The 57,671-nt window shown below is 65.6% G+C and carries 50 protein-coding genes and 1 pseudogene (2 of these 51 cut by a window edge); 30 read left to right on the plus strand and 21 right to left on the minus strand.

Translation table 11 applies throughout. The annotated features are described in order from the left end of the window. Positions 1-121, plus strand: the end of a protein-coding gene (locus ACEN9G_RS13390; RefSeq protein ID WP_483126703.1) for an alpha/beta hydrolase-fold protein. Its footprint begins 1,487 nt before the window's first position; only the last 121 of its 1,608 coding nucleotides appear in the window; its start codon lies off the left edge, out of view; its stop codon occupies positions 119-121. A 45-nt stretch (positions 122-166) separates the two neighbouring features. Here ACEN9G_RS13390 and ACEN9G_RS13395 read toward each other — a convergent pair whose 3' ends face one another. Together ACEN9G_RS13395 and ACEN9G_RS13400 are read right to left on the minus strand one after the other, a co-directional pair. Then, positions 167-1,399, minus strand: coding sequence for a D-amino acid dehydrogenase (locus ACEN9G_RS13395; protein ID WP_413338513.1), 1,233 nt, complete (start codon positions 1,397-1,399; stop codon positions 167-169). Positions 1,400-1,493: 94 nt separating this feature from the next. Beyond that, entirely contained in the window at positions 1,494-2,756 is a 1,263-nt protein-coding gene (locus tag ACEN9G_RS13400; protein WP_413338515.1) for a serine hydrolase domain-containing protein, read from the minus strand. A gap of 181 nt (positions 2,757-2,937) precedes the next feature. On the opposite strand from ACEN9G_RS13400, the gene murQ reads away from it, so the two are divergent. The 9 genes and pseudogenes from murQ (at position 2,938) to ACEN9G_RS13445 (ending at position 12,187) form a co-directional block, all read left to right on the plus strand. Then, positions 2,938-3,819, plus strand: coding sequence for an N-acetylmuramic acid 6-phosphate etherase (murQ, locus tag ACEN9G_RS13405; protein ID WP_483126704.1), 882 nt, complete (start codon positions 2,938-2,940; stop codon positions 3,817-3,819). A 46-nt stretch (positions 3,820-3,865) separates the two neighbouring features. After that, a complete protein-coding gene (locus ACEN9G_RS13410) occupies positions 3,866-5,143 on the plus strand; it encodes an MFS transporter (protein ID WP_413343690.1) in 1,278 nt (425 codons plus the stop codon). Further along, complete coding sequence (locus ACEN9G_RS13415) at positions 5,140-6,276, plus strand: acyltransferase family protein (protein ID WP_413343688.1); 1,137 nt, start codon at positions 5,140-5,142, stop codon at positions 6,274-6,276. Before ACEN9G_RS13410 ends, ACEN9G_RS13415 begins: the two co-directional genes overlap by 4 nt. Before the next feature lie 9 nt (positions 6,277-6,285). Further along, positions 6,286-7,878, plus strand: coding sequence for a glycoside hydrolase family 10-like protein (locus tag ACEN9G_RS13420; RefSeq protein WP_413343686.1), 1,593 nt, complete (start codon positions 6,286-6,288; stop codon positions 7,876-7,878). Positions 7,879-7,951: 73 nt separating this feature from the next. Further along, positions 7,952-8,914: an N-acetylglucosamine kinase gene (locus ACEN9G_RS13425; protein ID WP_483126705.1), complete on the plus strand. Its 963-nt coding sequence runs from the start codon at positions 7,952-7,954 to the stop codon at positions 8,912-8,914. Next, positions 8,911-9,690, plus strand: a pseudogene (locus tag ACEN9G_RS13430) (N-acetylmuramoyl-L-alanine amidase); the annotation flags it as partial. The gene ACEN9G_RS13425 and the pseudogene ACEN9G_RS13430, both read left to right, overlap by 4 nt. 200 nt (positions 9,691-9,890) lie before the next feature. Further along, a complete protein-coding gene (locus ACEN9G_RS13435; protein ID WP_413339378.1) occupies positions 9,891-10,796 on the plus strand; it encodes a LysR family transcriptional regulator in 906 nt (301 codons plus the stop codon). Further along, positions 10,793-11,401, plus strand: a complete 609-nt coding sequence (locus ACEN9G_RS13440; RefSeq protein WP_413339376.1) for a M15 family metallopeptidase — start codon at positions 10,793-10,795, stop codon at positions 11,399-11,401. The genes ACEN9G_RS13435 and ACEN9G_RS13440 overlap by 4 nt, the downstream gene beginning before the upstream one ends. Positions 11,402-11,527: 126 nt before the next feature. Continuing rightward, positions 11,528-12,187: a hypothetical protein gene (locus tag ACEN9G_RS13445; RefSeq protein WP_413339374.1), complete on the plus strand. Its 660-nt coding sequence runs from the start codon at positions 11,528-11,530 to the stop codon at positions 12,185-12,187. A gap of 43 nt (positions 12,188-12,230) precedes the next feature. On the opposite strand, the gene dacB is transcribed toward ACEN9G_RS13445, so the two are convergent. After that, positions 12,231-13,799 (minus strand): D-alanyl-D-alanine carboxypeptidase/D-alanyl-D-alanine endopeptidase, encoded by a 1,569-nt coding sequence (gene dacB / locus ACEN9G_RS13450; protein WP_483126706.1) that lies wholly within the window; start codon positions 13,797-13,799, stop codon positions 12,231-12,233. A 29-nt stretch (positions 13,800-13,828) separates the two neighbouring features. Continuing rightward, positions 13,829-15,067, minus strand: a complete 1,239-nt coding sequence (locus ACEN9G_RS13455; protein WP_056126046.1) for a nucleoside recognition domain-containing protein — start codon at positions 15,065-15,067, stop codon at positions 13,829-13,831. A 212-nt stretch (positions 15,068-15,279) separates the two neighbouring features. On the opposite strand from ACEN9G_RS13455, the gene ACEN9G_RS13460 reads away from it, so the two are divergent. The 3 genes from ACEN9G_RS13460 to ACEN9G_RS13470 all read left to right on the plus strand — a co-directional run bounded on the left by ACEN9G_RS13460 (position 15,280) and on the right by ACEN9G_RS13470 (position 21,126). Beyond that, positions 15,280-17,085, plus strand: coding sequence for an ABC transporter substrate-binding protein (locus ACEN9G_RS13460; RefSeq protein WP_413339369.1), 1,806 nt, complete (start codon positions 15,280-15,282; stop codon positions 17,083-17,085). Positions 17,086-17,227: 142 nt separating this feature from the next. Then, complete coding sequence (locus tag ACEN9G_RS13465) at positions 17,228-19,990, plus strand: TonB-dependent receptor (RefSeq protein ID WP_413339367.1); 2,763 nt, start codon at positions 17,228-17,230, stop codon at positions 19,988-19,990. A 179-nt stretch (positions 19,991-20,169) separates the two neighbouring features. Beyond that, positions 20,170-21,126: a S66 peptidase family protein gene (locus tag ACEN9G_RS13470; protein WP_413339365.1), complete on the plus strand. Its 957-nt coding sequence runs from the start codon at positions 20,170-20,172 to the stop codon at positions 21,124-21,126. A 111-nt stretch (positions 21,127-21,237) separates the two neighbouring features. Here ACEN9G_RS13470 and ACEN9G_RS13475 read toward each other — a convergent pair whose 3' ends face one another. Next, on the minus strand, positions 21,238-22,140 hold the full coding sequence (locus ACEN9G_RS13475; RefSeq protein WP_413339363.1) for a LysR family transcriptional regulator: 903 nt from the start codon (positions 22,138-22,140) through the stop codon (positions 21,238-21,240). A gap of 32 nt (positions 22,141-22,172) precedes the next feature. Between ACEN9G_RS13475 and ACEN9G_RS13480 the strand changes: the two genes are divergently transcribed. Both ACEN9G_RS13480 and ACEN9G_RS13485 read left to right on the plus strand, forming a co-directional pair. After that, positions 22,173-22,757, plus strand: coding sequence for an ester cyclase (locus tag ACEN9G_RS13480; RefSeq protein WP_413339379.1), 585 nt, complete (start codon positions 22,173-22,175; stop codon positions 22,755-22,757). Between the two features lie 11 nt (positions 22,758-22,768). Next, positions 22,769-23,563, plus strand: a complete 795-nt coding sequence (locus ACEN9G_RS13485; protein ID WP_413339361.1) for an SDR family NAD(P)-dependent oxidoreductase — start codon at positions 22,769-22,771, stop codon at positions 23,561-23,563. 16 nt (positions 23,564-23,579) lie between these two features. Here ACEN9G_RS13485 and ACEN9G_RS13490 read toward each other — a convergent pair whose 3' ends face one another. Next, positions 23,580-24,179, minus strand: a complete 600-nt coding sequence (locus tag ACEN9G_RS13490; RefSeq protein ID WP_413339359.1) for an FMN-dependent NADH-azoreductase — start codon at positions 24,177-24,179, stop codon at positions 23,580-23,582. Between the two features lie 113 nt (positions 24,180-24,292). On the opposite strand from ACEN9G_RS13490, the gene ACEN9G_RS13495 reads away from it, so the two are divergent. Next, positions 24,293-25,201, plus strand: a complete 909-nt coding sequence (locus ACEN9G_RS13495; protein WP_483126707.1) for a LysR family transcriptional regulator — start codon at positions 24,293-24,295, stop codon at positions 25,199-25,201. Positions 25,202-25,249: 48 nt separating this feature from the next. Continuing rightward, positions 25,250-25,657: a MarR family winged helix-turn-helix transcriptional regulator gene (locus ACEN9G_RS13500; protein ID WP_400189801.1), complete on the plus strand. Its 408-nt coding sequence runs from the start codon at positions 25,250-25,252 to the stop codon at positions 25,655-25,657. 5 nt (positions 25,658-25,662) lie between these two features. On the opposite strand, the gene ACEN9G_RS13505 is transcribed toward ACEN9G_RS13500, so the two are convergent. Further along, positions 25,663-26,205, minus strand: coding sequence for a PaaI family thioesterase (locus tag ACEN9G_RS13505; protein WP_413340625.1), 543 nt, complete (start codon positions 26,203-26,205; stop codon positions 25,663-25,665). Between the two features lie 131 nt (positions 26,206-26,336). On the opposite strand from ACEN9G_RS13505, the gene ACEN9G_RS13510 reads away from it, so the two are divergent. Beyond that, complete coding sequence (locus tag ACEN9G_RS13510) at positions 26,337-26,780, plus strand: MarR family winged helix-turn-helix transcriptional regulator (protein ID WP_036233287.1); 444 nt, start codon at positions 26,337-26,339, stop codon at positions 26,778-26,780. A gap of 97 nt (positions 26,781-26,877) precedes the next feature. After that, the gene (locus ACEN9G_RS13515; RefSeq protein ID WP_413340627.1) at positions 26,878-28,065 is read left to right on the plus strand and encodes a thiolase family protein; all 1,188 of its coding nucleotides are present in this window, start codon (positions 26,878-26,880) and stop codon (positions 28,063-28,065) included. Positions 28,066-28,191: 126 nt separating this feature from the next. Here ACEN9G_RS13515 and ACEN9G_RS13520 read toward each other — a convergent pair whose 3' ends face one another. Continuing rightward, positions 28,192-29,091 carry a LysR family transcriptional regulator gene (locus ACEN9G_RS13520; RefSeq protein ID WP_413340629.1) on the minus strand — a complete coding sequence of 300 codons (900 nt, stop codon included), beginning with the start codon at positions 29,089-29,091 and terminating at the stop codon, positions 28,192-28,194. A 97-nt stretch (positions 29,092-29,188) separates the two neighbouring features. Between ACEN9G_RS13520 and ACEN9G_RS13525 the strand changes: the two genes are divergently transcribed. Then, positions 29,189-30,202, plus strand: a complete 1,014-nt coding sequence (locus tag ACEN9G_RS13525; protein WP_413340631.1) for a zinc-binding alcohol dehydrogenase family protein — start codon at positions 29,189-29,191, stop codon at positions 30,200-30,202. Here the strand turns inward: ACEN9G_RS13525 and ACEN9G_RS13530 are convergent, their stop codons facing one another. The 9 genes from ACEN9G_RS13530 to ACEN9G_RS13570 form a co-directional block, all read right to left on the minus strand. Next, complete coding sequence (locus ACEN9G_RS13530; protein WP_413340633.1) at positions 30,203-31,231, minus strand: hypothetical protein; 1,029 nt, start codon at positions 31,229-31,231, stop codon at positions 30,203-30,205. It lies immediately after the preceding gene. A gap of 45 nt (positions 31,232-31,276) precedes the next feature. Further along, complete coding sequence (locus ACEN9G_RS13535) at positions 31,277-31,849, minus strand: GNAT family N-acetyltransferase (RefSeq protein ID WP_413340634.1); 573 nt, start codon at positions 31,847-31,849, stop codon at positions 31,277-31,279. After that, positions 31,846-32,973: an acyl-CoA dehydrogenase family protein gene (locus ACEN9G_RS13540; protein WP_413340635.1), complete on the minus strand. Its 1,128-nt coding sequence runs from the start codon at positions 32,971-32,973 to the stop codon at positions 31,846-31,848. Before ACEN9G_RS13540 ends, ACEN9G_RS13535 begins: the two co-directional genes overlap by 4 nt. Before the next feature lie 27 nt (positions 32,974-33,000). Then, positions 33,001-33,669, minus strand: a complete 669-nt coding sequence (locus ACEN9G_RS13545; protein ID WP_413340636.1) for an SDR family oxidoreductase — start codon at positions 33,667-33,669, stop codon at positions 33,001-33,003. 68 nt (positions 33,670-33,737) lie between these two features. Next, complete coding sequence (locus ACEN9G_RS13550) at positions 33,738-34,937, minus strand: acetyl-CoA C-acyltransferase (RefSeq protein ID WP_413340638.1); 1,200 nt, start codon at positions 34,935-34,937, stop codon at positions 33,738-33,740. Then, positions 34,930-36,759 carry a bifunctional isocitrate dehydrogenase kinase/phosphatase gene (aceK, locus tag ACEN9G_RS13555; protein WP_413340640.1) on the minus strand — a complete coding sequence of 610 codons (1,830 nt, stop codon included), beginning with the start codon at positions 36,757-36,759 and terminating at the stop codon, positions 34,930-34,932. Before aceK ends, ACEN9G_RS13550 begins: the two co-directional genes overlap by 8 nt. A 167-nt stretch (positions 36,760-36,926) precedes the next feature. Further along, the gene (locus ACEN9G_RS13560) at positions 36,927-38,111 is read right to left on the minus strand and encodes an isovaleryl-CoA dehydrogenase (protein ID WP_413339508.1); all 1,185 of its coding nucleotides are present in this window, start codon (positions 38,109-38,111) and stop codon (positions 36,927-36,929) included. A gap of 96 nt (positions 38,112-38,207) precedes the next feature. Continuing rightward, positions 38,208-38,993 carry a DUF4349 domain-containing protein gene (locus ACEN9G_RS13565; protein ID WP_413339506.1) on the minus strand — a complete coding sequence of 262 codons (786 nt, stop codon included), beginning with the start codon at positions 38,991-38,993 and terminating at the stop codon, positions 38,208-38,210. A gap of 77 nt (positions 38,994-39,070) precedes the next feature. Beyond that, the gene (locus ACEN9G_RS13570) at positions 39,071-39,505 is read right to left on the minus strand and encodes a MerR family transcriptional regulator (RefSeq protein ID WP_052170522.1); all 435 of its coding nucleotides are present in this window, start codon (positions 39,503-39,505) and stop codon (positions 39,071-39,073) included. Positions 39,506-39,641: 136 nt separating this feature from the next. Here ACEN9G_RS13570 and ACEN9G_RS13575 point away from each other — a divergent pair, with 136 nt between their 5' ends. The 3 genes from ACEN9G_RS13575 to ACEN9G_RS13585 all read left to right on the plus strand — a co-directional run bounded on the left by ACEN9G_RS13575 (position 39,642) and on the right by ACEN9G_RS13585 (position 41,896). Continuing rightward, the gene (locus tag ACEN9G_RS13575) at positions 39,642-40,694 is read left to right on the plus strand and encodes an MBL fold metallo-hydrolase (RefSeq protein WP_413339504.1); all 1,053 of its coding nucleotides are present in this window, start codon (positions 39,642-39,644) and stop codon (positions 40,692-40,694) included. Between the two features lie 336 nt (positions 40,695-41,030). Then, a complete protein-coding gene (locus ACEN9G_RS13580; RefSeq protein ID WP_036233319.1) occupies positions 41,031-41,444 on the plus strand; it encodes a transcriptional regulator in 414 nt (137 codons plus the stop codon). Between the two features lie 278 nt (positions 41,445-41,722). Further along, on the plus strand, positions 41,723-41,896 hold the full coding sequence (locus tag ACEN9G_RS13585; RefSeq protein WP_413339502.1) for a hypothetical protein: 174 nt from the start codon (positions 41,723-41,725) through the stop codon (positions 41,894-41,896). Here ACEN9G_RS13585 and ACEN9G_RS13590 read toward each other — a convergent pair whose 3' ends face one another. The 3 genes from ACEN9G_RS13590 to ACEN9G_RS13600 all read right to left on the minus strand — a co-directional run bounded on the left by ACEN9G_RS13590 (position 41,897) and on the right by ACEN9G_RS13600 (position 45,240). Next, positions 41,897-42,490 (minus strand): UbiX family flavin prenyltransferase, encoded by a 594-nt coding sequence (locus tag ACEN9G_RS13590; RefSeq protein WP_413339500.1) that lies wholly within the window; start codon positions 42,488-42,490, stop codon positions 41,897-41,899. After that, positions 42,483-42,800 carry a Grx4 family monothiol glutaredoxin gene (gene grxD / locus ACEN9G_RS13595; RefSeq protein ID WP_056126084.1) on the minus strand — a complete coding sequence of 106 codons (318 nt, stop codon included), beginning with the start codon at positions 42,798-42,800 and terminating at the stop codon, positions 42,483-42,485. Before grxD ends, ACEN9G_RS13590 begins: the two co-directional genes overlap by 8 nt. Before the next feature lie 79 nt (positions 42,801-42,879). Continuing rightward, positions 42,880-45,240 (minus strand): Tex family protein, encoded by a 2,361-nt coding sequence (locus ACEN9G_RS13600; protein ID WP_413339497.1) that lies wholly within the window; start codon positions 45,238-45,240, stop codon positions 42,880-42,882. A 119-nt stretch (positions 45,241-45,359) separates the two neighbouring features. Here ACEN9G_RS13600 and ACEN9G_RS13605 point away from each other — a divergent pair, with 119 nt between their 5' ends. Further along, on the plus strand, positions 45,360-45,509 hold the full coding sequence (locus ACEN9G_RS13605) for a hypothetical protein (RefSeq protein ID WP_413339495.1): 150 nt from the start codon (positions 45,360-45,362) through the stop codon (positions 45,507-45,509). A gap of 11 nt (positions 45,510-45,520) precedes the next feature. On the opposite strand, the gene ACEN9G_RS13610 is transcribed toward ACEN9G_RS13605, so the two are convergent. Further along, on the minus strand, positions 45,521-46,276 hold the full coding sequence (locus tag ACEN9G_RS13610; RefSeq protein ID WP_413339493.1) for an SDR family NAD(P)-dependent oxidoreductase: 756 nt from the start codon (positions 46,274-46,276) through the stop codon (positions 45,521-45,523). 196 nt (positions 46,277-46,472) lie between these two features. Here ACEN9G_RS13610 and ACEN9G_RS13615 point away from each other — a divergent pair, with 196 nt between their 5' ends. The 6 genes from ACEN9G_RS13615 to ACEN9G_RS13640 form a co-directional block, all read left to right on the plus strand. Then, positions 46,473-47,390, plus strand: coding sequence for a LysR family transcriptional regulator (locus ACEN9G_RS13615; RefSeq protein ID WP_413339491.1), 918 nt, complete (start codon positions 46,473-46,475; stop codon positions 47,388-47,390). Between the two features lie 177 nt (positions 47,391-47,567). Then, positions 47,568-50,678 (plus strand): DEAD/DEAH box helicase, encoded by a 3,111-nt coding sequence (locus tag ACEN9G_RS13620; protein WP_413339490.1) that lies wholly within the window; start codon positions 47,568-47,570, stop codon positions 50,676-50,678. Between the two features lie 170 nt (positions 50,679-50,848). Next, positions 50,849-51,994, plus strand: coding sequence for a PAS domain-containing sensor histidine kinase (locus ACEN9G_RS13625; protein WP_483126708.1), 1,146 nt, complete (start codon positions 50,849-50,851; stop codon positions 51,992-51,994). A 49-nt stretch (positions 51,995-52,043) separates the two neighbouring features. Continuing rightward, positions 52,044-52,727, plus strand: coding sequence for a response regulator transcription factor (locus ACEN9G_RS13630; protein ID WP_036233341.1), 684 nt, complete (start codon positions 52,044-52,046; stop codon positions 52,725-52,727). 42 nt (positions 52,728-52,769) lie between these two features. Next, a complete protein-coding gene (locus tag ACEN9G_RS13635; RefSeq protein ID WP_413340211.1) occupies positions 52,770-53,468 on the plus strand; it encodes a transposase in 699 nt (232 codons plus the stop codon). A 339-nt stretch (positions 53,469-53,807) separates the two neighbouring features. Then, positions 53,808-57,671: the 5' portion of a glutamate synthase-related protein gene (locus ACEN9G_RS13640; protein WP_413340209.1), read on the plus strand. Its footprint extends 864 nt past the window's final position; only the first 3,864 of its 4,728 coding nucleotides appear in the window; the start codon lies at positions 53,808-53,810; its stop codon lies off the right edge, out of view.

The following is a 57,671-nucleotide window of genomic DNA, read 5'->3' on the forward strand; positions in this document are numbered from 1 at the left end:
TCCCGTCCGGCTGGAGTATTTCCAGCAAGGTGGAGGCGCTCATCTCTCGCTGCACTATGTATTGCCCGGCGAGGAACAGCCGCAGCCCATTCCGCTTGAGCTTCAATACAGCAAGCACTGATATGAGGGCAGCCTACCCGGGCGGGGGCTGCTCGGCCCCCGAATCTCAACCAAGCATCAACCCATCCAACCCAAACGGCGGCGCCTTCCCGCGCATGAGATCCGCCAGCAAACTCGCCGTCCCACAAGCAAACGTGAACCCAAGTGGCCCGTGCCCCACGTTCAGCCATAGGTTCGAATACGGGGTGGCCCCGATGATCGGCGCACTGTTCGGCGTCGCCGGCCGCAGCCCGGCCCACGGCGTGATCCGCGTATAGTCCGCCGCACGCGGCATCGTTTCCTTCACCTGGCGCGTGAGACTGTCCAGCCGATGAGCGTTCAGGCTCAGGTCTTCGCCGACCATGTCGACCATCGCCGCCACCCGAAGTTTGTCGCCAATGCGCGCATACAGCACCTTGCGTTCGAAGTCGGTGACGCTGATCTCGGGCGCCACGTCGTCCTGGCGGATGGGCGCCGTCAGGCTGTAGCCCTTCAGCGGGTAGATCGGCAACGACAGACCCGCCGATTCCCCAAGCATGCGGCTCTGCATGCCGGCCGCCAGCACATACGCGTCGGCCGACAGGACGCCGGCCGACGTCTGCACGCCGGTGATCCGGCCGCCGCCAGTGACGAAGCGCAAAGCCTCGCCATGCACGAAGCCCGAGAAGCGCGGATGTGCGCCGATGCGTTCAGCCAGCGCCACGCAGAACGCGTAGCAGTCGGCCACCGCTTCGCCACTGTTGTAGATGCCGCCGGCGAGCTTGTTTTCCATTGCGGCCAGCGCGGGTTCGTGCGCCACGCATTCGGAAGCATCCCACACGGCGCCGGCATTCGGCTTCGCGGCGGCCGCGTCGAAAACGGCGCGCGTGCGGTAGACGACCAGCTTGCCCGCGTCGCGCCATTCGAATGCGTCCAGCGGCACGACGGGTTCCAGAGATGCCATCGCGCGGCGCGACAGCTCGCCCAGTTGCAGCAGTTTGTTCGTCGTCTTGCGGTTCAGGTCGGCGCGGCAGTTGGCGAGGAAGGCGGCCAGCCAGCGCCACTGGTGCGCGTCGAATTGCGGGCGGAAGCGCAGCGGGCCATGTTCCTGGAACAGCCACTTCAGGGCCTTCAGCGGCACGCCAGCGTCCGCCAGCGGCGACACGTAGCGGTAGCTCAGTTGCCCGCCATTGCTGTAGCTCGTGCCGGTGCCCACGCCCGGTGCGCGTTCCAGCAGCGTGACCCGGTAGCCGGCTTCGAGAAGCCACCACGCCGAGGTCAGGCCGACGACGCCGCCGCCGATGACGATTACTTGTTGCATCCGTGCACGCTTTTGATCATGGACATGCGAAGAAGCTTAGGGGCTGGCCCTGCGCTCGGCTAATGAATGTAGAGCGGCCGGGCATAACCGGGGTTCATGTTATGGCGTGTTGATATAACGCCGTCAGGATGCGCTCCTGGAACCGCGCCAGCGACGAATACTTGCCCTTGTTGGTGGGCGCGAACGGATCCGTCGACGTGCCGCCCACCAGCACGATCATCCCGTTCCGGCGCTCCGGATCGAACGCGAACACCGACATCAGCCCGTACGCATCGCCCAGGTGCCCGACGGCCGGAAAACCGCCGCCCTCGACCAGCCGGCTCCCCGTTTCGTCCGGGAACTGTTCATTGCCGAGCCCCCAGCAGTGAAACAGCCCCTCCGACGTGTCGCCATTGCGGCCGTCATACGTCCATTGGCGGCTGAACATCAGCGACAGCGTGGCCGGCTTCAACAGCTGCGGCCCTTGCCCCATCAGCATGCGCATCACGACCCCCATGTCGCGCGCGCTGATGCGCAGGCCGCCCGTCGGACTGAACGGCGTGGCATTCGTACCGATGACATAACGGTCGATGGCAACAGGCGGTTTGACGCTGTAGTCGTCGGCCTGGGCGATCCACGGGCCGGCCGGACCCCACACCTCCGTGTCGACCGTGCGCTTGCGGTACAGCGTCGCCAGATTGGCCAGCGCATTTGGCGGAAGTTCTGAGGGGAGATAGCCCGCCTGCAAGCCCAGCGGCTCGATCAGCAGGCGCCGCATCAGGCGATCGAAGCGTTCGCCGGTCACGCGTTCCATCACCGTACCGATCACGCCCCACCCGAGGTTGCAGTACGTGAAGTAGGCGCCCGGACCCGCGTTGGCCGCGAACATCCGGGCGTCGATGACATCCTTCAGCGCGACGTCCGCACCCCACGAATAGCCGGCATCGTCGCGCAGCGAAGACGTGTGCGTCAGCAGGTGGCGCAGGGAAATTAACTGGTCAGGGAAATGCGGATTGCGCAACGTAAAGCCGAGGTAGCCGGAAACGTCGGCGTCGAGGTCGACCTTGCCGCTTTCATACAGACGCATCAGCCCGAGCGTCGTCATCATCTTCGAGATCGACGCAATGCGGAACAGCGTATCCGGCCCGACGGGCTTGTCCGGCAGACCATCGTGTCCGATGAAGCGTCGGCCGAATTGATACGAATAGCTGACCTGCCCGGCACGGACCGTCAGCACTGACAGGCTCGCCAGCTCGCAGGCCGGATCCGCGGCGATGGCGGCGAGTTCCCTGTCCAGCCGGCGGGGCGGCGCGGCCAGCAACGGTCCGGCCGCCCCCAGTAACGCCATGCCCAGCATATTCCGTCGCGCTCTGTTCATCGTCATCCCCATATGATGGCCATGCAGGCGAGAATACGGACTCGGCCCGCGCCGGGCAAATACAGCGATGTCAATCCCGCATAACTTTTCGGAATGACAACGGCCGATCCTTTCATGACAGCCCCGGCGGCATCGGTATTACACTGGTCATGTCCGCACATCCAGGTCGAACAACAACGCGATGCTGAACACCGAAACCCCCGCCCCGCAACACGCGTCCCTCGATCAATATCCCACCGCCGAGCTGGTCAACGTGCTCGTCGACGACCAGTTCACGGCCGTCGAGGCCGTGCGTGCCGCCGCGCCGCGCATTGCCGCGGCCGTCACCGCCGCGCTGCCCCGGATGGAGCGGGGCGGGCGCCTCGTCTACGTGGGTGCCGGGACGTCCGGCCGGCTGGGCGTGCTGGACAGCGTCGAGCTGTACCCGACCTTCTCCTGGCCGCACGACCGGGCCGTCGCGCTGCTGGCCGGCGGGACGGATGCGATGTTCGTCGCCGTCGAAGGTGCCGAGGACGATGTGGACCAGGGCGCGGCCGATATCCGCAACGCGAACGTGGGGCCGGACGACGTCGTGCTGGCCGTCGCCGCATCGGGCGCGACGCCCTATGTGCTGGGCGCCCTGCGCGCCGCGCGGGCGGCCGGGGCGCTGACGATCGGTTTTGCGAACAATCCGGAGGCGCCCGTCACTGGCGAAGCCGAGATCGGCGTCACCCTGGACACGGGCCCGGAAGCCATCTCCGGCAGCACGCGTTTAAAAGCGGGCACGTCGCAGAAGATCGCGCTGAACACCTTCTCCAGCGCTTTGATGGTGCGTTTGAACAAGGTTTATGGCAACCTGATGGTAGACTTGAAGGCGACCAATGCCAAGCTGGTCCGCCGTGCCATCCGCCTGACGTCGTTCGCGACCGGGGCGGACGAGGCGGCGGCCCGCGTGGTACTGGCGCAGTGCGACTTCCATGTCAAGGTCGCGATCGTGGCCTTGTCCAAGAACATCCCTGTCGAGCAGGCGCGTGCCCTGCTGGAGAGCGCACGCGGCAGCGTGCGCGCCGCCCTGGCCGGCTGACGCGGCGCGGGCCCCAGCAACGCCCGCCGGCCGACGACGAAAGAACATGCAGACTACGCAATCCAAGAACCCGTGGCTGTGGGTGCCCTCGTTGTATTTCGGCCAGGCCATCCCCTACATCGTCGCCAACAGCCTGTCCGTCATCATGTACAAGGACATGGGGCTGTCCAACACCGACATCGCCTTTTATACGAGCCTGCTGTACCTGCCCTGGGTGATCAAGCCGCTGTGGTCGCCGGTGGTCGACCTGTTCGGCACCAAGCGCGGCTGGACGGTGTCTCTGCAACTGGTGCTGGCCGCCGCGTTGGGGGCCGTCGGCGGGACACTCCACTTGCCGTCGTTCTTCATGATCAGCCTGGCGGTCATGTGGGTGATGGCCTTCGCGTCCGCCACGCACGACATTTCCGCCGACGGCTTTTATATGCTGGGCCTGCGCCAGCAGCAGCAGGCCGCCTATGTCGGCGTGCGCTCGACGTTTTATCGGCTTGCGACACTGGCCGCGCAGGGACCGCTCGTGATCCTGGCCGGCCATCTCTCGACATCGTTGGGCGACGTGCACCAGGCGTGGAGCATCGTGTTCTTCGTGCTGTGCGGGCTGTTCTTCGCCTTGTGCGCGTGGCACCAGGCCGTGCTGCCGCGACCCGACACCGACCACCGGGCGACCGAGGGCAAGGAGGGAATCACTAAGCCCCTTGCCAGCTTCTTCGCCACCTTCGCCAGCTTTTTCCGCAAGCGCGACATCTGGCTGATCCTCGGTTTTATTCTGACGTTCCGCCTGGGCGAGTCGCAGCTGTTGAAACTCGTCGCGCCATTCCTGAAAGACCCGGTCAGCGCGGGCGGCCTGGGTCTCACGACCGAGCAGTACGGCACCGCCTACGGCACCATCGGCATCATCGCGCTGACCATCGGCGGCCTGTTCGGCGGTTACCTGATCTCGCGCCTGGGCCTGAAACGCTGCCTGTGGCTGATGGTCTTGGCCGTGCACTTGCCCGACCTTGTGTTCGTGTACCTGTCGTCCGCGCAGCCGCAGAATTTCGGCGTCATCTGCGGCTTCCTCGCGATCGAGCAGTTCGGCTATGGTTTCGGTTTCACCGCCATGCTGATGTACATGATCATGGTGTCGGAAGGCCCGTACAAGACGGCCCATTACGCGATCTGCACGGGCCTGATGGCACTCGGCATGATGGTGCCCGGCATGTGGAGCGGCAAGCTGCAGGAGATGATCGGCTACCAGCATTTCTTCGTCTGGACGTGCCTCGCGACGATCCCCGCCTTCGCGATGGCGGCCCTCGTCAAGATCGATCCGGAGTTCGGGAAGAAGTGAACAATAACCGCCTCGTGTCGCTCGACGCCTTCCGCGGTTTTACCATTGCCGCGATGGTGCTGGTCAATAACCCGGGCGACTGGGGCCATCTGTACGGACCGCTGGAACACGCGAAATGGAACGGCTGGACTTTTACGGACTGCATCTTCCCGTTCTTCCTGTTCATCGGCGGCGTGGCGATGGCCCTGTCGCTGGGCCGCCTGGCAGCAGCCGGTGCCGACAGGCCCCGTTTGCTCGCCAAGCTGGCGAAGCGCGCGCTGCTGATCTTCCTGATCGGCTTCCTGCTGAACTTCATGCCGTATTTCAATATCGACAAAGTGCGCATCCCCGGCGTGTTGCAGCGGATTGCGCTGTGCACGTTGCTGGCCGCGCCCATCGTCGTGTATTGCGGCTGGCGCGCGCAACTGGCCATCATCGCGGGCGTGCTGGCGCTGTACAGCGTGCTGATGCTGTACGTGCCCGTGCCCGGCATCGGCGCCGGCGTGCTGGAGCCCGGGCAGGACTTCGGCGCGTGGGTCGACCGCACGCTGCTGGGCAATCACCTGTGGGTGCAAGCTAAGACGTGGGATCCGGAAGGCATCGTGTCCACGTTGCCCGCGCTGTGCAGCCAGCTGTTCGGCGTGCTGGCCGGCCGCTGGCTCGCGTCGAGCGTGGACCGCACGCGGCAGGTGGTGGGACTGGTGGTCGCCGGCATCGCGTGCGTCGCGATTGGGATGTTTCTCGGTATCATTCTCATGCCGATCAACAAGAGCCTGTGGACACCGTCGTACTGCTTCCTGATGACCGGCCTGGCCTGCCTGGCATTTTCCGCATTCTATTGGCCGCTGGACGTGAGCCCCTCTTCCCGTGTACGTACGCTGGCGGCGCGCTGGACTCTTCCGTTCATCATCTACGGCATGAACGCACTGTTCATCTTTGCGTTTTCCGGATTTGTCGCGAAAATGCTGGGCTATGTAAAATTCGCGCAGCCGGACGGCAGCCAGCACACGCTGGGGCAGGTGTTGTACGCGCCGATCGCCGCGTTGCCGGTCGGTGCCGTCAATACGTCGCTGCTGCATGCCGTGTTGTTCGATGCGTGCATGTTCCTCGTCGCGTGGGGCATGTGGCGCAAACGGTGGTTCGTCAAAGTCTAGGAGTTGGTGTTGCAACCTGATCAAAAACGACGCGCATTCGCGTTCGCGGGAGTCGCCGGTGCGCTGGCGATGGGCGGCCTCATGTCGGGCTGCAGTTCGACGCCTCCGCTGGTGAGCAACGTCCCCGCCGGCGACGAGCCGCCGCCCGCCCCGCGTGAATTCCGGGCCGCCTGGGTGTCGACCGTCGCCAACATCGACTGGCCCAGCAAGCCGAACCTCTCCGCCGACAAGCAGCAGGCCGAAGCCATCGCCATCCTCGACCGCGCCAAGGCGCTGAACCTGAATGCCATCGTGCTGCAGGTGCGCCCATCCGCGGACGCCATCTATCCGTCCAAGCTGGAACCGTGGTCGGAATACCTGACGGGCCTGCAGGGCCAGGCGCCGCAGCCATGGTACGACCCGCTGAAATTCTGGGTCACGCAGGCGCACGCGCGCGGGCTCGAGCTGCACGCGTGGTTCAACCCGTACCGCGCCCGCCACAACGGCGCCCGCTCGCCGGCCGCGCCGAACCACATCACGCGCACGCATCCGGCCGCCGTCAAGACCTACGGCAAATACCAGTGGATGGACCCGGGCGAGGAAGCCGCCGTCAAGCAGACGCTGGACGTCGTGCTGGACGTCGTGCGCCGCTACGACATCGACGGCGTCCACATCGACGATTATTTTTATCCGTACCCGATCGAGGCCCCGACGGCGACCGGTGCGGAAGGCGCGGCGCTGGAAGGCCGCACCGCGAAGGCCGAGCTGGATTTTCCCGACGAACCCGCGTGGCAGCGCTACGTGGCCGGCGGCGGGCGGCTCGATCGCGCGTCGTGGCGGCGCCAGAACGTCAACCGCCTGATCGAAGCGATGTACGAGGGCATCCACCGCGAGAAGAGCTGGGTGCGCTTCGGCATCAGCCCGTTCGGCCTGGGCCGGCCGGACCGCCGCCCGCGCGGCATCGTCGGCTTTTCGCAGTACGACAAGTTGTATGCGGACGCCGAGACGTGGCTTCAAAATGGCTGGCTCGATTATTTCTCGCCGCAGTTGTACTGGGGCATCCGCCAGCCGGGCCAGGCGTACGACGTGCTGCTCGATTACTGGCTGACGCAGAACCCGAAAGGCCGCCACGTGTGGCCGGGCCTGTTCACGAGCCGCGTCGGCGCGCCGACGAAGGAGTATCCGCCGCAGGAAATCCTCGACCAGATCGACCACACGCGGGCGCGTCCGAACGCGAACGGCCACGTGCACTTCAGCATGGCGCCGCTGATGGAAAACCGCAAGGGCATCAGCGACCAGCTGCGCACCGTGTCGTATCCCGGGCCCGCACTCGTGCCCGCGACGCCGTGGCTCGGCAACGAAGGGCCCGGCGCGCCGTCCGTCGCGGCCGTGCGCAAGGGGCCGTCCGTGTATTTGAAACTCGCGGCCGGCAAGGCCAATGCGATGTACGCGATCTGGTCGCGCTTCGGCAACCAGTGGCGTTTCGCCGTGGCGCCCGCATCGCGCGTGGACTGGGCCGTGCCCGACGATGCGAAGCTGGGCGCGGCGGATGCCATCGTCGTCAGTGCCGTCGACCGTCTCGGCAACGAAAGCCCCAGAATCGAAGCGTGGCGCAAGGCATAACCTTGGGTCATGCATTGCACGCCACCATTCATTCGCCCGATGAGCGCCTGACGGCGTACACTGGCGGATGATCATGATCGATTCGCAACCCGAACCTATACCGCCGAGTCCGAGTCTCGCTGGCAGCCTGGGACTCGGCATCGACGCCGGCGGCACCGAGACGCGCTGGGCCCTTGCCGCGCCCGGCGGCGCCATCGTGGCCGAGGGCCGCGTCGCCGGCCTGTCGGCCCTGCAGATGGGTACGCCGCACGGCCGCGACACGGTCCGCGCCACCTTCGCCGAACTGGCGACGCGAGCCCTCGTGCACGGCGTGCCGGGCCGGGTGGAAGCGGGCCTGACGGGCTTCGGCGGCGACAGCGAACTGCTGCAGCGCTGGCTCGCGGAAGAACTGCATCTCGACCCGGGCCGCATCCACTTCTGCAGCGACATGGAAATCGCCTATCGCGCCAGCTTCGCGCCGGGTGAAGGCTATCTCGTGTACGCGGGCACGGGCTCCATCGGCGCCTTCGTCGACGCGCACGGCCAGTTCCACCGCGCGGGCGGACGCGGCGTCGTGCTGGACGATGGCGGCGGCGGCTTCTGGATCGCGAAGGAAGCGCTGCGCCACATCTGGCGCCTCGAAGACGAGCGGCCCGGCAGCTGGGAACAATCGCCGCTGGCGCAAGCCGTGTTCGACTACGTCGGCGGCGCCGACTGGGCATATTCGCGCCAGTTCATCTATGGCCAGGAACGGGGCGCCGTCGGCAAGCTGGCGCTCGCGGTGGCCGCGACGGCCGATAAGGATCCCGTCGCAGCCGACGTCCTGCGCGCGGCCGGCCGCGAACTCGCGCGCCTCGCGCTGGCGCTGACGGGGCGCTTCGGACCGCGTCCCGTCGCCGTGTCCGGGCGGGCGGCGGAACTGCATCCGCTGATCGTCGACACGATGCGGACAAGCGTGCCCGGCATTGCGCTGACCCAGACACCGGGCCACGCCCATCACGCGGCGGCGCGCATGGCGCTCGCCGCCGATTCATCCAACTCTACGACATCGACATGAAGACACTCGTCGCGACCCTGCTCCTCGCCCTGCTCGCCGGCTGCGCCACGCCGCCGCCCACCGGACCGCAATACGACCACACGTACACGGCCAAGGGGCAGGCCAGCCGCGTACGTTTCCTCGTGCTGCATTACACCGCCCAGAACTTCCCGGAGTCGCTCAGGATCCTGACCCAGCAGGAGGTCAGCGCCCATTACCTCGTGACCGCCGACCCTGTCCCCGTCATCTACAACCTCGTCGACGAAAAGAACGCGGCCTGGCATGCGGGTAACTCGAGCTGGAAGAATTTCACGCAGCTGAACAACAGCTCGATCGGCATCGAGATCGTCAACCTTGGCTGGAAAGATACGCCGAACGGCCGCGTCTACGCGCCGTTCCCGCAAGCGCAGATCGACGCGCTGATCCCGCTCGTGCGCGACATCGTCACGCGCCACCACATCGCACCGGAAAACGTGCTGGGCCACTCCGACATCGCCCCGCTGCGCAAGCAGGACCCGGGCCCGATGTTCCCCTGGCGCCAGCTTGCGGCCGCGGGCCTCGTCGCGTGGCCGGATGCGAACCGCGTCGCGATGCTCGTGCCGATCTTCCAGGTCCAGCTGCCGGACATCGCGTGGTACCAGAAGAAACTGGCGACGTGGGGCTATGGCCTCGTCCAGTCGGGCGTGCTCGACGAGCAGACGCGCACCGTACTGTCGGCATTCCAGATGAAATACCGTCCGGCCAACATCGACGGCAATCCGGACGTCGAGACGGCCGCGCTGCTGGAAGCGCTGACGAATCCGACCGGTCCGCTGCCGCAGCCGCTGCCGGCGCCGGTGATCACGGCGCCTGTCATCATTCCGGGCGAGACGCCGGTGCCGCCGCAGCCTCCTGTCCCGCCGGTGCCGCCTGCACCGCCTGAGCCGCCGCAGCCGCCGGTGCCGCCGGTGCCGCCGGCGCCGCCGGTCCCCGTGCAGCAGTGACCGGGAACTGAGCGATGCGCCTGCGCCATATCGAAGTCTTCCACGCCATCATGCAGGTCGGCACCATCAGCGGCGCCGCGCAGGTCCTGCACATTTCGCAGCCGGCCGTGACGAAAGTCCTGCAGCACGCCGAACTGCAACTGGGCATGCCGCTGTTCGAGCGCGTGCGCGGCAAGCTGATCCCGAAGCCTGAAGCGCACCGCCTGTTCGCCGAGACGGAAAAGCTCAATCGCGACCTGCAGGGCATCCGCCGCCTGGCCGCGAGCCTGAAAAATCGCGCCGAGGAAACCGTGCGGCTCGTCTCCACGCCGACCATCGCCGTCTCCGTGCTGCCCGCCGCGCTGACCGTGTGGCGCCGCGACTTCGCGCAGACCCGCTGCGAGCTCGCCACGTTCCACACGAACGAGATCGTGAACGCGTTGCGCCTCGGCGAGGCCGACCTGGCGCTGTCGCTGCAGGACCCGCGCCACCCCGGCATCGAAGCGGAGCCGATCGCGCAGGGCGCGCTGATGGTGATGGCGCCGGCCGGCACGTGGACCGACGCGGAGTGCGCGCAACCGATCACGCCGTCCGGCCTCAGCGGCGAGTTGATCGGCCTGGCCGACCGCGACCCGCTCGGCGAAATGGTCGTGGCCGCATGCGAGGCGCAGGACGTGCACCCGGTGTTTCGCACCGTCGTGCAGACGTACCAGATCGCGAGATCTCTCGTCGAGGCGGGTGCGGGCACGGCGGTGCTCGATCCGTTCACGGCCGCGTCCGCCGCGCCGGGCAAGGTGCAGTGCCGCCCGTGGGCGCCGACGATCCCCGTCCAGCTGTACCTGCTGACGGCCAGCCACGCGCCGCTGTCGCACGGCGCGCGTGAACTGGCCATGTGCATCGGCGCCACGGCGCGCAATTTGTTGGATCAAGGATGTGCATGAATACCATCGCCAGCGAGCACATCGCCGGCCACCCCGAGTTCCGCCACCTGTCGACCATCGCCGGCATCGCCGTCGACCTGCGCTACGCGACCCCGGACAATTTCGTCGGCCGCGATTTGTACTCTCCCTACGATTGCGCCTGGCTGCACCGCGACGCGGCGTTTGCGCTGGAGCGCGTCGTCGCGTGGCTGAAGGCCCGACGTCCCGGCTGCACGCCGCTCGTCCTCGATGCGCTGCGTCCGCAGCGCGTGCAGCAGCAACTGTGGGATGCGCTGGCCGGTACCGATCTGCAGATGTATCTCGCGCATCCGCAGCGGGGTTCGATCCACTCGTTCGGGATGGCGCTGGACATCACGATCCTCGATGAGCAGGGCCGCGAGCTCGACATGGGCACGGGCTTCGACGACATGACGGAACTGTCGCATCCCGCGCTGGAAGCCCGCTTTGTGGCCAGCGGTGAACTGTCGGCAGAGCAGGTGGCCAACCGGCAATTGCTGCGCGACGCCATGTGCCAGGCCGGTTTCGTCGGCATCAACACGGAGTGGTGGCATTTCGATTGCGGCGACCGCAACCTCGTGCGCCAGACTTTCCGCCGCGTGCTCTGACCCCGTCGCACGGTGCTGTCGCGCCACGCTGACGGCACCCGTGCACGCTTGAGCAAGCTCATTCTCCTGAATTTCTCCGCCGGGACAATCGGTCCACTGACCCACGCCCACGCGAAGGAGAAAGAGATGAAGAGCTCGTTGTTGTCCGGTTTTATCCTGCTGATCATGACCGCGCTGGCCGGTTGCAGCACCGACGCCGGCAGCCGGTTCGCCGCGCGCGACACGACGGTCGAGTACTACCGCGTATTCGACATCAAGACCGACGCCGCACGCGAGGCCGTGGCCGGGGCGGCCACCGCAGGCCTCAACCGCAATGTGAAGGAAGCCTCCGTCGCGACGCCAGCCGCCGAGGCCACCGAGCTGCCGGGCCACTTCAGGATGGCCGACCCGACGAGCGCCGCACCGGGTACCGCCGTCGACAAGAGCCCGAGCTGCGAAGGCGCCGCCTGGACCGCCAAGGCCGCCCCGCAAGTACGCGGCGGCGACAACATGAACATGGTCGCCTGCCTGTTCCCGTACAAGAACGGCTACCACCTCGACATGTACGCCGTGTTCACGAAGCCCGAAGGCGGCTGGCTGTCCTGGCCGCGCCGGGTCGGCGGCATGATGCTCGGCACACCGGAAAAATTCACCGAGACCACGATGCTGGACATCGTGCGCTCGATCCGCGCGAACACGAAGGCGCAGGTGTCGCTGGTGGAAGCGAAGCCCAATCTGCCGGGAACGCCGTGGCTGGAGGGGGGTGACGCGCCGCTCGCCGCAGCCGGACAGGTCAGCAAGCCGTAGGTGATACGCGACGGCGGCTTCGTCGAGACCGCGAGCGGCACCATTACGGTGTAGCGGTACCGTTCGCAATACCCGTCGCCGACGGTGTCCCATCCAGCCGCGCGACCCAATCGACGAGCGCATCGAGCACGGCCCGGCCGCGCCCGTTGCCGACCCGGTCGCTGTTGACGAAGGCGACGAGCACACACTGCCTGCCGTCCGCATCCGGCACGTAGCCGGCCAGCGCGACGACATTGGACAGCGTGCCGGTCTTCAGGCGCGCGCGGCTGGCGGCGGGGCTGTCGTGCAGGCGGCGGCGCATCGTGCCGTCCACGGCCGCGATCGGCATGCTGGCCTGGAGTTCCGGCGCCCAGTTGCTGCGCAGGCCCGCTTGCAGCAGGCCCGCCATCTGGATGGGCGTGATGCTTTCGATGCGCGACAGGCCGGAGCCGTTTTCCACGACGAAGCCGGTGTCGTCGATGCCGTGCGTGCGCATCCAGGCGCGCACGACGGCCTCGCTGCGGGCAAGCGTCGTCAGGGTCGTGCCGGATGTGTTGGGTTGCGGATGGCTGCCCAGCACGGGGTCCGGTTCGAGCGCGCCCAGGCTCAGGAAGAGCAGGCGGGCGAGCGTGTTGTCGGAGGGCTTGTTGATGTCGCGGATGACTTCCGGCAGCGGGCGCGACACGTGTTCGGCCAGCAGGCGCGCACCCGGCGGCGTGGCGCCCTCGACGGCCGTGCCCGTGATGGTGCCGCCCAGCGTCTTCCACTGGCGGCGCACGAGGCGGGCGACGTATTCCTGGCGGTCGATCACGTTGATCGACTCGCTGGCCACGCAGTTTTTCGGGAACGTGCCGTGCAGCACGACCTTGATGCCGCCGCCCGGACGCGGCACGGCTTCCGGCAGCTTCCACCCGTGTTCCCAGGTGGCGCAGTCGGCATCGATGAGCTTCATGTCCGTGTCGACGGTGACGCCGTCGAGCTCGGGCTGCATCGCGACGCGCACGCGCGTGGCCGGTTTGCCGTCCGGGCGCGGCGTCGAGCGGATGTCCAGTTGCAGCATGTTGCGGTTGACGAACAGCGCGTCCGGGATGGCGTTGTAATAGGCCTCCGGCGATTCGTCGAACGGCGGCACGCCGACGTCCGCGCGGGCCGGATTGAACAGCGTGCGGTCGACGACCAGGTTGCCGTCGATCCGGCGGATGCCCTGGTAGCGCAGGGCGCGCAGCATGGTCGTCAACGTCTCGGTGGACAGGTCGACGTCGGCGCCGCCGCGCAGCACGAGGTCGCCGCGCAGCACGCCGCCCTTGACCTCGCCCGTCGTGCGCATCTCGGTGCGGCCGCGGAACACGGGGCCCAGCTGCTCGAGGGCGACCAGGGTCGTGACGAGTTTCATCGTCGATGCAGGGTGCAGCGGATGGTCGGCCAGGTGGGACAGCACCGTCTTGTCGCCGCGCAGGACGAGCGCGCTCACGGCATCCTCGGGAATCCCCGCCGCGCGCAGGGCATCCGTGACGGGGATCGGCAGCGGCGTCGTCATCGACGCCGGCGGTGACGGTTGCAGCTGGGCCGCGGCCGGCATGCCGCTGCCCAGCAGCGCGGCGGAGAGAAGAGTCAGTGCGTGACGACGAAGCATGCCTGTCCTTTTTGTTGTTGCTATAGCCATTATCCGAAGAACACGTAAGCCACGGAGATGGCCGCGATGATGCCGGCAAAGTCGGCGATCAGCCCGCAGGAAATCGCATAGCGCGTCTTGCGCACGCCGACGGAGCCGAAGTACAGCGCGACGATGTAGAACGTGGTATCCGCCGAGCCCTGGAAAATGCACGCGAGGCGGCCGACGAACGAATCGACACCATACGTCTTCATGGCGTCGATCATCAGCGCGCGCGACCCGCTGCCGGAAAGCGGCTTCATCAGCGCGGTGGGCAGCGCGGGCGTGAACGCGGTGTCGAGGCCGGCCATGCGGATGAGCCATTCCAGGCCCTGCACGACGAAGCCGAGCACGCCGGCATTGCGGATCACGGAGATGGCGACGAGCATGCCGACGAGGTAGGGGATGATCGTGAGCGACGTCTGGATGCCGCCCTTGGCGCCTTCGATGAACGCCTCGTACACGTTCACGCGCCGAATCATCGCGCCGACGATGAACACGACGATGATGGAGAACAGGATCAAATTGCTCGCGACCTTGGAGACGGTCTCGATTTCCGGCTTGGTGAGGTATTGCGTGAAGTACCAGATCAGCGTGGCGATCGCGGCCGTCATGCCGCCCAGCCAGCCCAGCACGACGCCGTTCAGCAGGTTGATGCGCTGGCGGATCGACACGGCGATGATGCCGGCGACCGTGGCGACATAGGTCGCGATCATGCACGGGATAAAGATGTCGGACGGGTCTTTCGCGCCGAGGATCGCGCGCTGCGCCATGATCGCGAGCGGAATCAGGGTAAGGCCCGACGTGTGCAGCACGAGGAACATGATCTGTGCGTTGCTGGCCGTGTCCTTGTTCGGATTCAGCGTCTGCAGGCTTTCCATCGCCTTCAGGCCGAACGGCGTCGCGGCATTGTCCAGGCCCAGCAGGTTGGCGGAAAAATTCATCACCATGTGGCCCGTAGCCGGGTGGTCCTTCGGCACTTCCGGGAAGATGCGCGAAAAGAAGGGAGAAATCACTTTCGCCAGCCAGCCGACGGCGCCGGCCTTCTCGCCGATGTTCATGATGCCGAGCCACAGGGTCATCACGCCGGCCAGCGGCAGGGCGATGTCCATCACGCCCATTTTGGCCGCGTCGAAGGTGCCGTCGATGATGCGCTTGAAGATCTCGGTGTCTCCGAGGAAGATCCATTGGGCCAATGCCGCAACGAAGCCGACGAGGAAGAAGCCGATCCAGATGTAATTTAAAGCCATGGGTGTCGTAGTTTCGGCGGCTCATGCCGCCTGGGCTCGATTGTGCAGCGGAGAGTATAGGCGCTGAGCAAGCTGCACTGATGAAAGTATGGGCTAGGGATATGTAAAAAAGTTATGCGCCTCTGGAAAGCTTGGCGTTCTGTTATCGCGCTGCCGTATTGCCTGGGTCCAAAGCCTGAGCCTATGATACGCAACGCTTCCAGGACCTCGCCATGCCGACTCGCCGCTCCTTCCTCGCTTCCCTGCTGTTCACCGCTCTCGCCCCATTCGCCGCCGCGCAAGGGCCGCAACCCAAGGTCCTGCACATGTTCCTGTCGACGAGCGAGACAGGCATGGACCCGGCCGTCGCGTCCGACATCGCCACGTTGTCCCTGCTGGAAAACCTGTTCGATCCGCTGCTGCGCTACGACTACCTCGCGCGCCCCGTCAAACTGCAGGGCAATGGCGCGAAGGACCTGCCCGAGATCTCCGCCGACGGCCTGACGTACACGTTCCACATCCGCCCCGGCATGCGTTTTACGCCCGACCCGGCGTTCAAGGGGCCGCCGCGCGAGGTGACGGCGGCCGACTATGTCTACAGCATCCAGCGCCTGTATGACCCGACCCTGAAATCGCCGTGGTCGTTCATGTTCGAGGGAAAACTGCTGGGCGATGCGGCGTGGAAGGACCGTTTCAGCTACGCGACGAACATCCCGGGCCTGCAGGCCGTCGACCGGTACACGCTGCGCATCCGTCTTTCCGAGCCGGATAACAATTTCCTGTTTTACCTGGCCACGCCGGCGACCGGTGTCGTCGCGCGCGAAGTGATCGAGGCGTATCCGGGCCAGGCCGGCAATCACCCCGTCGGCACGGGGCCGTTCATGCTGGGGGACTGGAAGCGCAGCGACCGGATCGTCCTTGTGGCGAATCCGACGTCGACGTCCGTGTTTCACTCCAGCGTGGCGACGGACCCGGCGGCCGATCCCGGCGACCGCGCCATCGCGCGTGCGCTCGAAGGGCAAAAGCTGCCGCGCGTGGACAAGGTCGACATCAAGATCGCGGAAGAATTCCAGGGCCGCATGCTGGGCTTCCTGAACGGCGAATACGACTACCTGGAGCAGGTGCCGGAATCGATGACGGACATGGTCATCAAAAACGGCAAGCTGAAACCCGAGCTCACCGCGCGCGGCATGCAGCTGTACCGCTTCCCCGTGCTGCAGACCTACTACATGTGGATGAACATGGAGGATCCTGTCCTCGGCGGCTATTCGAAGGAGAGGGTGGCGCTGCGCCGCGCGATCTCGCTCAGCTACAACAGCGCCGAGGACATCGCCCTGCTGAAACAGGGGTTCGCGATCAAGGCCGAATCGCCGCTGCCGCCTGGCGTGCTGGGCTATGACCCGAACTACCGCAGCCCCGTCCCGTACGATCCGGCGATGGCGAATGCGCTGCTGGACCGCTTCGGCTACGACAAGCGCGACTCCGACGGGTTCAGACGGCAGCCGAAGCCGAACGGCGGCGGCACCGAGCCATTGACGCTGCAGATGAGCAGCGAAGCCACGGTCGGCGGCCGCCTGCGCGACGAACTGTGGCGCAAATGCCTGAATGCCGTCGGCCTGCGCGTCGTGTTCAAGTCCGATAAAAAGACGGAGATCATCAAGGCGTCGCGCCTCGGCAAGGTGCAGATGTTCGAGAGTAACTGGATCGCCGACTTCCCCGACGGCGACAATTTTTACCAGCTGCTGTACGGCCCCAACGCCGGCCGCGCCAACTACGCCCGTTTCAACCTGCCGGCCTACAACGAACGCTACGAGCAGGCGCACGCGCTCAAGGATGGTCCCGAGCGCCAGAAGCTCTATTTCGAGATGAACCAGCTGATCCACGCCTATAACCCGTGGGTACCGCTGACGCATGTACTCTCGGCAGATATCCGACAACCGTGGCTGAAAAACTACAAACGCCACCCCGTCGAATTCACGCAATGGCGTTATCTGGATGTCGATGTTGCGGAAAGGACACGTGCTGCAAGAGGGAAGTGATACTTTTTGCTAGATTTACTTAGTGAAATATTCCCTGCAGTTATAGTCAGCGCCGGAATTTTCATTGGCTGGGCGCGCGTCAGTGCGCTTACCTTTGAATCAACAATTCATGCCAACGTCATCGTGCACCAAGGAGAGCCACGTGAAGTTAAAGAAGCTAGCGACCATGATCGCCGTGATCGGTACCGCAGCCCCGGCCGTCGCGCAGCAAGCGCAAACGGACAAGCCGATCGCGCGCGTCGAAATCACGGGTTCCAGCATCAAGCGCATCGCCACCGAAGGCGCGCTGCCGGTGCAGACGATCACGATGGACCAGCTGGACAAGCAGGGCGTCACGAACGCGGAACAGCTGATGCGCCTGATTTCGGCCAACGGCACGGGCGCGGACAACATGACTTCAGGTAATAACGTGTTCGGCGCGGATGCCGACCGCGTCAGCGGCGGCGGCTCGTTCGCATCGCTGCGCGGCCTGGGCCCGACCGGCACCCTCGTGCTGATCAACGGCCGCCGCATTTCCGGCTACGGCCTGTCCGGCAAGGCGGTCGATCTGAACACGATCCCGCTGGCGGCCGTCGCCCGTATCGAAGTGCTGAAGGATGGTGCGTCCGCGATCTACGGCACGGACGCCGTCGGCGGCGTCATCAACTTCATCCTCAAGACGAATTTCGAAGGCCTGCAGGCGAATGCCACCGGCAACTGGACGGAGCACGGCGGCGGCGCCACCCGCCGGCTGCAGGTCGTGGCCGGCCACGGCAACCTGGACACCGACCGCTTCAACGTCATGGTGGCCGTCGGCTACGACAGGAACAACGAACTCGATTCGCACCAGCGCTCGTTCGCCAACGGCTACCAGCCGGCGCGCGGCCTGTCGCCGGACACCACCGGCACCCCGGTCGCCAACCAGCTGACGGGCGCCGGCACCGCGCTGGGCTCGAACTTCCAGATGCCGGGCGATCCGAACAAATACCTGCAGGCGGGTCTCCTCTCCCTGCAGGGCAAGTGCGACAGCGTGCAGGGCATGAACCAGTACGCGACGGCGCTGTGGAAGGACGTGACGTCGCCGCTGCGCTCGACCTATTCCTGCGCCTACGACTACGGCGGCGACTACGTGATGCAGCTGCCGACGGAGCGCACGAACGGCGTCGCCCGCGCCACGTTCCAGGTCAACCCGGACCACCGCGTGTTCGCCGAAGCCGTCGCCGCGCACACGAATTCGCTGGCGATCCTGACGCCGGCGCAGATTTCCACGTCGCTCGCGAACGGTAACGCGTATCCGGTGGGCGGCCCGTATTACCAGGACCTGTCGCCGTACATCGCTTCGTTCGACAAGACCAAGCCGATCATCTACAAATGGCGCGCCTGGCCGCTGGGTAACCGCACGCAGAACTACACGACCGACACCGTGCGCCTGATGACGGGCGCCGAGGGCATCCTCGCCGGCAAGTGGGACTACAAGATCGACCTGTCGCACAGCGAGAGCCACACCAAGACGGACCTCGTCGACGGCTATGCCTACACGAGCGCGCTGTACCAGGTGCTGGGCAGCGGCGTCGTGAACCCGTTCGCCGCGCCGTCGCAGGGCCAGAGCGCCGCCGCGATGCAGGCGCTGGAAGGCACCAAATTCTACGGCCGCCTCCAGCACGGCAAGACGACGCTCACGCAGTTCAACGCCTCCATCTCGGGCGAGATCTGGCAACTGCCGGCCGGCCCGCTGCAGGGCGCGATCGGCACCGACCTGCGCCGCGAGGGCTATGGCTTCGCGCAGGACGTCGACGCGACCAAGATCCTGCTGGCGCCGGGTAACGCGAACCAGGACACGGTCAACCGCAACGTCAAGGCGATCTACACCGAGCTCGTGGTTCCGGTCATGAAGAACCTGGAACTGCAGCTGGCGCTGCGCCGCGACGACTACAGCCTGATCGGCGCGACGACGAATCCGAAGATCGCGTTCAGCTACCGCCCCACGAGCTGGCTGATGCTGCGCGGTTCGGCCAACAAGGGCTTCCTGGCGCCGAGCTTCGCCCAGCTGTATTCGGGCCGCCTGGACCAGGAACTGCCGAACGGCGTGTCCGACCCGGTCGGCTGCGCGTCCCACCAGGGCGACCCGCGCTACTGCGCGATCGAGCGCCTGAACTACTTCAGCGGCGGCAACCCGAACCTGCGTCCGGAGACGTCCAAGCAGGGCACCCTGGGCTTCATCGTCGAGCCGAACGCGAACTTCTCGATGTCGGTCGACTACTGGGCGATCAACGTCAAGGACCGCATCCTGAACCGCACGCCGCAAGTGGTGCTGGCCAATGCGGCTGCGCTGGGCGAGTACATCCACCGCAATGCGGACGGTACCATCGATTACGTCGACGCGGGCTGGATCAACGCGGCCGGCCTCAAGACGCGCGGCGCCGACGTGGGCCTGCGCGGCCGCGGCAACCTGCCGGACGGCTGGCGCTGGAACGCGACCCTCGACGGCACCTGGACGCAGAGCTACCAGTTCGCCGAGTTCGAAGGCCAGCCGTACGTCGAATACGTCGGCAATTTTTATACGCGCGACATCTACCTGCGCTGGAAGCACAATGCCACGTTCAGCGTGAACAAGGGCGCATGGAGCTTCCTGCTCAGTAACCTGTACCGCGACGGCTACAAGGACCAGGTGCCGAACGGCGGCAAGGGCACGCCGCCGGCGGGCTTCAATCCGCACGTCGCCAGCTACACGACGTGGGGCCTGTCGACGACGTACACGGACTTGAAAAACACGACGATCACCGTCGGCATCCAGAACCTGTTCGACCGCGACCCGCCGTTCACGGCGCACAACGTGGACGAAGTCGTGGGCGCCGGCTGGGATCCGCGCGTGGCCGACCCGCGCGGCCGCTCGCTGAGCTTCGACGTCAAGTACCGCTTCTTTTAATCGGTAGCGCCAGTATCCTTGGCACGACCTGCGGCCCGCGACCATGGAAGCCACAAGCTTCCGCGGCGCGGGCCGTTTTACTTGAACCTCATTCCATGAACAGCAGGCGACGATTCAACGCGATGATGGCGGCGGCGCTGCTGCTTCCGTTCGCGCCTGCACGGTCCGCATCGAGAACAATGACACCACTGATCAAACCACCGCGCCTGCGCCGCGGCGACGTCGTCGGCCTCGTCGCGCCGGGCGGCTACACGAGCGACGCGTCGATCGAGAAGGCGGTCCAGCACATCGAGGCACTGGGCTTCCGCGTCAAGCTGGGCACGTACCTGCGCGACGTGTGGGGCAATTACGGCGGCACGGTCGCGGCGCGCATCGCCGACCTGCACGCGATGTTCCGCGATCCCGAAGTGAAAGCCATCTGGGCGATCCGCGGCGGGTCCGGCTGCATCTCGCTGCTGCGGCACCTGGACTACCGCCTGATCCGCACCCATCCGAAGGTCCTGCTGGGTTACTCCGATATCACCGCGCTGCACCTCGCCATCCACCGCCACGCGGGCCTCGTGACGTTCCACGGCCCGGTCGCATCGAGCACGCCGTCGGACTATTCGACGGCGCACCTGCTGGCCGTGCTGACGGAGCCGAGAGACTCGTACACGATCCCGATGTCGGCGGAGAACGACCGCCGCGCGCTGGAAGAGCCGTGGTATGCGACGCGCACCGTGCACGAAGGCGTCGCCGAGGGCCCGCTCATCGGGGGCAATCTGTCGCTCGCGAGCGCGCTCGCGGGCACGCCGTACGCGGCGGATTTCACGGGCGGCCTGCTGTTCCTCGAAGAGGTGAACGAGGAGCCGTACCGCATCGACCGCTGGATGACACAGCTCGACCTCGCCGTCGGTTTTGATAAAGCGGCCGGCGTCATGATCGGCATCTGCGAGAACTGCGGGCCGCAGGGCGACGGGCCGTCGCTGACCTTGGACGAGACGTTCGACGTGCACCTGCAGCCGCTGCGCGTGCCGGCGGTGACGGGGTATTCGTTCGGGCATATCCGCAACCAGTTCACGATGCCGGTCGGGATCCGGGGCAGGCTGGATACGGAGGCGCGGACGGTGACGTTGCTGGGGGCAGCCGTTAGCTGAAGACCGTCGCCCTCGCGGAGGCGGGGGCCCAATCTTGTATGCGTTATCGCAGCGCCAGCAACTTGGGTTCCCGCCTTCGCGGGAACGACGTTGCAGCGTAGCGGGTCGTGCTTACCACCGCCACGCCTCCTGCAACCGCTCCTTCAGATACTCCACGAACACCCGCACCCTTGGCGCCAGGTTCCGCTGGTGCGGATACACCGCATGCAGCGGCGCCGCCGCCATCGCATGATGCGGCAGCACACGCCGCAGACGGCCCGCGGCCAGGTCATCCCCCACGTCCCAGATCGATTTCAGCGCGATGCCGCTGCCGGCCAGTGCCAGCTGCTGCGCGGCGCCGCCGTCGTTCGTGAGGAAGGCGGCATCCACGCGCACGGGCGTGGTCTCGTCGCCGTCGAATTTCCAGTCCGTGCGGCGTTGATCGCCGATCACGATGCAGCGGTGGCCCGCCAGTTCGGCCGGCGTGCGCGGTTCGCCGTGGCGCTGCAGGTACGCCGGCGACGCGCACAGCACGCGGTAGTTCGGCGCCAGCGCGCGCGCGACGAGCGAGGATGCTTCCAGCGCGCCGTAGCGGATGCCGAGGTCATGACCGCTGTCCAGCAGGTCGACGACGGCGTCAGTCAGCTCGAGCTGGATGGTCACGTGCGGATGCAGCTCCTGGAACGCGGCCGCGATGGGCGCCAGCCAGCGCCGGCCGAATTCGCCCGGCGCCGTGATGCGCAACAGCCCGTGCACGCCGTCGCGGCGCTGCGCGAGCAGGGCTTCGGCCTGCTCGACTTCGTCCAGGATGCGCAGCACGCGCGCGTGGAACAGCCGGCCTTCGTCCGTCAGCGTCTGGCGCCGCGTCGTGCGCTGCAGGAGGCGCGTGCCCAGGCTCGCTTCCAGCAAGGACAGGCGCTTGCTGACGACGGACACGGGCACGTCCAGCTCGCGCGCGGCGGCGGACAGGCTGCCGGCCGAGACGATTCGCGCGAATGCGACGAGGGCAGGGAAGTTGTTGGCGAGCGTGTCCATCTTGCGCTTTTTGGAAACAATGATTTCGTATTCTGCCGCTATTTTTCGATCAGCGTGAAATCTATGATGGGCTCATCGACACCAGGAGCATCACCATGAAAGCTTTTACTATCCTCGCCGCCGTGCTGGTAGCGCTGCCCGCCTGCGCGGACGCACAACTCGTCAGCGCCCGGCAAGTCATCGTCGACCCGTCGCTGCCGCCGGCGCAGCGTGACGCGGAAATGCGGGCGGCGCGCCGTTACGCCACGTTCTGGCACACTGGCGACGAACGCTTTGCCCGCGCCGCGCTCGCAGCCGATTTCACGGACCGCACGCTGCCGCCGGGCCGCGCGCAAGGCGTGCCGGGGCCGCTGGCCGCCTCCAGGTTCGTGCGCACGGCGATACCCGATCTGCAGGCCGACCTGCTACAACTGATCGTTGCGGGCGACCGCGTCACCGTGCACTATCGCTTCCACGGCCATTTCACGGGACGGTGGGCAGACAGACAGGGGCAGGGGCAGGCGATCGACTTCATCGCCACCGACATCTATCGCATCGCGGACGGGAAGATCGCCGACAACTGGCACATCGAAGACAACCTCACACTGATGCAGCAACTGGGCCTCGTCGCCCGTTGAAAGGGACCATCATGCACATCGATTTGACCGGCAAGACCGCACTCGTTTCCGCCTCCACCGCAGGCATCGGCCTGGCGACCGCCATCGGGCTCGCCGACGCGGGCGCCACCGTCATCCTCAATGGGCGCTCCGTGGATGCCATCGAACGTGCCCGCGCGGCCGTGCTGGCGCGGGTGCCGGGCGCGCAATTGCGTGGCGTCGCCGCCGACCTTGCGACGGCGGAAGGCGCCGCGGCGCTACTGAACGCCGAGCCGCACGTGGACATCCTCGTCAACAACGCGGGCACGTACGGGCCGCAGGATTTCTTCGAGATCGACGACGCCACGTGGGAGCATTTTTTCCAGCTGAACGTGATGTCGGGCGTGCGCCTCGCGCGGCACTACCTGAAGGGGATGCTGGAACGGGACTGGGGCCGCGTCGTGTTCATCTCGTCGGAATCGGGGCTGAACATCCCGGCCGACATGATCCACTACGGGATGACGAAGACGGCGCAGCTGGCGATATCGCGCGGGCTGGCGAAGCTGGCGGCCGGCAGCGGCGTCACCGTCAACGCGGTGCTGCCGGGGCCGACCCTGTCGGAAGGCGTGCGCGCCATGCTGGAAGACGCGGCGAAAGAAGCCGATACGTCGGTCGAGCAGGCGGCGACGGACTTCGTGCGCACCCACCGCCCCAGCTCCATCCTGCGCCGCGCGGCGAGCGTGGACGAGGTGGCGAACATGATCGTCTACGTGTGCTCGCCGCAGGCGTCGGCCACGACGGGCGCGGCGCTGCGGGTGGATGGCGGGGTGGTCGACACGATCGCTTAGTCTCACGCCACGACCTTTACGCAACCACCTCGTCGATCTGCGTGGCGACTTCGTCGAAGGCGGCGCTGGCGCGGTCCTCGCCCATGTTCACGCCTTCGGCGTAGATGAACTCGACGTCCGTCATGCCCATCAGGCCCAGCACGCCCTTCAGGTACGGCACCTGCGAGTCGCGCTCCGTATCGCGGTAGATGCCGCCTCTGGCCAGGCCCACGTAGACTTTCTTGCCGGTGACAAGGCCTTCCGGACCGTTCGCCGTGTAGCGGAAGGTCTGGCCGGCGCGGGCGACGGCGTCGATCCACGATTTAATTTGCACGGACACGCTGAAGTTATACATCGGCACGCCCAGCACGATCACGTCGGCGTTTTTCAGTTGTGCGATCAGCGCATCGTCCAGCGCCACGCGGGCGCTTTGCTCCGGCGTGCGTTGTTCGGCGGGCGTGAACAGCGCGGACAGCGCGGCTTCGTCCAGCACGGGGTGCGGGTCGCGCGCCAGGTCGCGCAGCTCGACCGTCGCTTCCGGATGACGTGCTTTCAGGCGCGCCGTGATCGCGTCGGCGACGCGGGTGGAGTTCGAACCGTTGGCACGGGCGCTACCGTTGATTTGCAGGATGTTCATCGTGTTCTCCAGAAGTGTTGGGTCGATGGAGAACATTCTATTGAGACTCTTCGACGGGATTAAGCCGGGTTTCCGGATATCATTGTTCCATTTATGGGACGGGAGTCTGGGCCATGGTGGATGCAAACGATCTGATCCTGTTCGTGCGGGTCGTCGACGCGGGCAGTTTTTCGCAGGCGGCCGAACGGGCCCACCTGCCGAAGTCGACGCTGTCGCGCCGCCTGACCCTGCTGGAAGAAGCGCTGGGCGAAAAGCTGTTCGTGCGCAGCACGCGGCGCGTGGCGATCACGGCGTTCGGCGAGCGCATCCTGGAGCATGCGCGCCGCCTCGTCGACGAAACGGAAGAAGTCGCGGCGCTGGCCCAGCACCGGCAGGAAACGCCGCGCGGCGAATTGCGCGTGTCGATGCCGGCCGACCTCATCGAATCCGACTTCGCCGCCTTCTGCCAGGCGTTCCAGGCGCGCTATCCGGACGTCCGGCTGCGCATCGACCTGTCCCCGCGCCGCGTGGACCTCCTGAGCGAACGTTTCGACGTGGCCGTGCGCGCCGCCCAGCACCTGCCCGACGATGCGACGCTCGTCGCGCGCAAGCTGTTCGACGTGGGCCAGGGTTTGTTTGCCAGCCCGGATTACCTGGCCGAACATGGCACACCGGCGACGCCCGATGACCTTGTCGAGCATGCCTGTCTTGCCTACACCGGACACGACGGTACGACGCTGCCGTGGGTGCTGGCGCGCGGCGACGAGCGCTGGGAGCAGGTCGTGCAGGGACCGCTGGTATGCAATTCGCCCCGGTTGCAGCGCGAGATGGCGTACCGCGGCGCGGGCATCGCCGCGCTGCCGGCCGACGCCGCCCTGCGCGACTGGATCGGCAACGGCCGCCTGCGCCGCGTCCTGCCCGACTGGTCGCTGCCGACGGCCAGCCTCTGGTGCGTGATGCCGGGACGGCGCCTGATGCCGGCGCGCACGCGTGTGTTCGTCGACATGCTGAAGGCGCACATGGATGCCGTCATGAGCGGGTAATTTTTGAAAACGCTTGACACATGTGCGTACGCACATAACACTATGCCCATGACTGCTTCCGAACGACTCATTGCCTGCAACTGCTTCGCCTCCCGCAAGGCGGCGCGTCTGGTGACGAAGATGTATGAAGACCACCTGTCGCGCGTGAACCTGACGAGCACGCAGTTCTCGATCCTGGTCTACATCGACGAGGTCAAAGAGGGCTCGATGAAGGATCTCGCCGAGGCGATGGTGATGGAGCGCACGAGCGTGATCCGCGCGCTGCAGCCTTTGGCCCGCGACGGCCTCGTGGCCATCGGACCGCACGAGGACGACGCGCGCCGCAACGTCGTGCGCCTCACCGATGCGGGCCGCGCCAGGCTGGCGCAAGCGATGCCCGTGTGGCAGACGGCGCAGGCCGAGTTCGAAAGCCGGTTCGGTGCGGAACTGGCCGGGCAGCTCCGCGGCGTGGGCTGATCGGTTCAGCGGGCCTCGAACACGAGGCACGTGGTCGTTGCATGCGCATACAGCCGGCCCTGCGCATCGACGATCTGCCCTTCTGCCGTCGCGAGCTGGCGGCCGCAATGGAGCACCGTGCCGATCGCGCGCAGCGGCCCGCCGTCGAGCCGCGCGCCGCGCACGAGGTTCACGCTCAGCTCCGCCGTCGTGTAGGCGTATCCCGGTTCGAGCGCGGTCTGCACGGCGCAGCCGACGGCCGAGTCGAGCAGGGTCGCGTACCAGCCACCGTGCACGGTCCCCATCGGATTCAGGTGTTTTGCCTGCGGCGTGCCCTGGAACGTGGCCTTGCCCTTCTCGACCTCGACGAGGAAGAAGTCGAGCGTCTCGGCGATGTGCGCATACGGGAAGCGGCCGTCGAGCAGCGCTTCCATGATGGCCAGGCCCGTCATCCCGCGCGCTTCCTGCGCCGGCACCACGCCCGGACGTCCGCCGCCCTGCTCGATGCGCGCACGCACCGCGCGCAGCTGTTCTTCCCATTGTTGTGCCACCGTCGGCTGCGTCTCCATGCGATCCTCCTGTCGTGTGATTGGGTGTATATGCAAGGCTCCGGGCGGATTATGCACGGGTTCCGGCGTCCCCGGGGTTATACTCGCTAGAGGGACGGCACTAACGCCATCCCGGCAATGGAATACCGTACATGACATCGAACGACCCCCTGTGCAACTGCCTCGCCCTGCGCCAGGCGTCGCGTTACATCACCGGCGTGTACGACCAGGTGCTGAGCGAGGCCGGCCTGCGCGTCACGCAGTTCTCCATCCTGTACAAGCTGCTGGGGCTCGGGCCGATGACGGTCAACCAGATGTCCGCCGAACTGGTCATGGACCGCACGACACTCACCCGCAACCTCAAGCCGCTCGAGCGCGATGCCCTCGTGACGACCGGTCCCAGCGAGCACGACAAGCGTGAACGCGTGATCGTCCTCACGCCGGCCGGCAAGGCCAAGGTGAAAGCCGTGCTGCCGCTGTGGCGCCGCGCCCAGCAGACCTTCGAACAGAACTTCGGCAGCGAACGCGCACTCGAACTGCGCATGCTGCTGCGCGCCGTCGTCGAGACGGGCATACACGAGCCCGAAGTCAAATAAATCCGCTCGCCGGCAGGCCGCGCGTCATGCGCTTTTCAAAATACGTGTATATACTCCTATTTGCACGACCCCGCCATCCAACCCGAAAGGAGTCATCATGTCTGCCCGCGACATCGTCCTGTGTGCCCCCGTGCGTACCGCCATCGGCGCGTTCAACGGTTCCCTGAAATCCATCCCCGCCGTCGAACTGGGCGCGGCCGCCGTGCGCGCCGCCGTCGAGCGCGCGGGCATCGCTCCGGACGCCATCGACGCCGTCCTGATGGGCAACGTGGTCCAGGCGGGCAACCGCATGAACCCGGCGCGCCAGGCCGCGGTCCACGGCGGCATTCCCGTGAGCGTGCCCGCAATGACGCTGAACCGCGTGTGCGGCTCGGGCGCGCAGGCCATCGCGTCGGCCGCGCACGAGATCCTGGCCGGCGAATCCAGCGTCGTGCTGGCCGGCGGCATGGAAAACATGGACCAGGCGCCGTACCTGATGCCGCAGGCCCGCTGGGGCGCGCGCATGGGCCATGCGCAGATCTACGACAGCCTGCTGCACGACGGCTTGAACGACGCGTTCTCCGCCCAGCACTCGGGCTGGCACACGGAGGATCTCGTGAAGGACGTGGACCTCACCCGCGCCGCGCAGGACCGCTGGGCCGAGCGTTCGCAGCGCCGCTTCTCGGAAGCCCAGGCGGCCGGTGCGTTCAAGGATGAAATCGTGGCGATCGAGATCGCGGGCAAGCGCGGCGTGCAGCTGTTCGACACGGACGAAGCGAACCGCCCGGACACCACCTTGGAGACGCTGGCGAAACTGAAGCCGGCGTTCCGCCCGAACGGCACGATCACGGCCGGTAACGCGCCGGGCCTGAACAGCGGCGCGGCCGCCGTCATCGTCGCCGACCGCGCGACGGCCGAGCGCCTGGGGCTGCAGCCGGTCGCACGCCTCGTCGCATCAGGCGTGGCGGCCGTGGAGCCGGGCATGTTCGGCCTCGGTCCCGTGCCGGCCGTGCAGAAAGCCCTTGCGCGCGCGGGGTGGAACGTCGGCGACGTCGACCGCTACGAAATCAACGAGGCGTTCGCCGCCGTGCCGCTGGCGGTGGCGAGAAAACTGTCACTGGCGGAAGACGTCATCAATGTCGAAGGGGGCGCGGTGGCACACGGTCACCCGATCGGCGCAACGGGGGCCGTGCTGACGGTGCGGCTGCTGCATGCGATGCGGCGCGGGCTGGCGCGGCGTGGCGTCGTCACGCTGTGCATCGGGGGCGGGCAGGGGATTGCGCTGGCGCTGGAGCAGATCGCATGAACACGCGGACGCTAAAAAATACGCGAACGTAAAACGACGTCGTCCCCGCGCAGGCGGGGATCCAATTTTCAAGCGTTACGTTGACGCATGCAGAACCAGGGCCCCCGCCTGCGCGGGGGCGACGGATTACGCCGCCACCATCTCCCGCACCCGCTCCACCAGAAACTCCCTGAGCACCCTGACGGCCGGCGACACCTGCCGCCGGTTCGCCAGCACCATGTACAGCGGCTGGTTGTTGCCCTCCCAGTCCGCGCACACGGTATGTAGCGCACCGCTTGCGAGATCGGCCTGCACGTCGATGCGCGAGCGGTAGCACAGCCCCAGGCCAGCCAGTGCCCAGCGCCGCACGATCTCGGAATCGTCAGCCACGCGATCGCCGCGCACCGTCACCTCGATCTCGGCACCGTGCTTGTAGAAGCGCCAGCGGTCGTTGACCGACTCCTCCAGCATGAAGCACAGGCAGTTATGCGCGGATAGGTCATGCGGCGACGCCGGCGCGCCGTGCCGCGCCAGATACGCAGGCGACGCGCACAGCACGCGGCGGTTCGTTTCCAGCAGCGGCAGCGCCACCATGCTGGACTCTCTCGGCTTGCCGAAGCGGAGCGCGATGTCGACGGGCTCGCGATAAATATCGGCCAGCCGGTCCGTCAGCTGCAGCCGCAGGCGCACGGCCGGATGCCGTTCCTGGAACGCGTTCAGCCACGGCAGCACGACGTGGCGGCCGAGGTCGGACGGCATCGAGATCTGCAATTGTCCCTCGATCGTGTTTTCTCCCGCACGTACCTCCGCCTCGGCGTCGCGCAGGCCGTCGAGCAGCGGGCGGCAGCGGGCCAGCAGGCGTTCGCCGGCCACCGTCAGGCGCATGCTGCGCGTCGTGCGCACGAACAGCGCCGTACCGAGATCCGCCTCCAGCCGCTTCAGGCTCGCGCTGGCGACGGCCGGCGATACATCCAGCACGCGCGCGGCCGCGGAGAGGCCGCCTTGCTCGGCCGTGGTGACGAACAGTTCGAGGTCGCGCAGATTCATTTTTCAAATAAATTTTGAAAGTGATTTCTTGATTGCGCAGTTTATCAAAAAGATCGAAGCGCCCAGAATGACAACCATCGATCACCAAGGAGCCACCATGAAAGCCATCGCCTACCAGGACAACCTGCCCATCGCTCACGCCGATGCCCTCGTCGACATCACCCTGCCGGACCCGGTCGCGACCGGCCGTGACCTGCTCGTCGAGGTGCGGGCCGTGTCCGTGAACCCCGTCGACGTGAAGGTGCGCGCCGGCTCGAAACCGGCCGACGGCGAGTGGAAAGTGCTGGGCTGGGATGCCTCCGGCATCGTGAAGGCCGTCGGGCCGGACGTGACGCTGTTCCGTCCGGGCGACCGCGTCTGGTACGCCGGCTCCATCGCCCGCGCCGGCAGCAACAGCGAGCTGCAACTGGTCGACGAGCGCATCGCCGGCAGGATGCCGCAGTCGCTGGACTTCGGCGGCGCCGCCGCGCTGCCGCTGACGAGCCTCACGGCGTGGGAACTGCTGTTCGACCGTCTGGAAGTGCCGACCGACGAGCGCGGCAAAGGCAAGACGTTATTGGTGATCGGCGCGGCGGGCGGCGTCGGCTCGATCCTCGTGCAGCTGGCGCGCCAGCTGACCCGCCTGACGGTCGTCGGCACGGCGTCACGTGCGGAGACGCGCGACTGGGTGCTGAAGCACGGCGCCCACCACGTGATCGACCACGGCAGGCCGCTCACCGACGAGATCCAGCGTGCGGGCCTGGGCGCGCCGGACTACGTGATCAGCCTCACGCACACGGAGCAGCACTTCGACCAGATCGTCGAGATCATCGCGCCGCAGGGTAAATTCGGGCTGATCGACGACCCGGCCCCGATCGACGTCCGCAAGTTCAAGCGCAAGGCCGTGTCGCTGCACTGGGAACTGATGTTCACGCGCGCGCTGTTCTCGACGCCGGACATGATCCGCCAGCACGAGATCTTGAATCGCGTGGCGGACCTGATCGACGCGGGCACGATCCGCTCGACGGCCAACGAGAATTTTGGACGCATCGATGCGGCGAACCTCAAGCGAGCGCACGCGCTGATCGAGTCGAACCGCGCGCAGGGCAAGATCGTGCTGGCGGGGTTCTGATTACAAGCGCCGCGTAAATTCCATCGAAATCGGATAGACCATCTCGCACGGCTGCCCGTGGCAGGCGGCGGGCTTGTAGCGCATGGCCATCGCGGCGCTGGCGATGTAGCGGATCACGTCGTCGTCGAAGCTGCCCACCTTGCGCACCTCCTTCGCCTTGCCGTCCGCGCCGACCAGCACGTGCAGGCGCAGCAGGCCGCGGGCGGCGTACTTGCCGGCGACAGCCACCGCGAGCCGGTTGAATTCGACGGTGCCGTTCAGCGGATACGGCGGATCGTCGCCAGGTTCCAGCGCCGGATAACCGTTGCGGACGATATCCTTCTGTTCGGGGGTGAGACCATCCCAGCCGACGTTGGTCGGCAGCGGCGAGCGCACGTCCGTCTTCGCCAGCAGCGTGCCCGTGTCCGGCTCGGCCTGGCGCTGCTGGAACGTGTTCTCCGGCTTGGGACGGGCCAGCGCCCCGTTGCGGGCACCAACATCGAGCGTGCCGACGCGGCCGCTGCCCGCATACGTGATGCGGTCGCCATCGACTGGACGGCCATCGCGGAACTCGCCTTCGACCATGCCGCCGAGCGCGTACGTGAGACGGCCCTGGCCGTTCGGCCGGTCGGCGTGGAATTCGCCCTGGTAGGTATCGCCGTTCGGATAGATCTGCACGCCCTTGCCCTCGCGCCGCATCATCTTGAGGCCGCCTTCGTAGCGCAGCTCGCTGGCAAAGTGCAGGTAACCCTCGCCATCCGGCACGCCGTCGGTCAGCGAGCCGATGTACGTGAATTTGTCGCCTGCTTTCAGCTTCGCTTCACCGCTGACGGCGCCGTGCGCGAGCGTGCCTTCGATGCGGCGCGTGGTGCCGTCCTTCGTCGTCCATTCGAGCACGCCCTTGCCTTCCGCATAGCCATTGTTGCAGGGGCCCGTCCAGTGCACGGACTGGTCGTTGGGTGCCGGGAGAAGTTTGCCGACCTGGCAATCGTCGGCGTGGGCCGCCTGTGCGAGGCAGGCAGCCAGGAGGAGAGGCAGGGCGGTTTTCATCAACCCACTCTAGCATGCGGACCCGGACCGCATGCTCACCGATTCTCACCGCTGGCGCAGCCTGAGCGACATGTAGCTCAAGTCATGGCCGACCCCCGCGATCCGGAGCATGTCCGCCACGCGCGCGACGGTCGTGAAGCCGGCGCGCGCATACAGTTCGACCGCCGGCCGGTTGTCGGACAGGACCTCGAGATCGATCCACTCGATGTCCGTTTCGGCCCGTGCCCAGGCGGCCGCCGTTTCGAGCAGGCGTCGCCCGAGTCCGCGCCGCCGCCACACGCGGTGCACGCCCATGCCGAGCATGGCGCGGTGCGTCGCGGCCGGTTCCGGGCGGCCGCGCAGGTCGATGTGGCCCGCGATGTCGCCGTAGGCGTCGATGGCGAGCCACAGGCGGCGCCAGCCCGGCTGGCCGGCGGGGATGTCGATGCCCTTGATGAATGCGATGCGCAGCCCGGCCGGCAGGCGCGGCTGGCCCGGAGCGATGGGCTGGAACAGCGGCGTGCCGTCGGCGCCGTTGTCGCGCAGGTGGTCGTCCAGGTAGGCGAAGAATGGCGCCAGGTCGGCTTCATTGGCCGGGCGGATCGTCAACGCCTCCGTGTTGTCCATCAATGCGGTCACAAAGCCCTTGCAATCAAAATCTTCTGGATGTCGCTCGTGCCTTCGTAGATCTGGCACACGCGCACGTCGCGGTAGATGCGCTCGACGGGGAAGTCGGCCACGTAGCCGTAGCCGCCGAACACCTGCATCGCCGACGATACCACGCGCTCGGCCATCTCGGATGCGAACAGCTTGGCCATCGCGGCTTCCTTCAGGCAGGGCAGGCCCGCATCCTTCATCGCCGCGGCGTGCAGGATCAGCTGGCGCGCGGCCTCGATCTGCATCGCCATCTCGGCCAGGCGGAACTGCACCGCCTGGTGGTCGAAGATCGGCGTGCCGAAGCTTTCGCGCTCCTTCGCATACGCCAGCGCGGCCTCGAACGCGGCGCGCGCCATGCCCACCGATTGCGACGCGATGCCGATGCGTCCGCCCTCCAGGCCCGACAGCGCGATCTTGTAGCCTTGTCCTTCTTCGCCGATCAGGTTTTCAACCGGGACGCGGCAGTTGTCGAACACGATCTGCGCCGTGTCCGACGAATGCTGGCCCATCTTCTGTTCGATGCCGGCGACGATGTAGCCGGGCGTATCGGTCGGCACCCAGAACGCGCTGATGCCCTTCTTGCCGGCCGCCTTGCTTGTTACGGCCATGACGATCGCGACGTCGCCATTCTTGCCGCTCGTGATGAACTGCTTGGTGCCGTTCAGGACGTAGTGGTCGCCGTCGCGCACGGCCGTCGTGCGCAGGGCGGCGGCGTCGCTGCCCGTGTGCGGTTCCGTCAGCGCGAACGCGCCCAGCAAATCGCCCTGCGCGAGCGGGCGCAGCCAGCGTTCCTTCTGCGCCGCGTTCGCGTACGTCATCGCGATCGAGCACACGGGGCAGTTATTGACCGAAATGATGGTGGAGGTGCCGCCGTCGCCGGCCGCGATCTCTTCCAGCACCAGCGCCAGCGCGACGTAGTCGAGGCCCGCGCCGCCGTACTGCTCGGGCACGGCCACGCCGAACGCGCCCAGCTGGGCCAGTTCCTTCAGCTCGTCCTTCGGAAAATGGTGCTCGCGGTCCCAGCGTGCCGCATTGGGCGCCAGGCGTTCCTGCGCGAAGGTGCGCAGGGCGTCGCGGATCATCTGGTGTTCTTCGGTCAAAATCATGTTGTCTCGGTTGTTATCTTGGACGGCTCACCATGGGATGGGCGTGCCGTCGTAATTGAGGAAGGCGCCGTTCTGCGCCGGCGTCGCCTTGGCCAGGGTGGCGCGCAGTCCAGCCGCGCTCTGCTCGACGGTGAGCGTGGCGCTCGCGCCGCCCATGTCGGTCTGCACCCAGCCCGGATGGAACGTCAGGCACGTCGCGCCCTGCGGGCCGTACGTCAGCGCGGCGTCGGCCAGCACGGAATTCAGCGCGGCCTTGCTGGCGCGGTACAGCGAGCCCTGGTTGCTCGTGCGCGTGCCGATGGAACCCATGCGCGACGAGATCACGGCCACCTTGCCGCGCGTGGCAGTCACCAGCGGTGCGACGATCGGCAGCAGGCGCATCGCGGCCAGCACGTTCGTGTGCATGACGTCGTCGAACTCCTTCTCCGTCGGGAAGCCGGCGTGATCGGGGCCGTACACGCCCGCGACGAGCCAGGCGGCGTCGACCTTTTCGTCGTCCAGCTTCCAGCCCAGGCCACCGATCGATTCGGCATTCGTGACGTCGACCTGGTGCGCTTCCGCGCCGAGCCGGCGCAGCGCATCGCAATCCGCGGGCTTGCGCGCGGTGGCGATGACGCGCCAGCCGTCGGCGCGGTATTGACGGGCCAGTTCGAGGCCGATGCCGCGCGAGGCGCCGATGATGAGGGCTGTGGACATGGATGCTCCTTCACGGTATGGATGACAGTCCGTCACCATACCGTGTTTTAGCAACGCGTGCGTGACGGTCAGACCATCTCGATCGCCATCGCGGTCGCTTCGCCGCCGCCGATGCACAGCGACGCCACGCCGCGCTTGCCGCCCGTCTTCTTCAGCGCGCCCAGCAGGGTGACGATGATGCGCGCGCCGGACGCGCCGATCGGGTGGCCCAGCGCGCACGCGCCGCCGTGGACGTTGACCTTGCTGTGCGGGATGTCCAGCTCGTGCATCGCGGCCATCGGCACGGCGGCGAACGCTTCGTTGATCTCGAAGAGGTCGACGTCTTTCGGCGTCCAGCCAGTCTTCTTGAACAGCTTCTTCAGCGAGCCGATCGGGGCGGTCGCGAACTGGTCCGGTTCCTGCGCGTGCGTCGTGTGCGCGACGATGCGGGCGAGCGGCGTCACGCCCAGTTCCTTCGCCGTCGACTCGCGCATCATGACGAGGGCCGCGGCGCCGTCGTTGATCGACGACGAAGACGCCGCCGTGATCACGCCATCCTTCTTGAAGGCCGGACGCAGCGTCGGGATCTTGTCGACCTTCGCCTTGACGGGGCCTTCGTCCTTCTCGACGATCGTTTCGCCCAGGCGGTTCGCGACGGTCACCGGTGCGATCTCCCACTGGAAATCGCCGGACTCGGTGGCGTTCTGCGCGCGCTTGACGGATTCGATCGCGAACGCATCCAGCTGCTCGCGCGAAAAACCGTACCTGGCCACGCACTCCTCGGCGAACGTGCCCATCGAGCGGCCTTCGCCCGTCTTCTCGTTGCGCGAATACGCGTCTTCCAGGCCGTCCATCATCATGTGGTCGAACATGACGCCATGGCCGAGGCGGTAGCCGCCGCGCGCCTTCGGGATCAGGTACGGGGCATTGGTCATCGACTCCATGCCGCCCGCCACGACGACGTCCGCGCTGCCGGCCTTGAGCACGTCGTGCGCGAAGATCGCGGCCTGCATCGCGGAGCCGCACATCTTCGACAGCGTGACGGCGCCGGTCGACAGCGGCAGGCCCGCCTTGATCAGCGCCTGGCGCGCCGGCGCCTGGCCCTGGCCGGCCATCAGGCAGTTGCCGAAGTAGACGTGCTCGACGAGGCTCGCGTCGACGCCGGCGCGCTCGACGGCCGCCTTGATCGCCACGGCGCCCAGGTCGCTCGCGGATTTCGAAGAGAAGTCGCCCTGGAAGGCGCCCATCGGGGTACGGGCGGCGCCGACGATAACGATTGGATCATTCATTGTGTAAGGTCTCCAAGTAATGGGGTTGCGGCGAGGGTGTCGCCGGGTTCGTTGGGTCCGCGAGATGGAACCGGATGTGCTGCGGATACGGAAAAATGTCTTCGAGCTCGCCTGCGAGGATGCGGTCCTTGTGCGACTGCCACCAGACGCGCGTCAATAGTGCGGCATGGTGTTTCATGAACGCGGCGCGTATCTTTGGGTTCGCGAGCAGGAAGCGCGCGAATTGTTCGGGAAAGACGTCGTGCTTGCCGATGGGATACCAGGGCTCGGCGGCCATCTCGTCTTCCTCGTTCCGCGGCTGCGGGATGTCGCGGAAGTTGCAATCGGTGAGGTACTCGATCTCGTCGTAGTCGTAGAACACGACGCGGCCATGTCGGGTCACGCCGAAGTTCTTGTACAGCATATCGCCCGGAAAAATATTCGCGGCGACGAGGTCGCGGATCGCATTGCCGTACTCGAACACGCCATGTTCGATGAGGTCGTCGTCGCCGCTGCGCTGTGCACGGTCCAGGTAGATATTCAGCGGCACCATGCGCCGCTCGATGTACAGGTGCTTGATGACGATGTGGTCGCCTTCGATGTCGACGAGCGAAGGGGCGAACCGGCGCAGTTCGGCCAGCAGTTCCTCGTCGAAGCGGGACAGCGGAAAGGCCACGTCCGAGTACTCCAGCGTGTCCGCCATGCGGCCCACGCGGTCGTGGTGTTTCACCAGCAGGTATTTTTCCTTGATGCGGGCCCGTGTCGTCTCTTTCGGCGGCGGATAGAAATCCTTGATCACCTTGAACACGTACGGGAAGGAGGGCAGTTCGAACACGAGCATCACGAGTCCGCGGATGCCGGGCGCGATACGGAAGGCGTCGGAGCTGTGCTTCAGGTGCTGCAGGAAGTCGCGGTAGAACAGCGTCTTGCCCTGCTTTTGCAGGCCGAGGATCGTGTAGATTTCGCTGCGCGGCTTTTTCGGCATGAGGCTGCGCAGGAATTGCACGAACGCCGACGGCACCTCCATGTCGACCATAAAATAGGCGCGCGTGAACGAGAACAGCAGGATCACCTGCTCGGGGTCGGTCAGCACCGCATCGAGGACGAGCCGGCTGGCGCGGTCGTGCAGGATCGGCACGACGAACGGATGCTCGCGGGCGCCGTTGATGACGCGGCCGACTATATAGGCGGCCTTGTTGCGGAAGAACAGGCTCGACAGCACGTGCAGCTGCTGGTTCGGCTCGCGCTCGTGCAGGCCGAAATGCTCGACCATGCGTGCCTCCACGAGCGCGATGTCGCGGTCGAGGTCAGCGAACGGGCAGTCGAGCTGGAAATTCGTCACCATGCGCCGCAACGAGAAGCGCAGGCCGTCCGCTGCCGGGTAGTACACGCGGTAGGTCGGGGCCGGCTCGTCCGTCTCGATATATTCCGTCGAAACGGCCGGGCGCACGAAGATGAAATCGTTGCGGTAATAGCTGCGGTGCAGGATGTGGCAGCAGACGGAATTGAAGAAGCTCTCCGCCAGTTCCGGGCGCTTGTGGTCCGTCAGCAGGCCAATGTAATGCAGCTTGGTCTCGCGCCAGGTGTCGTCGTCGAGGTCCTCCGGCGCGTATTCGTCTTCCAGCGCATGCACGCATTCCTGCACGCGCTTGTCGTAGAAATCGATGCGCTTGCGCGCGGCCTGCTGGGCCGTCGTCCAGTCGGCACGCTCGAACCAGGTCTTGGCCGTCTTGCTGGCCTGGCGGAACAGCGTGTAGTGGCGGTCGAAGCCGTCCAGGATGGTGCGCGCGATGTCGAAGGCGATCTGGGACGACAGCAGCTTGGGGAAAGTGGCCTGGGTCATCGTGCGGCTCGCGCGGTGGAGAACGTTATTGTTATTGTATTACCCGATCCGTCGTTCCCGCCTGGGGGGGCGGGAACGACGTTCGTGGCTTTCGGGCTACGTGGAGTTGTTGTTCAGCCGGCTCTTGCCGATCTTCTTGTTCGCCCGGTCTCCTCTTCTCCACAAACTTACATCGTCTCGCCGAACAGCTCGCGCCCGATCAGCATGCGACGGATTTCGCTCGTACCGGCGCCGATCTCGTACAGCTTGGCGTCGCGCCACAGACGGCCCACGGGATATTCGTTGATGTAGCCATTGCCGCCCAGCGTCTGGATCGCCTCGCCGGCCATCCATGTCGCTTTTTCGGCGCTGTACAGGATGGCGCCGGCCGCGTCCTTGCGCAGGGCGCGGACCTGTTCCGGCGACTGTGCACGGTCGCAGGCTTGACCTACCGCATAAACATACGCCCGACAAGCCATCATCGTCGAATACATATCGGCCACTTTGCCCTGCATCAATTGAAACTCACCAATTGCTTGACCGAACTGCTTGCGCTCGTGGATATAAGGCACTACCGCGTCCATACACGCCGACATGATGCCCAGCGGGCCGCCGGAGAGCACGGTGCGTTCGAAATCCAGGCCCGACATCAGCACGTTCACGCCCTTGCCCACGCCACCCAGCACGTTTTCGACGGGCACTTCGCAATCCTGGAATACCAGCTCGCCCGTGTGCGACCCGCGCATGCCCAGCTTGTCCAGTTTTTGGGCGATCGAGAAACCTTTAAAACCTTTCTCGATGAGGAACGCGGTCATGCCGCGCGGGCCGGCCTCGATGTCGGTCTTGGCGTAGACGACGAGCGTGTCGGCGTCCGGACCGTTCGTGATCCACATCTTGGTGCCGTTCAGAACGTAGCGGTCGCCCTTCAGCTCGGCGCGCAGCTTCATGCTGACGACGTCGGAGCCGGCGTTCGGCTCGGACATGGCCAATGCACCGACGTGCTCGCCCGAGATCAGCTTCGGCAGGTATTTGCGCTTCTGCTCTTCGTTGCCGTTGCGCTTGATCTGGTTGACGCACAGGTTCGAGTGGGCACCGTACGACAGGCCGACGGAGGCCGAGGCGCGCGAAATTTCTTCCATGGCGACGATGTGCGCCAGGTACCCCATATTGGCGCCGCCGTATTCCTCGCCGACGGTGATGCCGAGCAGGCCCAGTTCGCCCATTTTTTTCCACAGGTCCATCGGGAACTGGTCGGTGCGGTCGATCTCGGCCGCGCGCGGGGCGATTTCGCTCGCGGCGAACTGTTGTACAGCTTCGCGCAGGGCGGCGATGTCTTCGCCGTGGTCAAAGGTCAAGCCAGGGAGATGCAGCATGTCGTCCTCGTTCTCGTCGTCTAGTGGATGGCTGATGGCCAGGCTAGATGATAGCGCGGAGTGACGTTAACGTAAACGTCAAGCGACTGCCCGTACTCAGCGGCGGCGCCTGCGCCACATCCTGCGTACCGCCCAGGCCGCGACCAGGATGGTGAACAGCCACGGCAGCAGATATGCAATGCCCGACACGGCGAACGCGATTCCCTGCGACAGGTTGCTGCCGAACTGTTCCAGTGAACGGCGGATCGGCGCCCAGAACGGCCGTTGCCGGTCCGAGCGGATGGACACGTTCAGGATGTCGGTGTCGACGCGCTGGGCGAGCTGGGCGCGCTTGCCGTCCGCCGTTTCATACTTCGACTGGATCTCGGCCAGTTCGCGGTTGACCTTGATCAGTGCGTCGACGTCGTTGCCGGCGCGGTTACGCAAGGCTTCGAGACGGCTGCGATAGTCGTCCAGCATGGCCAGTTCGCGTGCCGTATCCGCGATCGGGCCGGACAGGTCTTCGACGTGCGTCGACTGGCGGGCAAGCTCGGCTTGTTTCCCCATTGCCGCGATCAGTGCCGGGACGACGTCCGGCCTGGCACGGAATTTCAGCGATGCCGCGGCGTCGGGCTCGCTGTCGATGCGCGACTCCAGCAGGGTGCACGCGGCGGCGGCTGCACGGCAGGCGCGCAGGCCGTCCGCATACAGGGCTGCCACCTTGTCCGGTGCAGCGTCGACGTCGACGAAGTGCTCGTAGGCGAGTTGCCGCGCCGCGTTTGCGCGGTCATGTTGTGCGATGGGCGCCTGCTCGCGCATCGGCATCTGCTGCACCTTCGAGCAGCCGGCGAGCGTAGCGAGCAGAAGCGCGAGGGATAGGTAGGAAAAGAAATTGCGATGCATGCCTGATTGCTTCCTGGATTGGTTCGTCTGGAACCCCAAGATAGCAAATCGTCCTCCGGAAAAAGACGCGCTTTATATCAGGCTGCGTCCTTTTCGCCGGCATCCTCGCCCAGCAGAGTGCCGGCAGCGTCCGATTCCGCCAGCAGCCGCCGGCATTCTTCTTCGTGAACAGAAATTTCCGCCAGCGACATCTCGATATCCGCCCGCTGCTGCTCCAGCGTCTCGCGCTGGTGCGCCAGCACGCCCAGGAAACGGTTGATCTGGGCCACCGTGTCCTTCGGCGTCTCGTACATGTCGATGATGCTTTTGATCTCCGACAAGGTCAGGCCCAGGCGCTTGCCGCGCAGCGTCAGTTTCAGCCGGGTGCGGTCGCGCGGCGTGTAGACACGGTTGCGTCCGCCCTGGCCTTCGCGCATCGGGCTCAGCAGCCCTTGGTCTTCGTAGAAGCGGATCGCACGTGCGGTGATGTCGAATTCGCGTGCCAGTTCGGCGATGGTGTAGGTGGTGGCCATGGTGTTCTGCGGGTCAAAAGTGGCGCGGTCCGGAATCGCTTAGAATCACAGCCTGCGCCTTCCGTTTACGTTTACGTCAAAGCGTTTGCGGCATTGTAACGCGCCTGCGCCCCGCATCCATACGAAAGTCCATTGCATGAATCCCCTCGAAGCCCAGCTCAGCTATCCATTCGGCGATGCCATCCCGCCGCTCGGCACGGTCACGGACGTGGCGCCCGGCCTGTCGTGGCTGCGCATGCCGCTGCCGTTCGCCCTCGACCATATCAATCTGTGGCTGCTCGACGATGCCGCGGAAGGCAAGCGCGGCTGGTCCCTCGTCGACTGCGGCGCCGGCACCGATGCGACCCGGGCCGCCTGGGAACAGCTGTTCACGGACGCGATGGAAAACCGGCCGCTGCTGCGCGTGTTCGCCACTCACTGTCACCCCGACCACGTCGGCTTGTCCGGCTGGCTGTGCGACCGGTTCGACGCCCCGTTCTGGATCAGTACGGGCGAGTTCGGCTTCGCGCGCATGATGGCCGCCGCGCTGCCGGGCGTCGACGGCCCGTCGGCGATCCCGCATTTCCAGCGTCACGGTCTCGTCGACCCCGGCATGCTCGAGCAGATGCAGAGCCGCAAGAATTACTACCCGTCGCTCGTGCCGGCCGTGCCGGCGGCATACACCCGCCTGCAGGATGGCCAGCGGGTCGTCGTTGGCGCGCGGGAATGGCGCGTGATCACCGGTTTCGGTCACTCGCCGGAACATGTCTCCCTGTACGACGAACAAGACCGCATTCTGATCTCGGGCGACATGGTGCTGCCGCGCATTTCGACGAATGTTTCCGTGTTCGCCGTCGAGCCGGAAGGCAACCCACTGCAGCTGTACCTGGATTCGCTGGACAAGTTCGCCGACCTGCCCGACGACACCCTCGTCCTGCCCGCGCACGGCAAACCGTTCCGCGGCGTCCACACCCGCATCGCGCAGTTGCGCGCGCACCATGCGGCACGGCTGGACGAAGTCCGCGCCGTCTGTGCCGAGCCGAAATCTGCAGTTGACATTGTCCCGTTGATGTTCAAGCGACAACTCGACGCGCACCAGCTCAGTTTTGCGATCGGCGAGGCTCTGGCCCATCTTCATTATCTTTGGTACAACGGTAACCTCGTGCGTGTAACCGGCGACGATGGCATCGTCCGATTTAAGTTGACTTAAAACAACATATTGAGGCCAATGGGTGTCGCAAAAATCACGACAATCTAACCGGACTTCTCACCACTTTGTTGACTCTTGGCATCATTTGTCGTGCTAAGAGGAAGAAATGTTCCAATTTTCAGTAGGAAATTGAACGAGCAAACGTTTTCCTTTTCCTGTAGGATATTTTTCACACATATCTCACAGAATGCTGGATACAACGGGAATTGCTGGACAGCACTGTGAGAATTGATCAATACTCACTCATTTGTTACCTACAGCCTCTCCTGCCGTCACAGACGGTCTGGTCAACGGAGCGACCTAATGACGGCTTTGCATGAACCCTTAGTGCCACCCATGAATTCGACTAACGAACGGGAGAGCTTCAGCGAGCGCCTGCAGCAAGCCCTGAAAAACGCCCATTATTCTCCGGACAGTCCCACCCGGCTCGCGCGGGAATTTAACATTCGCTTCGAGGGCCGTCCGATTACGGTCCACGCGGCACGTAAATGGCTGGTCGGAGAGGCGATCCCGACCCAGGAAAAACTGCGCATGATCGCGCAGTGGCTGGGTGTGCCGGCCGACTGGCTGCGCTTCGGCGGTTCGGAAAATGCCGCCGCCAATGGCGACGGCGCCGACGGCAGCACCCGGTTCGAATCGGCCGACGTCAAGCTGATCGCGGACCTGCAACGCCTGGACGAGCACCACAAGCAGCTGGCGCGCGAATTCATCCGCATGCTCGTGCGCATGAATCACCAGCAGCAGAAATAATCCTTCCTGATCGCCATCGGATTCACGATGGCCGCATCTCATGACGCGGCGTCCGCAAGTTCCGGGCGCCGCGTCACGCACTTCTGTACTGCAATTTTTTTTCTGCGATTAGTCCGCACAAACCGCCGAGTCTCGCGCATAATCGGTAACGCTAACGGAACGTCGCAACCGTCGAGTTCGCGTTCCTGCCTGGCGCCCGCCAGCGGCACTTCGAAAAACCGTCGGCGGTTTATCGACCTGCCTTAGTGTTATCGGTCATATAAGGATGCAGTCGCCTCATGATTAATAACTACAGCAACACCGCGCAGTTGAAGGATCTCATGACAGCACCGCCGATGACGGCGGCCCAGCACGCAGAAATCATGCGCAAGCGTAACGAGCAGCGCAGAAAAATCGAAGATGCAAGAGAACAGAGACGGGCCGAACGCGACCCGTACGGCGACCTCGCCTGATCAGGGCGTAGCGCCGTTCATGCCGCCCCAGCGCGGGGCGAGATCGTTCGTCACGCCCAGCAGGTCCATGACGCGCGCCACCGTGTGGTCGACCATCTCGGCTATGGTGGCGGGGCGGTGATAAAAGCTCGGCAGCGGCGGGAAGACGATGCCGCCCATTTCCGTGACCGTCGTCATGTTGCGCAGGTGCGCCAGGTTGAACGGCGTCTCGCGCACCATCAGGATCAGGCGCCGGCGTTCTTTTAAAACGACGTCAGCGGCGCGCGCGATCAGGTTGTCCGACAAGCCATGCGCGACCGCGGCCAGCGTCTTCATCGAACAGGGGGCGATTACCATGCCGGCCGTCTGGAACGAGCCGCTGGCGATCGAGGCGCCGATCTCGCGGTTGCGGTGCACCACATGGGCGAGCGCTTCCACGTCGCGCCGTTGCAGGCCGACTTCCTGGTGCAGGGTGAGGGTGGCGGCGTCGGAAATGACGAGGTGCGTCTCGACGCCGGGTACGGCGGCCAGCCGCCGCAGCAGCTGCACGCCATAGATCGCGCCGGTCGCGCCGGTGATGGCGACGACGATCCGGCGCGGGCCGGGATCAGCCATTCTTCTTGAGCAGGGCCTGCAGTTCGCCGGACTCGTACATTTCCGTCATGATGTCCGAACCGCCGACGAATTCGCCGTTCACGTACAGCTGCGGAATGGTCGGCCAGTTCGAGTATTCCTTGATGCCCTGGCGGACTTCCGCGTCTTCCAGCACGTTGACGGTGGCGATGTTATCGACGCCGCAAGCCTTCAGGATTTGGATCGCGCGGCCCGAAAAACCGCATTGCGGGAACTGGGCGGTGCCCTTCATGAACAGCACGACGGGCGTGGCGGTCACGGTCTCTTTGATCCAGGATTGTACGTCGCTCATTTGGTTCTGCCTTTGGTGAGAATTTGAGTGGATGACGGCATTTTATAAGAAAACCGGGACGGGCGTCCCGGCCGTCGCTTCAACGCTTCAACTTGGCAAACGCCGCCGCCATCGCGCCGCCGCCTGGCGCCGAACGCTCCTGTTTCTGGTGCTTATTCTGGTGATCCGCCATGCGCTTGCGGTCATCGCGATCCGCACGCTGCTGGGGTTGCGACCCCGCCTGCGGCGCGCTGTCCGACAAACGCATCGTGAGCGCGATGCGCTTGCGCTTGACGTCCACTTCCAGCACTTTCACCTTCACGACCTGGCCCGCCTTGACGACCGTGTGCGGATCCTTCACGAACGTGTTCGACAGCGCCGAGATGTGCACGAGGCCATCCTGGTGCACGCCGATGTCGACGAATGCGCCGAACGCCGCCACGTTGGTCACGACGCCTTCCAGGATCATGTCCGGACGCAGGTCCGAGATCTCCTCGACGCCTTCCTTGAACGTGGCCGTCGTGAATTCCGGACGCGGATCGCGGCCCGGCTTTTCCAGCTCCTTCAAAATATCGGTCACGGTCGGCACGCCGAATTTGTCATCCGCATACTTCGCCGGATTCAGGCGTTTGACCAGCGCGCTGTCGCCGATCACCGATTTGATGTCCTTCTGGATATCGGCCAGGATCTTCTCGACGACCGGGTACGATTCCGGGTGCACGGCCGACGCGTCCAGCGGATTGTCGCCGTTCACGATGCGGAGAAAACCCGCCGCCAGTTCGAACGTCTTGTCGCCCAGGCGCGGCACCTTCTTCAGCGCCGCGCGCGACGCGAACGCGCCTTGCTGGTCGCGGTAGTTGACGATGCTCTGCGCGACGCTGCTCGACAGGCCCGACACGCGCGCGAGCAGCGGCGCCGATGCCGTGTTGACGTCCACGCCGACCGCGTTCACGCAATCCTCGACGACGGCGTCGAGCTGGCGCGCGAGCTGCGTCTGCGACACGTCGTGCTGGTACTGGCCCACGCCGATCGATTTCGGATCGATCTTCACCAGTTCCGCGAGCGGATCCTGCAGGCGGCGCGCGATCGAGACGGCGCCGCGCAGCGACACGTCCAGTTCCGGCAGTTCGCGCGACGCGAATTCCGACGCCGAGTACACCGACGCGCCGGCTTCCGACACGACGATCTTCGTCAGCTTCAGCTCCGGGTTCTGCTTGATCAGGTCCTGCGCGAGTTTATCGGTCTCGCGCGATGCCGTGCCGTTGCCGATCGAGATCAGGGACACGTTGTGCTTCGCGGCGAGCCTGGCCAGCGTGTGCAGCGAACCGTCCCAGTCGTTGCGCGGCGCGTGCGGGTAGATGGTCGACGTGTCGACCACCTTGCCGGTCGCGTCGACGACGGCGACTTTCACGCCCGTGCGCAGGCCCGGGTCGAGGCCCATCGTCGCGCGCGGGCCCGCGGGTGCCGCGAGCAGCAGGTCCTTCAGGTTGCGCGCGAAGACCTGGATCGCATCGCCTTCCGCCTTTTCGCGGAGAAGCCCCATCAGCTCCGTCTCGATGTACATGAAGCTTTTTACACGCCACGTCCAGCGCGCCGTGTCGAGCAGCCATTTGTCGGCCGGACGGCCCGCGCCCTTGATGCCGAAGCGCGCGGCGATGCGGCTTTCGCACGGGTTGTGCGGCGCGTCCCATTTTGGTTTTTCCGGCTCGGAATCGAGGCGCAAGGTCACGTCCAATATACCCTCGCGGCGGCCGCGCATCAGCGCCAGCGCGCGGTGCGACGGCACGGTCGCCAGCGTTTCCGAGTAATCGAAATAGTCGGCGAATTTCTCGCCTTCTTCCTGCTTGCCGTCGACGACCTTCGATTCGACGACGCCGTGTTCCTGCACGTATTCGCGCAGCGATTGCAGCAGTTCCGCGTCTTCCGCGAAGCGCTCCATCAGGATCTGGCGCGCGCCGTCCAGCGCGGCCTTCGTGTCGGCCACGCCGGGGTTCGCGACGCCGTCCGCGTTGGTGAATCCTTCACGCAGGTATTTCGCGGCTTCGGCCTCCGGATCGCGCGCCGGGTCGTCGAGAAGGTCGTCGGCCAGCGGCTTCAGGCCGGCCTCGATCGCGATCTGGGCCTTCGTGCGGCGCTTCTGCTTGTACGGCAGGTACAGGTCTTCCAGCCGCGTCTTGTCTTCCGCCAGCGAGATCGCCTGCAGCAGCTCCGGCGTCATCTTGTTCTGTTCCGTGATGGACGAGATGATCGCGGCGCGGCGGTCTTCCAGTTCGCGCAGGTAGCGCAGGCGTTCTTCCAGCAGGCGCAGCTGGATGTCGTCGAGGCCGCCCGTGGCTTCCTTGCGGTAGCGGGCGATGAAGGGGACGGTCGCGCCTTCGTCGAGCAGGGCGATGGCGGCGGCCACCTGTGCCGGTTTGGCGGACAGTTCTTGAGCGAGGCGTTGTTCGATCGAAGGGAGCATGAGTTCGGGTCAGTCGGTGAATCGAACGGGCAATGATACGCAATCGCGGGCGATGCGCCAGTCTTGACAGGCACGACGATCTACGGTGGCGTGGGAAAGCGTGAACTTGCCAGAGAGGAATGCTGGTCACGCTGGTCTACACGCGCTGGCTGGGCAGCGCCCACGTCTTCGACTGGGGGCGTGCCATCTTCGTGGGCGTCGTGTGCGGGATCGGCGCCGCCGTCTGGCCGGACAAGCGTGCCGGCAAGGCCGGCGGCGACGGACGATAGCCGGTCAAGCATCAGATCTGCGCCTGGCCACCATCGACGAACAGCTCGGCGCCGTTGACGAAGCTGGCATCGTCGGACGCGAGGAATACGGCGGCTTTCGCGATCTCGTCCGGCTCGCCGACGCGGCCCAGCGGGATCTGCGCGGCCAGGTAGTCGACGAGGCCCTGTTGCGCGGCGGCGTCGTTGCCGGCCAGTTCGACGAGGCCGGCGGTGCGGGTGGCGCCCGGGCTGATCGTGTTGACGCGGATGCCGCGGTCCTTCAGGTCCAGGATCCAGTTGCGGGCGAAAGCGCGCACGGCGGCCTTGCTGGCGGCGTAGACGCTGAACGCCGGGGTGCCGGAGCTGCCGGCCGTCGAGCCGGTCAGGATCACCGAGGCGCCTTTCGACAGCAGCGGCAGCGCTTTCTGCACGGTGAACAGCGTGCCTTTCACGTTGCGGCCGAAGGTGTCGTCGAACTGTTCTTCCGTGATTTCACCCAGCGGGAGCATCGAGCCGCCGCCGGCATTGGCGTGCAGGACGTCCAGGCGGCCGAAGCGGGCGCGGATCTCTTCATACAGGCCATCCAGCGCGGTCAGGTCGCTGGAGTCGACGCGTAATCCGATCGCGTCGTGGCCGATGCTGTTTACCGCGGCGTCCAGTTCAGCCTGGCGGCGGCCGGTGACGATCACCTGCGCGCCTTCGAGGGCGAAGCGTTGGGCGGTGGCCAGGCCGATGCCGCTGGTGGCGCCGGTGACGAGAGCGATTTTGTTGGCGAGTTTGGCAGTCATGATGTTCTCCGTTTGGTTGATGTCGAAGTCGACGGAAACCATCGTACCGAGGTAAACTCCACATTAAAATAGCACTGATCGCAAACTATCTTTGCATTTTTGTCGTGCATACTTCGGAAGGCCGATAGGCATCGGCGCCGGGATGCCGTAACATGTCGGGTTCGATAACTCATCGGTTCCCCGCCGACGACGAACGATGTCCCTGTTGCCCGATTTCGAAGGTCTCGCGATGTTCGCCAAGGTGGCCGAGGAACGCTCGTTCGCCGGGGCCGCGCGTGCGCTCGGGGTGTCGGTGGCGACCGTGTCGCGGGCCGTCGCGCGGCTCGAGGAGCGGCTCGGTGCGCGGCTGTTGAACCGGACGTCGCGCCAGCTGGCGCTGACGGAATTCGGCCGCACCATCGCGGACAGCGCATTGAAGATTTATCGCGAAGCCGAAGAGGCGGAACATGCCGCGCGCGAGATGTCGGCGCGGCCGCGCGGGCTCGTGCGGCTGGCCGTGCCGATGTCGTTCGGGGTGCGTTGGGTCGCGCCGCTGATGCCCGCGTTCTTCCGCGAATATCCCGACGTGCAGATCGACCTGCACCTGTCCGACGCCACCGTCGACCTCGTGGGGCAGGGCTTCGATGCCGCCCTGCGCATCGCCGTGCTGCCCGATTCGTCGCTGGTGGCGCGCAAGCTGTGTCCGGTGGCGCAGGTCATCGTGGCCTCGCCCGAGTATCTGGCAACGCGGGGAACGCCGCGGCATCCGTCCGAACTCGTGGACCATCCTTGCCTCGGCTATACCTATCGCGCGCGCGTCGACGTGTGGCGCTTCACCAACGAGGCCGGGGAGGAAGTCGCCATCAAGCCGGAGGGTCCGCTGCGGGTGACGAATTCGGATGCGCTCCTGCCCACCGTATTAGACGGCCTGGCGATTGCCGAGTTCCCCGAATTTATTGCGGCAGATCACGTGCGCGCCGGGCGGCTTGTCCCCATACTGGAGGGCTGGCAGATGGCGCGAGGTGGCCTGTACTTCGTCACGCCATCGGCACGCACACGGCCGGCCAAGGTGGAAGCCCTGGCCGAGTTCTTCATGAAGCACCTGAGTGCGCCGGACTGGCGCCTCGTGTCATGACGCACCCGCAAAAAAATGCGTGATGGGGGCTGGCAAAGCGAGGCGCCAGAGTGTAACTTCTACTCTTTTCGTCTCGTAAAGTTTTACCCGCTACGTGCGATCCTTAACAAAGCTGTTCGGGTCGCATGACAGATAATAGGAATTGTTGTTTTTTCAAATTAAAGACTCGTGAGACCCATGCACACAGTTGATTTTCATCGCGACGACACCAGCGACGCACCGCCGGCTCGAGCACCTGCACGCGCTCCGGCCCTGCCCGCACCGGTGTTAAGCTGGCTGCAAAGGGTCGAGGCGGCAGCACATCCCCAGCCGAAGCTGACCGCGGAAGTCACTGACCCCAAGGCCGTCCAGTACAAATTCGTTTATGTCATGGCCCCGACCAGCGGCGGCCGTCACGTCGCGGTCTGCCTGTGCAAGGCGCGCCTGCGTCCGAACGGCGACGTGGCCGCGGCCAGCCCGGTGAGCGAAGTGTTCTCGCTGCTGTCGGCGCCGCCCGCGTACCTCGAAGGCGAGGACGAGGACCTGGTGCGTTTCTTCATCGCCATGCGCAGCGGCTCCAACCAGAGCACGAGCGCGACCGAGCCCAAGGGCAAGGTCGGCGCCATCCTGCTGCAGCAATTGCTCGCGCAAGGGAAACTGCTGTGGGCGAACTCGTGGTCCGACATGACCAATGGCCTGCTGTATCCGCTGCAGGCGGGGCCTGTGCGCAAGGCCAATCTCACGTGGCGCGACGAAGGCCGCGCGGCCAAGCTCGGCTGGTCGGTGGAGCCGGCCAAGGGCGCGACGCATCCCGGCGCCGACCTCGTCGACTACATGCTGCCGACGGATCCGCCGTGGTACATCGACAACCTGTCGTGCGGCCCGCTGGACCTGAACCGCGGCGGCATCGACATCTCGCTGGCCGACCTGCAGGCACTCGTGTCGCAGGCGCCGGCGCTGGCCGGCAACGACAAGAAACGCGTGTCGCAACTGCTGCTGGCACATGGCCTGCAACAGCTGATGCCGCTGCCGCAGCCGCTCACGCAGCGCATCCGCACCGATGTGAAACCGCAGCCTCACCTGCTGCTGGACGCCATCCCGCAGGCCGAGGGTAACGGCCAGCGCTGGCAGGACTTCGCCGTGCTGTCGTTCGACTACGACGGCCAGCGCATCTCGTTCGACCCGGCCCAGCGCGTCGTGCGCCAGATCGGCGACGTCACCGAAGTCATCGAGCGCGACGAAGTGCTGGAGGCGGCCGCACTGGACACCCTGAACAAGCTGGGCTTCCGCAAGCCGGCCACGCCGCCGCTGTCGGCCCTGTCCGGCGCGCTGCTGCTGGATGGCCAGGCGCACTGGCTGCGCTTTGCCGAAAACGACCTCGACGCGCTGTCCGACCTCGGCTGGCACGTGCAGAAGTCGCCGAAATACCGCTACGACGTCGTGCCGGTCGAAGAGTGGTATGCCGACATCGACGAACCGCCCGAGGCCGGCAACGCGTGGTTCGAGCTGGAGCTGGGCATCGTCGTCAACCGCAAGCGCGTGCCGCTGCTGCCCGTGCTGGTGCAACTCATTCGCACGGCGCCGCTGGACTTCAATCCGGACGTGCTGGCCGCGCACGCGGAAGCCGACCAGATGCTGGCGACCCTGCCCGATGGCGTGCGCGTGGCGCTGCCGTGGGGCCGCGTGAAGCCCATCCTGTCGACCCTGGGCGAGCTGTATTTCAACGACAAGATCAAGAACAAGGTTCGCCTGTCGACGCTCGATGCGGCGCGCCTGGAAGAACTCGCCAAAGGCACCGAACTGACCTGGACGGGCGGCGAGCGCCTGCGCGAAACGGGCCGCAAGCTGAGCCAGTTCGGCAAGGTCAAAAAAGTCGATGCGCCGAAGGGCCTGCAGGCCACGCTGCGCGATTACCAGCTGGACGGTCTCGCGTGGATGCAATTCCTGCGCGAATACGACCTGGGCGGCATTCTCGCCGACGACATGGGTCTCGGTAAAACCGTGCAAACGATCGCCCACATCCTGACGGAAAAGGAAGCGGGCCGCCTCACGAACCCGGCGCTGGTCATCGCGCCGACGAGCCTCATGACGAACTGGATGGAAGAAGCCGCGCGCTTCGCCCCGGACCTGAAGGTGCTGCTGTTGCAGGGCAAGGAGCGCATGGATCTGTTCGACCAGATCGATGGCGCCGACATCGTGCTGACGACGTACGCGCTGCTGCCGCGCGACGAGGAAAAGCTGCGCGAGCACGAGTACCACCTCGTGATCCTCGACGAATCGCACTACATCAAGAACACGCGCTCGAAGGCGGCGCAGACGGCCGGCTCGCTGAATGCGCGCCACCGCCTGTGCCTGTCCGGCACGCCGCTGGAAAACCACCTGGGCGAGCTGTGGTCGCAATTCCACTTCCTGCTGCCGGGCCTGCTTGGCGACGAGAAGACGTTCAACACGCAATTCCGTCACCCGATCGAGCGCCAGGACGACCCGGTGCGCCGCATGCTGCTGAACCGCCGCATCAAGCCGTTCCTGCTGCGCCGCACGAAGGACCACGTGGCGAAAGAGCTGCCGGAAAAGACGGAGATGATCCGCCGCATCGAGATCACGGGCCCGCAGCGCGACCTGTACGAGACCGTGCGCCTGGCGATGGACAAGAAGGTGCGCGAGGAGATCGACCGCAAGGGCGTGGCGCGCAGCCAGATCGTCATCCTGGAAGCGCTGCTGAAACTGCGCCAGGTCTGCTGCGACCCGCGCCTGGTGAAAGCCATGCCGGGCAAGAAGAACACGGCGGCCGTGTCGGCCAAGCTGACGGACCTGATGCAGATGGTCGACGACCTGCTGGGAGAAGGCCGCAAGATCCTCGTGTTCTCGCAGTTCACGAGCATGCTGGGCCTCATCGAAGAGGAACTCGATGCGCGCAAGATCCCGTACGCGATTCTCACCGGCGAGACGCGCGACCGTTCCGCGCAGGTGGCGGCATTCCAGCAGGGCGCCGTGCCGATCTTCCTGATCAGCCTCAAGGCCGGCGGCGTCGGCCTGAACCTGACCGCGGCCGACACGGTCATCCACTACGACCCGTGGTGGAACCCGGCGGCCGAGAACCAGGCGACGGACCGTGCATGGCGCATCGGGCAGGACAAACCCGTGTTCGTCTACAAGCTCATCGCGAAGGGCACGCTGGAAGAAAAGATCCAGTTGCTGCAGCAAAAGAAATCGGAGCTGGCGGCGTCGATCCTGGCCGAAGGCGAATCGCAGAAGATGGCGCTCACGCAGGAAGACCTGCAGGCGATCTTCGCGCCGCTGGACGAGTAAGCGCGGTAGCGTCGTATTCAAAGGGCAAGCCAGGGCGGCTTGCCCTTTTTATTTGCGCATGCATATATTGAATATGCGTGTTCGACGCAACGGCCGGGGTCGGTTATCTATGCAAAGCGATATATCGGGCACTATACTTATTGTCCGGAATCATTCTTATTAAGGCCATCATGACGCGCAGCGCACCCGTCTCGGCGGACATCTCCACGGCGGACGCCTTTCGCACGATTGCCGAACTGGGCGGTGACCTGGCCTTCATCCTCGATTGCACCACCGGCCTGCCGGCGTATGTCAGCCCGGGCGTCGACGACATGCTCGGCTATTCCCTCGCCGACATCCGCGCGCAGATGGACAAGGGCGGCGACGGCCCGCTGGCGGCCTTGTGCGCCGGCCTGCCGGAGCGGCTGCGCCGGTTTGCCGCCGGCGACGGGTCGCGCCTGCGCGTGATGCGCGAGTTCGACCTGCGCCGGCCGGACGGGAGCGAGGTGGCCGTCGAGGTGATTTCGACCCTGGCGCTGGACGACGCCGGCCAGCCGCGGGCGCTGCTGGGCCTCGTGCGCGACGTGTCCGCGCGGCGCGAGCGGGAGCGCGAGAGAAAACGGTTTGCCAGCATGCTGAACCATGAATTCCGGACGCCGCTGTCGACGATCGACGGCGCGATCCAGCGGCTGGAGTCCCTGGGCACCAAGGCCGACGAGGCGACGCGCGAGCGCTACCGCAAGATCGCGACCGCGACCGACCGCCTGATCGCGATGCTGGACGACTACCTGTCCCCCGAGCGCATGGCCGCACTCGGCAGCCAGCGCCGCGAGAACAAGGTGGGGCCGAAGCTGCTGCTGGAAGAACTGGTGGCGCAGGCGCGCGCGGCCGGACGTCCCGTGACCCTGGAAGCCAGCGACCTGCCGGCCGCGCTGCGGGGCGAACCATCCGGCCTGCGCCTGGCGCTCAAGGTGTTATTGGACAATGCCCTGCGCTATACGCCGGCCGGTACCGCGCTGCATGTGGCGGGACGGCGGGTCGACGGCGGCGTCGAACTGGCGCTGCGCGACGAGGGGCATGGCGTGCTGGCGGACGACGTCGCGCGCATCTTCGACAAGGGCTACCGCGGCGCGAATGCCGAGGGTATCGCGGGCAGCGGGCTCGGGCTGTACATGGCGCGCTCCGTGGTGGAAGTGCACGGCGGTAGTTTGACATATGCATGTCCTCCAGAGGGCGGCGCCGAGTTCAGGCTTTGGCTGCCGGCACAGGCGAGCGGGGCAAAAAGTCTTGCTTCCGGAATGACCAGCAGTGATAATCGGCATGGCGACCGGGGTTAGCCGCCCGACAACGAAGCCGGGAATACGAAACAAGGAATTGGCAAAACCCATGACGCAAATATTGATTGTTGAAGACAATGGCGAATACGCAGGCGATATGGCCGATTTCCTCAAGGAACTCGGCCATGAGGTCACGATCGCGACCACCGCCAGCGATATGTGGGCCGCGCTGACGCGCACGCCGGCGGCCGTGGTCGTGCTCGACCTGGGCCTGCCCGACGAGGACGGCTTTAACGTGATTCCACGAATGCGCCAGCTGTATCCCGAGATCGGACTGCTGGTGCTGACGGGCCGTGTGGCCTTCGACAACCGCATCCTCGGCCTGCGCCTCGGCGCCGACCACTATCTCACCAAGCCGATCAAGTTCCCGGAACTGGCTGCCCACATCGAGGCGCTGGACCGCCGCGTGCGGCCGTCGTCCGAGCCGGCGCCCGCGCCGAGCAAGTGGACCCTGCGCGTCTCGGCCCGCCAGCTCGAGCTGATGGGCAAGGTGATCGACCTGACGGAAAAGGAGTGCAACTTCCTGCACCTGCTGACCATCAACACCCGGCCCGTTCCGCGCCAGGTGATCGTGGCCGGCATGGGTGGCGACGATCCGGATGCCAGCCGCCGCGTCGACATGCTCGTCTACCGTCTGCGCAAGAAGGCCCGCACCGGCCTCGGCCAGGATCTGCCGCTGCGCAGCGCCTATGGCGAGGGCTACAGCCTGTCCGCCGGTTTCACGCTGGCGTAATCAATCGGGGACAGAGCGAGGCGGTCGCGTTAGAATGACGCCATGGCCCGCCAACCCCGACTCATCCTGCCGCACGAGCCGCACCTGATCATCCAGCGCGGCAACGACAACCAGCTGATCTTCCGCGACGACGAAGACCACCGCCGCTTCCTGGAATGGCTGCGCGAGAGCGCGAAGTTCTACCGCGTGGCCATCCACGCGTACGTCCTGATGCCGAACCACCTGCATGTGCTGGCGACGCCGTCCGACGAGGACGGCCTGGCGGCCATGATGCAGAAAGTGGGGCGGTTATATGTTCCCTGGTTTAACAACAAGTACGGCCGCTCCGGCACCCTGTTCCAGGGACGTTTCCGCACGTCCGTGATCGACCCGGACGCGTATTTCCTGGCCTGCATCCGCTACATCGAACTGAATCCACTGCGCAGCCAGCTCGCGTTCGAGCCGCTCGACTACCCGTGGTCGAGCTACGCGCATCACGCCGGCGTGCGGCCGGATCCGCTGATCACCGACCACGCCAAGTACTGGGAACTCGGCAACACGCCGTTCCAGCGCGAGGCGGCCTTCATCGAGCTGGCGCAGCAGGGGATGTCGGGGCAGGAACTGGATACGATCAATGCGGCGGTGCTGAAGGGGGCGCCGCTGGGATCGCATGAATTCAAGGTCGCGCTGGAGCACAAGACCAGGCGGCAGATTTTGCCGGCCAAGCGGGGGAGACCGTTCAAGGTGAAGGCTGCGGAATAGATTTGTGCGCAGCGTCATTGCAACAAATGAATGATGAGGGGGCTAAAGGCCTCCTTTTTTATTGCCCCGTCGCCCCCGCGAAGGCGGGGGTCCAAGTTGTTGGCGGGCACGCGGAACTTGGGCTCCCGCCTGCGCGGGAACGACGGTTTTGCGCATAACTATATGATTTTATTGATATGGCAGGCGAAACGCATCACTTGTTCTACTGTGTCCCCATTTAATTTAAGACCAAAAAACTCTGTATTTAATTCGACTCCGACCCTAATTATTGCTATTGATGTTTACCGAAGTCTGCTCTATCCTCGGCCTTCAATATCTTCAAAATGCTGCGGAGCCCCCATGATTGCCCAAGGTTTGTACGATCCCGCCAATGAACACGACGCCTGCGGCGTCGGTTTCGTCGCCCATATCAAGGGCAACAAGAGCCACTCCATTATTGAACAGGGTCTGCTGATCCTGAAGAACCTGGACCACCGCGGCGCCGTCGGTGCCGATGCCCTGATGGGCGACGGTGCGGGTATCCTGATCCAGATCCCCGACCAGTTCTACCGCGACGAGATGGCCAAGCAGGGCATCGAACTGCCGCCGCCGGGCGAATATGGCGTCGGCATGATCTTCCTGCCGAAGGAACACGCTTCGCGCATCGCCTGCGAACAGGAAATCGAGCGCGCCGTGCGCGCCGAAGGCCAGGTCGTGCTGGGCTGGCGCAACGTGCCGGTGGACGACACGATGCCGATGTCGCCGACCGTCCGCGCGAAAGAGCCGGTGATCCGCCAGATCTTCATCGGCCGCGGCCCGGACGTGATGGTCACCGACGCGCTCGAGCGCAAGCTGTACGTCATCCGCAAATCGTCGGGCCACGCGATCCAGGCCCTGAAACTCATCCACGGCAAGGAATTCTTCGTGCCGTCGATGTCGGCCCGTACCGTCGTCTACAAGGGCCTGCTGCTGGCGGACCAGGTCGGTGTGTACTACAAGGACCTGCAGGACCCGCGCTGCGTCTCCGCGCTGGCCATGGTGCACCAGCGTTTCTCGACGAACACGTTCCCGGAGTGGCCGCTGGCCCACCCGTACCGCCTGCTGGCGCACAACGGCGAGATCAACACCGTCAAGGGCAACTTCAACTGGACCCGCGCCCGCGAAGGCGTCATGAAGTCGGCCGTGCTGGGCGACGACCTGCAGAAACTGTTCCCGCTGATCTATGAAGGCCAGTCGGACACCGCCTGCTTCGACAACGCGCTCGAACTGCTGGTCATGGCCGGCTACCCGATCGCCCAGGCGATGATGATGATGATCCCGGAAGCCTGGGAAAACCACGCGACGATGGACGAGAACCGCCGCGCGTTCTACGAATACCACGCCGCGATGATGGAACCGTGGGACGGCCCGGCCGCCATGGCTTTCACCGACGGCCGCCACATCGGCGGTACGCTGGACCGCAACGGCCTGCGTCCGGCCCGCTACATCGTCACCGACGACGACCTGGTCGTCATGGCCTCGGAATCGGGCACGCTGCCGATCCCGGAATCGCGCATCGTCAAGAAATGGCGTCTGCAGCCGGGCAAGATGTTCCTCATCGACCTGGAAGCCGGCCGCATCATCGACGACAAGGAACTGAAGGACACCTACTCGAACGCCAAGCCGTACAAGGCATGGATCAAGTCGGTGCGCATCAAGCTGAACGAAATCAAGCTGTCGGAAAGCCAGCTGTCGCAGAACCGTGCCAAGGATGCACAAGGTGAAAAAGCCGCGATCTCGCTGCTGGACCGCCAGCAGGCATTCGGCTACACCCAGGAAGACCTGAAGTTCCTGATGGCCCCGATGGCCGTGCTGGGCGAAGAAGCCACCGGCTCGATGGGTAACGACTCGCCGCTGGCCGTCATGTCGAACAAGCTGAAGCCGCTGTACTCGTACTTCAAGCAGCTGTTCGCCCAGGTCACGAACCCGCCGATCGACCCGATCCGCGAAGCGATGGTGATGTCGCTCGTGTCGTTCATCGGTCCGAAGCCGAACCTGCTGGACACGAACAACGTCAACCCGCCGATGCGCCTCGAAGTGTCACAGCCGGTGATCGGTTTCGACGACATGGCCCGCCTGCGCAACATCAGCCTGCACACCGGCGGCAAGTTCAAGTCGTATGAACTGAACATCTGCTACCCGGTCTCGTGGGGCAAGGAAGGCATCGAAGCGTCGCTGGCCTCGCTGTGCGCGGAAGCCGTCGATGCCGTCAAGTCGGGCCACAACATCCTGATCGTCTCGGACCGCAACCTCAACGCCGACCAGGTCGCGATCCCGGCGCTGCTGGCGACGTCCGCGATCCACCAGCACCTCGTCCAGCGCGGCCTGCGCGCATCGACGGGCCTCGTCGTGGAAACCGGCTCGTGCCGCGAGACGCACCACTTCGCCCTGCTGGCCGGCTACGGCGCGGAAGCCGTGCACCCGTACCTGGCGCTGGAAACGCTGGTCGACCTGGCGCACACAATGCCGCACACACACGGGAATGAACCGGCTGCCGACAAGGCGATGTACAACTACACCAAGGCGGTCGGCAAGGGCCTCATGAAGGTGATGTCGAAGATGGGCATCTCGACCTACATGTCGTACTGCGGCGCCCAGATCTTCGAAGCCATCGGCCTGAACAAGTCGCTGGTCGACAAGTACTTCCGCGGCACGTCGTCGACGGTGGAAGGCATCGGCCTGTTCGAAGTGGCCGAGGAAGCCCTGCGTCTGCACGGCCTGGCCTTCGGCAAGGATCCGCTGCTGGCCAATGCGCTGGACGTCGGCGGCGAATACGCCTACCGCGTGCGCGGCGAAGACCACCTGTGGACGCCGGACGCCATCGCCAAGCTGCAGCACTCGACCCGTGCCAACAACTTCAGCACCTATAAAGAGTACGCGCAGCTCATCAACGACCAGAGCCGCCGTCACCTGACGCTGCGCGGCCTGTTCGAATTCAAGATCGATCCGACCAAGGCGATCCCGCTGGACGAAGTCGAGCCGGCCAAGGAAATCGTCAAGCGCTTCGCCACCGGCGCGATGTCGCTGGGCTCGATCTCGACCGAAGCCCACGCCACGCTGGCCATCGCCATGAACCGTATCGGCGGCAAGTCGAACACGGGTGAAGGCGGTGAAGATCCGGCCCGCTACATGGGCGAGTTCAAGGGCATCAAGATCGCCAAGGGCGAGACCCTGGCCTCGATCCTGGGCAAGGACCGCGTCGTCGCCGACATCCCGCTGGTCGAAGGCGATTCGCTGCGCTCGAAGATCAAGCAGGTGGCATCGGGCCGCTTCGGTGTGACCGCCGAATACCTGGCGTCCGCCGACCAGATCCAGATCAAGATGGCGCAGGGCGCCAAGCCGGGCGAAGGCGGCCAGCTGCCGGGCCACAAAGTGTCCGAGTACATCGCGTCGCTGCGCTTCTCGGTGCCGGGCGTGGGCCTGATCTCGCCGCCGCCGCACCACGACATCTACTCGATCGAAGACCTGGCGCAGCTGATCCACGACCTCAAGAACGTGAACCCGCACGCGTCGATCTCCGTGAAGCTGGTGTCGGAAGTCGGTATCGGTACGGTCGCCGCCGGCGTGTCGAAGGCGAAGGCCGACCACGTCGTCGTCGCCGGCCATGACGGCGGTACGGGTGCATCGCCGCTGTCGTCGGTGAAGCACGCCGGCACGCCGTGGGAACTGGGCCTCGCCGAGACCCAGCAGACCCTCGTGCTGAACGGCCTGCGCAGCCGTATCCGCGTCCAGGCCGACGGCCAGATGCGTACCGGCCGCGACGTCGTCATCGCCGCACTGCTGGGCGCGGACGAAGTGGGCTTCGCGACGGCACCGCTGGTCGTCGAAGGCTGCATCATGATGCGTAAGTGCCACCTGAACACCTGCCCGGTGGGCGTGGCCACCCAGGATCCGGAACTGCGCGCCAAGTTCTCGGGCAAGCCGGAACACGTCGTGAACTACTTCTTCTTCGTCGCCGAAGAAGCGCGCCAGATCATGGCCCAGCTGGGCATCCGCACGTTCGACGAGCTGATCGGCCGTTCGGACCTGCTGGACAAGTCGAAGGCCGTCGGCCACTGGAAGGCACAAGGCCTGGACTTCTCGAACATCTTCTACCAGCCGAAGGTCGACGACAAACGCCAGCTGCTGCACTCGGACGGCCAGGACCACGGCCTGGACAAGGCCCTGGACCACAAGCTGATCGCG

The sequence above is a fragment of the Massilia sp. Masssp94 genome, assembly GCF_059491305.1.

Coding starts and splice junctions, on each gene's coding strand:
- ACEN9G_RS13500 (WP_400189801.1), top strand. CDS start 25,250: ATGACTGCTTCCGAACGACTCATTGCCTGCAACTGCTTCGCCTCCCGC.
- ACEN9G_RS13495 (WP_483126707.1), top strand. CDS start 24,293: ATGGTGGATGCAAACGATCTGATCCTGTTCGTGCGGGTCGTCGACGCG.
- ACEN9G_RS13625 (WP_483126708.1), top strand. CDS start 50,849: ATGACGCGCAGCGCACCCGTCTCGGCGGACATCTCCACGGCGGACGCC.
- ACEN9G_RS13460 (WP_413339369.1), top strand. CDS start 15,280: ATGCCGACTCGCCGCTCCTTCCTCGCTTCCCTGCTGTTCACCGCTCTC.
- ACEN9G_RS13440 (WP_413339376.1), top strand. CDS start 10,793: ATGAATACCATCGCCAGCGAGCACATCGCCGGCCACCCCGAGTTCCGC.
- ACEN9G_RS13615 (WP_413339491.1), top strand. CDS start 46,473: ATGTCCCTGTTGCCCGATTTCGAAGGTCTCGCGATGTTCGCCAAGGTG.
- ACEN9G_RS13580 (WP_036233319.1), top strand. CDS start 41,031: ATGAATTCGACTAACGAACGGGAGAGCTTCAGCGAGCGCCTGCAGCAA.
- dacB (WP_483126706.1), bottom strand. CDS start 13,799: ATGCTTCGTCGTCACGCACTGACTCTTCTCTCCGCCGCGCTGCTGGGC.
- ACEN9G_RS13590 (WP_413339500.1), bottom strand. CDS start 42,490: ATGGCTGATCCCGGCCCGCGCCGGATCGTCGTCGCCATCACCGGCGCG.
- ACEN9G_RS13470 (WP_413339365.1), top strand. CDS start 20,170: ATGACACCACTGATCAAACCACCGCGCCTGCGCCGCGGCGACGTCGTC.
- ACEN9G_RS13410 (WP_413343690.1), top strand. CDS start 3,866: ATGCAGACTACGCAATCCAAGAACCCGTGGCTGTGGGTGCCCTCGTTG.
- ACEN9G_RS13585 (WP_413339502.1), top strand. CDS start 41,723: ATGATTAATAACTACAGCAACACCGCGCAGTTGAAGGATCTCATGACA.
- ACEN9G_RS13540 (WP_413340635.1), bottom strand. CDS start 32,973: ATGATTTTGACCGAAGAACACCAGATGATCCGCGACGCCCTGCGCACC.
- ACEN9G_RS13550 (WP_413340638.1), bottom strand. CDS start 34,937: ATGAATGATCCAATCGTTATCGTCGGCGCCGCCCGTACCCCGATGGGC.
- ACEN9G_RS13630 (WP_036233341.1), top strand. CDS start 52,044: ATGACGCAAATATTGATTGTTGAAGACAATGGCGAATACGCAGGCGAT.
- ACEN9G_RS13605 (WP_413339495.1), top strand. CDS start 45,360: ATGCTGGTCACGCTGGTCTACACGCGCTGGCTGGGCAGCGCCCACGTC.
- ACEN9G_RS13570 (WP_052170522.1), bottom strand. CDS start 39,505: ATGGCCACCACCTACACCATCGCCGAACTGGCACGCGAATTCGACATC.
- ACEN9G_RS13515 (WP_413340627.1), top strand. CDS start 26,878: ATGTCTGCCCGCGACATCGTCCTGTGTGCCCCCGTGCGTACCGCCATC.
- ACEN9G_RS13620 (WP_413339490.1), top strand. CDS start 47,568: ATGCACACAGTTGATTTTCATCGCGACGACACCAGCGACGCACCGCCG.
- ACEN9G_RS13600 (WP_413339497.1), bottom strand. CDS start 45,240: ATGCTCCCTTCGATCGAACAACGCCTCGCTCAAGAACTGTCCGCCAAA.
- ACEN9G_RS13510 (WP_036233287.1), top strand. CDS start 26,337: ATGACATCGAACGACCCCCTGTGCAACTGCCTCGCCCTGCGCCAGGCG.
- ACEN9G_RS13530 (WP_413340633.1), bottom strand. CDS start 31,231: ATGAAAACCGCCCTGCCTCTCCTCCTGGCTGCCTGCCTCGCACAGGCG.
- ACEN9G_RS13560 (WP_413339508.1), bottom strand. CDS start 38,111: ATGCTGCATCTCCCTGGCTTGACCTTTGACCACGGCGAAGACATCGCC.
- ACEN9G_RS13610 (WP_413339493.1), bottom strand. CDS start 46,276: ATGACTGCCAAACTCGCCAACAAAATCGCTCTCGTCACCGGCGCCACC.
- ACEN9G_RS13445 (WP_413339374.1), top strand. CDS start 11,528: ATGAAGAGCTCGTTGTTGTCCGGTTTTATCCTGCTGATCATGACCGCG.
- ACEN9G_RS13395 (WP_413338513.1), bottom strand. CDS start 1,399: ATGCAACAAGTAATCGTCATCGGCGGCGGCGTCGTCGGCCTGACCTCG.
- ACEN9G_RS13565 (WP_413339506.1), bottom strand. CDS start 38,993: ATGCATCGCAATTTCTTTTCCTACCTATCCCTCGCGCTTCTGCTCGCT.
- ACEN9G_RS13635 (WP_413340211.1), top strand. CDS start 52,770: ATGGCCCGCCAACCCCGACTCATCCTGCCGCACGAGCCGCACCTGATC.
- ACEN9G_RS13475 (WP_413339363.1), bottom strand. CDS start 22,140: ATGGACACGCTCGCCAACAACTTCCCTGCCCTCGTCGCATTCGCGCGA.
- ACEN9G_RS13400 (WP_413338515.1), bottom strand. CDS start 2,756: ATGAACAGAGCGCGACGGAATATGCTGGGCATGGCGTTACTGGGGGCG.
- aceK (WP_413340640.1), bottom strand. CDS start 36,759: ATGACCCAGGCCACTTTCCCCAAGCTGCTGTCGTCCCAGATCGCCTTC.
- ACEN9G_RS13525 (WP_413340631.1), top strand. CDS start 29,189: ATGAAAGCCATCGCCTACCAGGACAACCTGCCCATCGCTCACGCCGAT.
- ACEN9G_RS13455 (WP_056126046.1), bottom strand. CDS start 15,067: ATGGCTTTAAATTACATCTGGATCGGCTTCTTCCTCGTCGGCTTCGTT.
- murQ (WP_483126704.1), top strand. CDS start 2,938: ATGCTGAACACCGAAACCCCCGCCCCGCAACACGCGTCCCTCGATCAA.
- ACEN9G_RS13545 (WP_413340636.1), bottom strand. CDS start 33,669: ATGTCCACAGCCCTCATCATCGGCGCCTCGCGCGGCATCGGCCTCGAA.
- ACEN9G_RS13505 (WP_413340625.1), bottom strand. CDS start 26,205: ATGGAGACGCAGCCGACGGTGGCACAACAATGGGAAGAACAGCTGCGC.
- ACEN9G_RS13435 (WP_413339378.1), top strand. CDS start 9,891: ATGCGCCTGCGCCATATCGAAGTCTTCCACGCCATCATGCAGGTCGGC.
- ACEN9G_RS13425 (WP_483126705.1), top strand. CDS start 7,952: ATGATCGATTCGCAACCCGAACCTATACCGCCGAGTCCGAGTCTCGCT.
- ACEN9G_RS13485 (WP_413339361.1), top strand. CDS start 22,769: ATGCACATCGATTTGACCGGCAAGACCGCACTCGTTTCCGCCTCCACC.
- ACEN9G_RS13575 (WP_413339504.1), top strand. CDS start 39,642: ATGAATCCCCTCGAAGCCCAGCTCAGCTATCCATTCGGCGATGCCATC.
- grxD (WP_056126084.1), bottom strand. CDS start 42,800: ATGAGCGACGTACAATCCTGGATCAAAGAGACCGTGACCGCCACGCCC.
- ACEN9G_RS13520 (WP_413340629.1), bottom strand. CDS start 29,091: ATGAATCTGCGCGACCTCGAACTGTTCGTCACCACGGCCGAGCAAGGC.
- ACEN9G_RS13490 (WP_413339359.1), bottom strand. CDS start 24,179: ATGAACATCCTGCAAATCAACGGTAGCGCCCGTGCCAACGGTTCGAAC.